Origin of the sequence: Corallococcus sp. AB032C (genome assembly GCF_003668935.1) — a bacterium.
GTDB classification, from domain to species: Bacteria; Myxococcota; Myxococcia; order Myxococcales; family Myxococcaceae; genus Corallococcus; species Corallococcus exiguus.
This window is the reverse complement of the sequence record NZ_RAWP01000014.1, coordinates 57,202-112,891: the sequence shown is the minus strand read 5'-3', so window position 1 is coordinate 112,891 and position 55,690 is coordinate 57,202. Positions and strand designations below refer to the sequence as shown.

General features: G+C 68.9%; 52 protein-coding genes (2 of these 52 running past the window's edge). 35 read left to right on the top strand and 17 right to left on the bottom strand.

Annotation, left to right across the window (positions count from 1 at the left end; genetic code table 11):
- The 3 genes from D7X99_RS08960 to D7X99_RS08950 all read right to left on the bottom strand — a co-directional run.
- Positions 1–1,033, bottom strand: the 5' portion of a protein-coding gene (locus tag D7X99_RS08960; protein ID WP_171805182.1) for a ferrichrome ABC transporter substrate-binding protein. It extends 74 nt beyond the left edge of the window; 1,033 of the gene's 1,107 nt are visible here — the first part of the coding sequence; its start codon is at positions 1,031–1,033; the stop codon falls past the left edge of the window.
- A 91-nt stretch (positions 1,034–1,124) separates the two neighbouring features.
- Positions 1,125–2,318 carry an LLM class flavin-dependent oxidoreductase gene (locus D7X99_RS08955; RefSeq protein ID WP_121777406.1) on the bottom strand — a complete coding sequence of 398 codons (1,194 nt, stop codon included), beginning with the start codon at positions 2,316–2,318 and terminating at the stop codon, positions 1,125–1,127.
- 265 nt (positions 2,319–2,583) lie between these two features.
- Positions 2,584–2,985 carry a hypothetical protein gene (locus D7X99_RS08950; protein ID WP_121777405.1) on the bottom strand — a complete coding sequence of 134 codons (402 nt, stop codon included), beginning with the start codon at positions 2,983–2,985 and terminating at the stop codon, positions 2,584–2,586.
- A 136-nt stretch (positions 2,986–3,121) separates the two neighbouring features.
- Between D7X99_RS08950 and D7X99_RS08945 the strand changes: the two genes are divergently transcribed.
- Entirely contained in the window at positions 3,122–3,394 is a 273-nt protein-coding gene (locus D7X99_RS08945; protein WP_121777404.1) for a DUF2277 domain-containing protein, read from the top strand.
- A 10-nt stretch (positions 3,395–3,404) separates the two neighbouring features.
- Positions 3,405–4,820 (top strand): PDZ domain-containing protein, encoded by a 1,416-nt coding sequence (locus D7X99_RS08940; RefSeq protein WP_147476093.1) that lies wholly within the window; start codon positions 3,405–3,407, stop codon positions 4,818–4,820.
- Position 4,821: 1 nt separating this feature from the next.
- On the opposite strand, the gene D7X99_RS08935 is transcribed toward D7X99_RS08940, so the two are convergent.
- The gene (locus D7X99_RS08935; protein ID WP_121777402.1) at positions 4,822–6,411 is read right to left on the bottom strand and encodes a glycoside hydrolase family 43 protein; all 1,590 of its coding nucleotides are present in this window, start codon (positions 6,409–6,411) and stop codon (positions 4,822–4,824) included.
- Positions 6,412–6,573: 162 nt separating this feature from the next.
- Between D7X99_RS08935 and D7X99_RS08930 the strand changes: the two genes are divergently transcribed.
- The 6 genes from D7X99_RS08930 (at position 6,574) to D7X99_RS08905 (ending at position 11,554) form a co-directional block, all read left to right on the top strand.
- Entirely contained in the window at positions 6,574–7,587 is a 1,014-nt protein-coding gene (locus D7X99_RS08930; RefSeq protein ID WP_121777401.1) for a siderophore ABC transporter substrate-binding protein, read from the top strand.
- Positions 7,550–8,644 carry an ABC transporter permease gene (locus D7X99_RS08925; protein WP_233613214.1) on the top strand — a complete coding sequence of 365 codons (1,095 nt, stop codon included), beginning with the start codon at positions 7,550–7,552 and terminating at the stop codon, positions 8,642–8,644. Before D7X99_RS08930 ends, D7X99_RS08925 begins: the two co-directional genes overlap by 38 nt.
- On the top strand, positions 8,634–9,605 hold the full coding sequence (locus D7X99_RS08920) for an iron chelate uptake ABC transporter family permease subunit (RefSeq protein ID WP_121777400.1): 972 nt from the start codon (positions 8,634–8,636) through the stop codon (positions 9,603–9,605). Before D7X99_RS08925 ends, D7X99_RS08920 begins: the two co-directional genes overlap by 11 nt.
- Positions 9,602–10,360, top strand: coding sequence for an ABC transporter ATP-binding protein (locus D7X99_RS08915; protein WP_121777399.1), 759 nt, complete (start codon positions 9,602–9,604; stop codon positions 10,358–10,360). Before D7X99_RS08920 ends, D7X99_RS08915 begins: the two co-directional genes overlap by 4 nt.
- Positions 10,361–10,371: 11 nt before the next feature.
- The gene (locus D7X99_RS08910) at positions 10,372–10,956 is read left to right on the top strand and encodes a hypothetical protein (protein WP_121777398.1); all 585 of its coding nucleotides are present in this window, start codon (positions 10,372–10,374) and stop codon (positions 10,954–10,956) included.
- Positions 10,957–11,050: 94 nt separating this feature from the next.
- Positions 11,051–11,554 (top strand): nuclear transport factor 2 family protein, encoded by a 504-nt coding sequence (locus D7X99_RS08905; protein WP_121777397.1) that lies wholly within the window; start codon positions 11,051–11,053, stop codon positions 11,552–11,554.
- A gap of 27 nt (positions 11,555–11,581) precedes the next feature.
- Here the strand turns inward: D7X99_RS08905 and D7X99_RS08900 are convergent, their stop codons facing one another.
- Complete coding sequence (locus D7X99_RS08900) at positions 11,582–12,505, bottom strand: LysR family transcriptional regulator (protein WP_121777396.1); 924 nt, start codon at positions 12,503–12,505, stop codon at positions 11,582–11,584.
- Between the two features lie 102 nt (positions 12,506–12,607).
- Here D7X99_RS08900 and D7X99_RS08895 point away from each other — a divergent pair, with 102 nt between their 5' ends.
- Positions 12,608–13,051, top strand: coding sequence for a DUF4437 domain-containing protein (locus D7X99_RS08895; RefSeq protein WP_120579859.1), 444 nt, complete (start codon positions 12,608–12,610; stop codon positions 13,049–13,051).
- Positions 13,052–13,066: 15 nt separating this feature from the next.
- On the opposite strand, the gene D7X99_RS08890 is transcribed toward D7X99_RS08895, so the two are convergent.
- Entirely contained in the window at positions 13,067–13,864 is a 798-nt protein-coding gene (locus D7X99_RS08890) for an intradiol ring-cleavage dioxygenase (RefSeq protein WP_121777395.1), read from the bottom strand.
- Between the two features lie 144 nt (positions 13,865–14,008).
- On the opposite strand from D7X99_RS08890, the gene D7X99_RS08885 reads away from it, so the two are divergent.
- Positions 14,009–14,416, top strand: a complete 408-nt coding sequence (locus D7X99_RS08885; protein ID WP_120579861.1) for a DUF3224 domain-containing protein — start codon at positions 14,009–14,011, stop codon at positions 14,414–14,416.
- Between the two features lies 1 nt (position 14,417).
- Here the strand turns inward: D7X99_RS08885 and D7X99_RS08880 are convergent, their stop codons facing one another.
- Entirely contained in the window at positions 14,418–15,863 is a 1,446-nt protein-coding gene (locus tag D7X99_RS08880; RefSeq protein ID WP_121777394.1) for a putative metal-binding motif-containing protein, read from the bottom strand.
- A gap of 164 nt (positions 15,864–16,027) precedes the next feature.
- Positions 16,028–16,519, bottom strand: coding sequence for an anthrone oxygenase family protein (locus tag D7X99_RS08875; RefSeq protein ID WP_121777393.1), 492 nt, complete (start codon positions 16,517–16,519; stop codon positions 16,028–16,030).
- A 77-nt stretch (positions 16,520–16,596) separates the two neighbouring features.
- On the opposite strand from D7X99_RS08875, the gene D7X99_RS08870 reads away from it, so the two are divergent.
- Positions 16,597–17,385 carry an AraC family transcriptional regulator gene (locus D7X99_RS08870; protein ID WP_121777392.1) on the top strand — a complete coding sequence of 263 codons (789 nt, stop codon included), beginning with the start codon at positions 16,597–16,599 and terminating at the stop codon, positions 17,383–17,385.
- A gap of 3 nt (positions 17,386–17,388) precedes the next feature.
- Here D7X99_RS08870 and D7X99_RS08865 read toward each other — a convergent pair whose 3' ends face one another.
- Positions 17,389–17,751, bottom strand: coding sequence for a hypothetical protein (locus D7X99_RS08865; protein WP_120579864.1), 363 nt, complete (start codon positions 17,749–17,751; stop codon positions 17,389–17,391).
- A 120-nt stretch (positions 17,752–17,871) separates the two neighbouring features.
- Between D7X99_RS08865 and D7X99_RS08860 the strand changes: the two genes are divergently transcribed.
- The 5 genes from D7X99_RS08860 to D7X99_RS08840 all read left to right on the top strand — a co-directional run bounded on the left by D7X99_RS08860 (position 17,872) and on the right by D7X99_RS08840 (position 22,648).
- Positions 17,872–18,591, top strand: coding sequence for a hypothetical protein (locus tag D7X99_RS08860; protein ID WP_147476092.1), 720 nt, complete (start codon positions 17,872–17,874; stop codon positions 18,589–18,591).
- Between the two features lie 93 nt (positions 18,592–18,684).
- The gene (locus D7X99_RS08855; protein ID WP_121777389.1) at positions 18,685–19,917 is read left to right on the top strand and encodes a serine hydrolase; all 1,233 of its coding nucleotides are present in this window, start codon (positions 18,685–18,687) and stop codon (positions 19,915–19,917) included.
- Between the two features lie 62 nt (positions 19,918–19,979).
- Positions 19,980–20,612 (top strand): glutathione S-transferase N-terminal domain-containing protein, encoded by a 633-nt coding sequence (locus tag D7X99_RS08850; RefSeq protein ID WP_121777388.1) that lies wholly within the window; start codon positions 19,980–19,982, stop codon positions 20,610–20,612.
- A 72-nt stretch (positions 20,613–20,684) separates the two neighbouring features.
- Positions 20,685–22,331 (top strand): SH3 domain-containing protein, encoded by a 1,647-nt coding sequence (locus D7X99_RS08845; protein WP_121777387.1) that lies wholly within the window; start codon positions 20,685–20,687, stop codon positions 22,329–22,331.
- Positions 22,331–22,648 carry a hypothetical protein gene (locus D7X99_RS08840; RefSeq protein ID WP_120593685.1) on the top strand — a complete coding sequence of 106 codons (318 nt, stop codon included), beginning with the start codon at positions 22,331–22,333 and terminating at the stop codon, positions 22,646–22,648. Before D7X99_RS08845 ends, D7X99_RS08840 begins: the two co-directional genes overlap by 1 nt.
- A 20-nt stretch (positions 22,649–22,668) precedes the next feature.
- On the opposite strand, the gene D7X99_RS08835 is transcribed toward D7X99_RS08840, so the two are convergent.
- Complete coding sequence (locus tag D7X99_RS08835; protein WP_121777386.1) at positions 22,669–23,097, bottom strand: helix-turn-helix domain-containing protein; 429 nt, start codon at positions 23,095–23,097, stop codon at positions 22,669–22,671.
- 75 nt (positions 23,098–23,172) lie between these two features.
- On the opposite strand from D7X99_RS08835, the gene D7X99_RS08830 reads away from it, so the two are divergent.
- On the top strand, positions 23,173–24,027 hold the full coding sequence (locus D7X99_RS08830) for a class I SAM-dependent methyltransferase (protein ID WP_121777385.1): 855 nt from the start codon (positions 23,173–23,175) through the stop codon (positions 24,025–24,027).
- Here the strand turns inward: D7X99_RS08830 and D7X99_RS08825 are convergent, their stop codons facing one another.
- Positions 24,028–25,725 (bottom strand): hypothetical protein, encoded by a 1,698-nt coding sequence (locus D7X99_RS08825; RefSeq protein ID WP_147476091.1) that lies wholly within the window; start codon positions 25,723–25,725, stop codon positions 24,028–24,030. It abuts the gene before it with no gap.
- 80 nt (positions 25,726–25,805) lie between these two features.
- The gene (locus D7X99_RS08820; RefSeq protein ID WP_121777383.1) at positions 25,806–27,314 is read right to left on the bottom strand and encodes an aldehyde dehydrogenase family protein; all 1,509 of its coding nucleotides are present in this window, start codon (positions 27,312–27,314) and stop codon (positions 25,806–25,808) included.
- 283 nt (positions 27,315–27,597) lie between these two features.
- Here D7X99_RS08820 and D7X99_RS08815 point away from each other — a divergent pair, with 283 nt between their 5' ends.
- Both D7X99_RS08815 and D7X99_RS08810 read left to right on the top strand, forming a co-directional pair.
- Positions 27,598–28,557, top strand: a complete 960-nt coding sequence (locus D7X99_RS08815; RefSeq protein ID WP_121777382.1) for a 3-hydroxyacyl-CoA dehydrogenase family protein — start codon at positions 27,598–27,600, stop codon at positions 28,555–28,557.
- On the top strand, positions 28,554–29,153 hold the full coding sequence (locus D7X99_RS08810) for a hypothetical protein (protein WP_121777381.1): 600 nt from the start codon (positions 28,554–28,556) through the stop codon (positions 29,151–29,153). The genes D7X99_RS08815 and D7X99_RS08810 overlap by 4 nt, the downstream gene beginning before the upstream one ends.
- 75 nt (positions 29,154–29,228) lie before the next feature.
- On the opposite strand, the gene D7X99_RS08805 is transcribed toward D7X99_RS08810, so the two are convergent.
- Both D7X99_RS08805 and D7X99_RS08800 read right to left on the bottom strand, forming a co-directional pair.
- Positions 29,229–32,336 (bottom strand): efflux RND transporter permease subunit, encoded by a 3,108-nt coding sequence (locus tag D7X99_RS08805; protein WP_121777380.1) that lies wholly within the window; start codon positions 32,334–32,336, stop codon positions 29,229–29,231.
- A gap of 19 nt (positions 32,337–32,355) precedes the next feature.
- Positions 32,356–33,534: an efflux RND transporter periplasmic adaptor subunit gene (locus D7X99_RS08800; protein WP_121777379.1), complete on the bottom strand. Its 1,179-nt coding sequence runs from the start codon at positions 33,532–33,534 to the stop codon at positions 32,356–32,358.
- 396 nt (positions 33,535–33,930) lie between these two features.
- Here D7X99_RS08800 and D7X99_RS08795 point away from each other — a divergent pair, with 396 nt between their 5' ends.
- Together D7X99_RS08795 and D7X99_RS08790 are read left to right on the top strand one after the other, a co-directional pair.
- On the top strand, positions 33,931–35,178 hold the full coding sequence (locus D7X99_RS08795; RefSeq protein WP_121777378.1) for a TerB family tellurite resistance protein: 1,248 nt from the start codon (positions 33,931–33,933) through the stop codon (positions 35,176–35,178).
- A gap of 158 nt (positions 35,179–35,336) precedes the next feature.
- A complete protein-coding gene (locus D7X99_RS08790) occupies positions 35,337–38,234 on the top strand; it encodes an HAD-IC family P-type ATPase (protein WP_121777377.1) in 2,898 nt (965 codons plus the stop codon).
- A gap of 130 nt (positions 38,235–38,364) precedes the next feature.
- Here D7X99_RS08790 and D7X99_RS08785 read toward each other — a convergent pair whose 3' ends face one another.
- Positions 38,365–39,183, bottom strand: coding sequence for an SDR family NAD(P)-dependent oxidoreductase (locus tag D7X99_RS08785; protein ID WP_121777376.1), 819 nt, complete (start codon positions 39,181–39,183; stop codon positions 38,365–38,367).
- A 71-nt stretch (positions 39,184–39,254) separates the two neighbouring features.
- On the opposite strand from D7X99_RS08785, the gene D7X99_RS08780 reads away from it, so the two are divergent.
- Positions 39,255–39,482, top strand: a complete 228-nt coding sequence (locus D7X99_RS08780; RefSeq protein WP_233613212.1) for a DUF2378 family protein — start codon at positions 39,255–39,257, stop codon at positions 39,480–39,482.
- Here D7X99_RS08780 and D7X99_RS08775 read toward each other — a convergent pair.
- Positions 39,476–41,026, bottom strand: coding sequence for a hypothetical protein (locus D7X99_RS08775; protein ID WP_147476090.1), 1,551 nt, complete (start codon positions 41,024–41,026; stop codon positions 39,476–39,478). The two genes, D7X99_RS08780 and D7X99_RS08775, sit on opposite strands and share 7 nt — an antisense overlap.
- A gap of 374 nt (positions 41,027–41,400) precedes the next feature.
- Here D7X99_RS08775 and D7X99_RS08765 point away from each other — a divergent pair, with 374 nt between their 5' ends.
- The 10 genes from D7X99_RS08765 to D7X99_RS08710 all read left to right on the top strand — a co-directional run bounded on the left by D7X99_RS08765 (position 41,401) and on the right by D7X99_RS08710 (position 51,235).
- The gene (locus D7X99_RS08765) at positions 41,401–41,889 is read left to right on the top strand and encodes a hypothetical protein (RefSeq protein ID WP_121777373.1); all 489 of its coding nucleotides are present in this window, start codon (positions 41,401–41,403) and stop codon (positions 41,887–41,889) included.
- A complete protein-coding gene (locus D7X99_RS44240) occupies positions 41,890–42,033 on the top strand; it encodes a DUF2378 family protein (RefSeq protein WP_283244479.1) in 144 nt (47 codons plus the stop codon).
- Positions 42,034–42,075: 42 nt separating this feature from the next.
- Positions 42,076–42,582 carry an SgcJ/EcaC family oxidoreductase gene (locus tag D7X99_RS08755; RefSeq protein ID WP_121777372.1) on the top strand — a complete coding sequence of 169 codons (507 nt, stop codon included), beginning with the start codon at positions 42,076–42,078 and terminating at the stop codon, positions 42,580–42,582.
- A gap of 246 nt (positions 42,583–42,828) precedes the next feature.
- Positions 42,829–43,854 (top strand): hypothetical protein, encoded by a 1,026-nt coding sequence (locus tag D7X99_RS42255; RefSeq protein WP_147476089.1) that lies wholly within the window; start codon positions 42,829–42,831, stop codon positions 43,852–43,854.
- Positions 43,855–44,641: 787 nt separating this feature from the next.
- Positions 44,642–45,613 carry an ATP-binding cassette domain-containing protein gene (locus tag D7X99_RS08735; protein WP_121777369.1) on the top strand — a complete coding sequence of 324 codons (972 nt, stop codon included), beginning with the start codon at positions 44,642–44,644 and terminating at the stop codon, positions 45,611–45,613.
- Positions 45,610–46,419 (top strand): ABC transporter permease, encoded by an 810-nt coding sequence (locus D7X99_RS08730; RefSeq protein ID WP_121777368.1) that lies wholly within the window; start codon positions 45,610–45,612, stop codon positions 46,417–46,419. Before D7X99_RS08735 ends, D7X99_RS08730 begins: the two co-directional genes overlap by 4 nt.
- Positions 46,406–47,656 (top strand): aminotransferase class I/II-fold pyridoxal phosphate-dependent enzyme, encoded by a 1,251-nt coding sequence (locus D7X99_RS08725; RefSeq protein ID WP_121777367.1) that lies wholly within the window; start codon positions 46,406–46,408, stop codon positions 47,654–47,656. The genes D7X99_RS08730 and D7X99_RS08725 overlap by 14 nt, the downstream gene beginning before the upstream one ends.
- Complete coding sequence (locus D7X99_RS08720) at positions 47,653–48,564, top strand: nucleotidyltransferase domain-containing protein (RefSeq protein ID WP_120593662.1); 912 nt, start codon at positions 47,653–47,655, stop codon at positions 48,562–48,564. Before D7X99_RS08725 ends, D7X99_RS08720 begins: the two co-directional genes overlap by 4 nt.
- Complete coding sequence (locus tag D7X99_RS08715) at positions 48,561–50,249, top strand: alpha-amylase family glycosyl hydrolase (RefSeq protein WP_121777366.1); 1,689 nt, start codon at positions 48,561–48,563, stop codon at positions 50,247–50,249. The genes D7X99_RS08720 and D7X99_RS08715 overlap by 4 nt, the downstream gene beginning before the upstream one ends.
- Positions 50,246–51,235, top strand: coding sequence for a nucleoside-diphosphate kinase (locus D7X99_RS08710; RefSeq protein WP_121777365.1), 990 nt, complete (start codon positions 50,246–50,248; stop codon positions 51,233–51,235). The genes D7X99_RS08715 and D7X99_RS08710 overlap by 4 nt, the downstream gene beginning before the upstream one ends.
- Before the next feature lie 5 nt (positions 51,236–51,240).
- Here D7X99_RS08710 and D7X99_RS08705 read toward each other — a convergent pair whose 3' ends face one another.
- Entirely contained in the window at positions 51,241–52,029 is a 789-nt protein-coding gene (locus tag D7X99_RS08705) for a hypothetical protein (protein WP_121777364.1), read from the bottom strand.
- A gap of 188 nt (positions 52,030–52,217) precedes the next feature.
- On the opposite strand from D7X99_RS08705, the gene D7X99_RS08700 reads away from it, so the two are divergent.
- The 3 genes in view from D7X99_RS08700 to D7X99_RS08690 are tightly spaced (each overlapping or abutting the next) and all read left to right on the top strand, a layout consistent with a single transcriptional unit that may run on beyond the window.
- Complete coding sequence (locus tag D7X99_RS08700) at positions 52,218–54,857, top strand: PEP-utilizing enzyme (RefSeq protein WP_121777363.1); 2,640 nt, start codon at positions 52,218–52,220, stop codon at positions 54,855–54,857.
- Complete coding sequence (locus D7X99_RS08695) at positions 54,850–55,479, top strand: gamma-glutamyl-gamma-aminobutyrate hydrolase family protein (RefSeq protein WP_121777362.1); 630 nt, start codon at positions 54,850–54,852, stop codon at positions 55,477–55,479. Before D7X99_RS08700 ends, D7X99_RS08695 begins: the two co-directional genes overlap by 8 nt.
- Positions 55,476–55,690, top strand: partial view of an NTP transferase domain-containing protein gene (locus D7X99_RS08690; RefSeq protein WP_158626962.1) — the beginning only. It continues 556 nt past the right edge of the window; the window shows 215 of its 771 coding nt (coding positions 1–215); the start codon lies at positions 55,476–55,478; the stop codon falls past the right edge of the window. Before D7X99_RS08695 ends, D7X99_RS08690 begins: the two co-directional genes overlap by 4 nt.

Genomic DNA, 55,690 nt, shown 5'->3' with positions numbered 1-55,690 from the left:
TCCCGTCCTCGCGGATGCCCACGCCGCCGTCCGTGGGAGCCTCCGCGCTGGCGAGCGCATCCCGCAGGTGGGACACCGCCCAGCTGTCGAACTTCGGGTCCCCGGAGCCCTCCAGCACCTGGAGGTCGATGAGGCTGCCGTCGCGCGCCTGCCGCACCTCCACGATGGCGACGAGCGCCAGCACGGGGGCCGTGACGTCCGTCATATAGACGTTCGCCGCGCGCCCGGCCTCCACGGCCGCGCGCAGCCGGTCGGACGTCTCCCGGCGGACGTCGCGTGCCTGGGGCGCGAAGGGAGTGCCCGTCTTGCCGAAGCGCTCGATGGACTCCAGCTGCTCGCGCTTCAGCCGGCGAACGAGCACATCGGTGTCGGGAGGGGGCGGGTTCACCAGCCGCTCGGAGAAGCCCTGGCGCAGCTTCGCGAAGTAGGGAGGCGTCGCGCCCGTGGCTCGCGAGGACGCGGTCGCATCCTTGGCCCAGCCATCCACCTTCTGACGCGCCTCCTCCGCCTCACGGGCCGCCAGGGCCTTGGGGTCCGGCTCCGAGCCGGGGACGTTGCGGATCGTCCGCCCCGTTGACGGAGGCCCTTTGAGGAGCCCACCGCCCAGCAGCCCGGGCGGTTCCAGCTGGAGCGGGACATCCCGGACCGGAGGTGACGCGCGCTCGGTGGGCGCTTCCGCGATGGGCTCCGAAGCGGCGGTCCCGGGAGTCTCGGGTGGAGCTGGCGCTTCGTCCTTCTTCCCCGCGCGCGTGGAGGGTTCGCGCTCCGCCACCTGCGCCGGCGCTTCGTCCTTCTTCCGGGCGCGCGTGGAGGGCTCGCGCTCTTCCGGACGCGCTGGCGAGCGCCTCGGCTCCTCTTCCGGCACGGGCGGCGCGGGGCGTGCGTCCCGGGTGACGATCTCCATCTCGATGACCTGCGACGGCTCGTGACGCCGGACGTTGGCGGACGGGCTCCGCCACAGCGCGAAGAGGAGCGCCGCGTGCAGGAGCACTGACACGCCGAGCAGGAGGAGCAGCTGTGAGCGGCGGGACACGAAGTTCAGCTTGCTCCGTCCCGCCGCGCGGGAGAAGTGGCGCGGAGCGTGGGTGTTGGACCTCCACGCTCCCCTGCCCTCTCCTTCCCTCTTACGGCGCGGCCGGTGTCCGGAATTCCGGAATGAGCTCGCCCGTGAGCCGGATGCTCTTCAGGACCTTGTCGTGCGCCAGCGCGCCCACCTGGTGGAAGGACATGAGCGCGTCGATGCCCAGCGCCTGGTAGCGCTTGAGCCCCGCGCGCACCTGCTCCTGGGTCCCGACGATGAGTGAGTCCTGCGCGCTCAGCACCTCCCAGACCTGCTCATCCGGGACCTGCTCCCCGCCCATGATGCGGCCCAGCAGGCGCTGCGCCTGGGATTGCGGCGCGTTCGGGTCCTTCTTGCGCAGGTACTGGCCTGTCAGGCCTCCGCCCGCCGGGTCCTTCGCCAGCACCTCCAGCTCCGCGGCCGTCTTCACGAAGGCGTCCTTCGCCTCGAAGAAGGTGAACGACCCGCTGGTGTACCAGGCGGCGGCCTTCGCGGCGCCGTTCTCCATCGCCTCGCGCTCGCTGTCCGCGCAGTGCACGAAGGTGAAGAAGGCGACCTGGTCGTTGACGAACGCGCCCACCGGCTCGCAGCGCGTGCGCAGGGCCTCGCGGTAGATGTGGATCATCTCCGCCACCTCCTCCGGAGAGGCCCAGAGCGTCACGCCCAGCGCGCCCACGCCGTTGCGCCCCGCCTGTTCGAAGGACGCGGGGCTGGAGCACGCCTGCCACAGCGGCGGGTGCGGCTTGCGGTACGGCTTGGGGATGACGCTGACGTCCTTGAGCCGCAGGTCCGGCCCGTCCCACGACACCTTGTCCTGCGTCCACAGCTTCGGAACCAGCTCGAAGGCCTGCTGCATCTGCCCGCGCGTGGAGTCGGGCTCGATGTTGAAGGTGCGCCACTCCGGGATGGTGCTGCGCGCCAGTCCCAGCTGGAAGCGGCCCCCGCTCAGGTGGTCAATGAAGGCCGCGCGCTCCGCGATCCGGATGGGATGATTGAAGCGCGTGGGCGCCAGCACCGACGAGTGTCCGACGTGCAGGTTCTTCGTGCTCCGCGCGATGGCGGTGAGCATGATCTCCGGCGCGGAGCTGTAGCTGAACTCCACGGCGGTGTGGTGCTCCACCTGCCACCAGACGCCGTAGCCCATCTCGTCCGCCAGCCGCGCCTGCTCCAGCGTCTCCTGGATGAGCTGGTGCTCGTGGTCCGGACCGCTCCAGCGCTCCTTCGGGTGCTGCATCTCCGAAAAGATATCGAGCCGCATGATGTTCCCCCCTGAAATTGGTTTCACGTCTCCAGCGACAACGGGAACAGCTCCCTCGCCGTCCGGACGAAAGCCGCTCCGGACGGCGTGGGTCAGACCGTCAGTCCACCCAGTGGACCTTGCCCAGGCCGACCGGGATGAGGTCGCAGACGTAGAAGATGTCGTCGTACGGGTAGTTGTCGTACACGCCCCGCGCGGCGATGCAGCGCGCCTGGTTCGGATAGGGCGCGTTGAACTCCTCGGCGAATGGATTCGCGGGCCGTGCTTACGGATCCTCGGGGGGAAGGGTGCAGGTCCAGGTGTTGTCGGGCTTGCAGTAGCAGCTGCCCGTGGGCAGCCCGCTCAGACAGCAACCGCGGTAGGTGCCGGCGGAGGGACACGACGTGCCGTCAATGAACGTGCACGTATTGGCGCGCGAACAGTTGGGCGGAGGGGTCGTGGGACAGTACTGGTAGTTTCCGTTGCACTGCACGTACTGGCCGTCCACGGAGGAGCAGGAGCTCCCCGAGCACGACACCGTCGTCCCCGACGCGCAGGTCGTCGAACAGGTCGACAGGGCGCTGGAGACCTGCCCCAGGTCCTCCGACACATCGCCCGACTCCACGCCACCACAGGCCACCAGCGTCGCGATGACCAGTGCCGCGAACACACCCGATACAAGCTTCATGAGCCTCGTCCTTTCTTGCGGAGACATCCAGCTAGGCAGTTTATCCCCACAAGATTTGATTCGGTAGGGTTCACACCAACGGCGAGGGCGCGGGCGTGGGGTACGCTGGCGGCACTTCACGCAAGGGGACCCGTCCATGTGCCGGAGCATCAAGACGCTGTTCAACTTCGAGCCCCCTGCGTCCGACGCGGAGGTGCGGGCGGCGGCCCTGCAGTTCGTGCGGAAGCTGAGCGGCACCAGCGCCCCTTCGAAGGCCAACGAGGAGTCCTTCAACCGCGCCGTCGAGGACATCACCGAGGCAGCGCGACGGCTGATGGATTCGCTCAAGACCACGGCCCCGCCGCGCAACCGCGACATGGAGGCCATGAAGGCGAAGCTGCGGTCCGCGAAGCGCTTCGCACCGCGCTAACGTGCTCCCCATGCTCCTCGCGTCTCTGCTGTCCGCGTTCGCTGGCGCCTGGATGTTCGCGGCGGCGCCGTTCACCGTCACGATGAAGTCCGCGGGCTACTCGGCCCGCTCGGATGGCGAGACGGTCACCGTCACCCGGGTGGAGCCGAAGAGCGTCGCCGCCGAGGCGGGCCTCCAGAAGGGCATGAAGGTGACGGGCATCACCCAGCCGCCCAGGGGCTTCACCCGGGTGCCCCTGCCCCAGCTCAATGCCACCGACCTGCAGGACGCGCTGACGCCCCAGCCCGCGGAGGCCCTCTGGCTCCAGGTGGAGACGAAGCGGGGCTCCGACCCGCTCATCCTCAAGAGCCGGGAGCCCCTCCCCGACAACCCGTTCCCGGTCGTGCCGCTCACGGCCGCGCAGCAGGAGCGCCTGACCCCATTCCAGGCAAGCCGTTACCAGGAGCGGCTCGTGCAGTCCGCCATGGAGGCAATGCGTCGGCCCCGGGTCGAAGCCCGCCAGAACACCACCGCCTACGTGATGAAGGGAAAGCTCAGCGGCATCGAGGGCGGCGGCGCCACGCCCCTCTGGCTCCATCCGAGCATCGAGCTGCGGCACTCCTGTGGCGCCAGCCTGGAGAAAATGGAACTGAGCAGCGCCGCGGGGAACGTGAACCTCACGCTGCGGCCCGCGGATGCCCATGAGGCGGGAGGCCCCGTCGAGTTGGCCCCGCCACTCTGGCCGGTGCAGCAGGTTCTCCACTGTGAAGGCGCCCCCACCTCCTTGCAGCAGACCCTGCACGTCAAGCTGGCCTGCAAGGGACTGCCTCCCGCGGAGCACGACTTCACCGTGAAGCTGACCGTGCGCTGTGACGATCTCCACTCCCATCCCCGGCCGGCCCAACCGCCGCTGGTCCTGGGGGAGCCCCAGGACTTCCTCGTGGGAGACAAGACCCCGCTCCAGATGAAGGTGTTCGCGCACCAGCTCATTCCCCGCCCCACCGAGGCAACCCTCGTGGAGCTGGACGCCCAGGGCCAGGTGCTCCGGCGGCTGGCGCCAGTCCCCCTGGGGAAGAACGCCCGCGAACCCGGCCTGCCGCTCCAGGTCACGCTGGACACGACGGCGAGGCGCACCGCGCGGCTGGCGCTGGACGTGCGATTCTCCGACGGAAGCACCTGGATCAGCGAGCCGCTGACGCGGGAGATCCGCACCCCGGCGCAGGTGGAGGAACTGCGCCGGGAGAAGGTCGCGGCCGGCGCGAGGGCCTCCGCCTTCCTGGAGGAACTCAACGACATGTTCGACGAGCCCTGTGACGACCTGCCCACCACGATGAAGTGGGTCCTGGCCCATCCCGCCATCGAGTCCGCGCACGGGGGAGGCCGGAAGCTCTACTACAAGGTGAAGGGCGGCACCGACTTCTCCGTCTTCATGTGCGGCTACGACTGACTCAGGGGATGTTGATGCGCGAGTGCAGGGCCCGCCCGTCGTACGCGGCGGCGCCGCAGCGGGCATGGGCCCAGTCGCCATTCACCGCGGAGCAGACGCGGAAGGCCTGGATGTTGGAGTACGGCACGTTGATGCCCGGCGTGTCGCAACGTCCCTGGTAGGTCCACGACAGGCTCTTGTTCACGGCGCCCACGCCGATGCACGGGCCAACCCACGCGCCCGTGTCCCGCCGCTGCACGTCGATGGAGTACTGCGCCAGCGTCTCCTCCTCGCTCCACTCCAGGTCCACGAAGGGCGTGACGCCGCCCGGCAGGTCCAGGGACACGTCGTCGGAGATGCCGTCATAGGCCTTCTCCACGGAGGGGCCCCAGACGTTGTTGTTGGAATAGAAGAGGCGGAACGCGGCGATCTCCCCCTTCGTCACCACGCGGTCTCCGGCGCTGCGGCACACGCCGTCGAACACCGTCTTGTTGGACTGCCCCAGCAGCGCCACGGACGTGCACGGCCCCACCACCGACCCGTCGCGCAGCACGACGTCCAGCGAGTAGCTGTACCCCGCGAGCCGGTTCCAGCGCACGCTCACCTGGTTGAGCGACGTCATCGCCCCGTCCGGCTTGAACGTGACGCGCTGCTTGTACGTGCTGCGCGAGGTGAGGTTGCCCGCGCTGTCGAAGGCGCCCTGATGGAAGACGTTGAAGTACTCGCCCCGCCGCTCGACGATGACGTCGTGGCCGTGGGACTGCACCAGCCGGCCCGCGGAGTTCTTCAGCGGCAGGGACAGCCGCCGCACCGCCCGCGCCCGCGTGAGCTCCGGGATGGAGTCCGCCATCACGTAGTACATGGCGTACTGGCTGTTGTACCAACCGCCGCTGAAGACCATGTAGTAGCGCCCGTCGCGCTTGAAGAGCTCCGGCGCCTCGTTGATGCCCTCTTCGTAGGCCGGCGTCGCGAACACCGCCGGGCCCGCGTGGTTGTAGACGGTGCCGGGCGCGGACAGCTTGAACGAGGAGATGTTGTTGCCGTTCTGGAACCAGACATAGAAGAGCCAGCGGTCCGCGCCGTCGTTGAATGTCGCCGAGTCGATGCGGATGTTCCGGTTGCACCCCTGCGGCAGGCACGCCGTGCCGGTGGTGGTGCGCGGCCAGGGGGTGTTGGCGTTGATGGGCTGGGGCGCGCCGAAGACCAGGTTCAAATCCGGCGCCGTGGCGACGAAGGTGGTCACCTCCTGGCCCGCCGGAGGACACGCCGCGCCGTTGGGCACCCGGTGTCCGGAGAAGTGGAGCTGGTAGACGCTGCCCACCTTGCTCAGGTCCGGCGCCCACAGGAAGCAGTAGTCGTACGTGGGGTCCGTCGCGGACGGGTTGTAGTCGCGCTTGAAGCGGAACGTCGTCAGGTCGTTGGACTCATACAGCGGCAGCAACACCCCGTTGCCCGTGCCGGTGAGGAAGAACAGGTCGTCGTTCTCCTTGTAGACGTCCGGATCCGCCAGCCACTGCATGAGCAGCGTGCGCGAGTTGTCCTGCGCGAGGGCACTCCCGGCGAAGGTCGTGGTGAGGAGGGACAACAGCAGGACGGCTCGGACGGGCTTCATGAGGCTTCTCCATGGAAGTCTTGAAATCCAAGCTTCCAGGGAAGGCCCGGGCCGCGCAAGGCCGATGGGTTTTGACCGTCCGGCGGCGATCCGCTATATCCGCAACTTCGATAATGAATATCAATTTCATTTGATATCACTTTTCTCTGGATTGCCTTTCCCGTGAGCACCACTCCCCGGCGGTTCCCCACCCTCCTCGCGGCCCTCATCGGGGTCGCGGTCATCGCGCTCGCGGTCTTCTTCTGGTCGGGCCCGCGAGCTCCGGCCCCGGCGCCCGTGCCCTCGGAAGGCGCGGCGGCGGCCCCTGCTCCGGGAGCGGGCCGGACCATCGCCCACGCGCAGGGCAGCACCGTCGTGGCCGAGCACCCGAAGCAGGTCGTGGTGTTCGACCTGGCGGCGCTGGACACGCTGGACGCGCTGGGGGTGGACGTTCAGGGCGTGGCGGGTGAGTACTTCCCCGGCCAGCTGGCGAAGTACGCGGACGCGAAGAAGTACCCGCGCTTCGGGACGCTCTTCGAGCCCGACTACGAGGCCCTGCACGCCGCCCGGCCCGACCTGGTCATCACCGGCGGCCGCTCCAGCGCCCGGTACACGAAGCTCGCCGCCATGGTGCCCACCATCGACCAGACCACGGACGACACGCACTTCCTGGACACAGTGGTGGGCAACACGCAGCGGCTGGCGACCGTCTTCGGCAAGGAGGAGCAGGCGCGCACCCTGGTGGAGACGCTGAACCAGTCCATCGCGACGCTGAAGGGGACCACCGCCAGCCGGGGCAAGGGGCTCATCGTGCTGACGTCCGGAGGGCGGATGAGCGCGTATGGCCCGGGCTCGCGCTTCGGCGTGCTGCACGACACCTTCGGCATCCCACCCGCGGCCCCGTCGCTCAAGGCGTCACTGCACGGGGAGGCCGTGGGCTCGGAGTTCATCCTGGAGACCAACCCGGACTGGCTGTTCGTCATCGACCGGGACGCGGCCATTGGCGAGGGCGGCGGCGCGCAGCGGCTGCTGGACAACGAGCTGGTGCACCAGACGACAGCCTGGAAGCAGGGACAGGTCGTGTACCTGGAGCCGGCGAACACCTACCTCATCGGCGGCGGCATCCAGTCCATGCGGCGCCTGATGGAGCAGATCTCCGATGTCTACGCGAAGCCCCGACAGCCCTCCGCTCCCTGAGCAGGGCTTCGCGCCGCGCGCCCCGTCCGTGGCCTCCCACGACGTCAGCGCGCGGTCCGAGCCGCTGCCCGCGAACAGCGCGAAGGGCGCTCCCCTGCCGCTGCTCGCCGTGGCCGTGCTCGGGGTGCTGGTGCTCGCGGGCATCAGCCTGCTGATTGGCGTGAGCCACGTGTCGTGGGAAGCGCTGCTGGCGCCGGCGGAGAATCAGCGCGCCGTGCAGGTGCTGGTCATCAGCCGGGTGCCGCGCACGCTGGCCCTGCTGCTGGCGGGCATGTCCCTGGCCGTCGCGGGCCTCATCATGCAGATGCTCGCGCGCAACCGCTTCGTGGAGCCCTTCACGGCGGGCACGGCGGAGTCCGCGAGCCTGGGCCTGCTCGCCGTCACGCTGCTCGCCCCCGGCCTCCCCATCCTCGCCAGGACGGCGGTCGCCGCCTGCTTCGCCATGGCGGGCACGGCGTTGTTCCTGTTCATCCTCCGGCGGATTCCACTGCGCTCGGCGCTCGTCGTGCCCGTCGTGGGACTGGTGCTGGGCGCCATCTTCGACGCGGCGACGACGTTCTTCGCCTACCGCTTCTCCCTGCTGCAATCACTGATGGCCTGGACCACGGGCGACTTCTCCAGCGTGCTGCGCGGCCGGTATGAGCTGCTCTGGGGCGCCTTCGTGCTGACCGTCATCGCCTACGTCGTCGCGGACCGCTTCACCGTCGCCGGCATGGGCGAGGCATTCACCACCAACCTGGGCCTGAGCCACCCGCGCATCATGGCGCTGGGGCTGGCCATCGTCGCCATGGTCACCGCGGTGGTGGTGGCCACCGTGGGGATGATTCCCTTCATCGGGCTCGTGGTGCCCAACGTCGTCAGCCTCATCGTGGGTGACAACGCGCGCCGCTCCATCCCGTGGGTGGCGGTGCTGGGCGCGGGCTTCGTGCTCCTGTGCGACATCGTGGGGCGGGTGGTGCGACAGCCCTATGAGATTCCCGTGGGCACCGTGGCGGGCGTGGTGGGCAGCCTCCTCTTCCTCCACCTGCTCCTGCGGAGGGACGACCGTGTCGGCTAGCGCGCTGCGCCTGGAGGGCCACGAGCGGCGGCTGCTCCTGCTGGGGGGCCTGGCCGCCTTCTGCGTGGTGGTGTTCATGACCGTGGACGCGGGCGGCAAGTGGGACTTCGTGCTGCCGTTCCGCGCGCGCAAGGTCGCCACGGTGCTGCTGGTGGGCTACGCCATCGCCGTCTCCACGGTGCTGTTCCAGACCGTGGTGGAGAACCGCGTCCTGACGCCCGCCATCATGGGCTTCGACACGCTCTACCTGCTGCTGCAGACAAGCCTGCTCTTCTTCCTGGGCTCGCGCACCATGGCGAGCCTGGACAGCCGGCTGCTCTTCACGGTGGAGGTCGCCATCATGGTGGTCTTCTCCGCGGTGCTGCACCGCTGGCTGTTCGAGGGCGGCCGGCGCAGCGTCCACCTGCTGCTGCTCACGGGCGTGGTGCTGGGCGTGCTGTTCCGCAGCCTGTCCAGCTTCCTCCAGCGCCTCATCGCGCCGGGCGAGTTCGACTTCCTGCAGGACCGCTTCTTCGCCAGCTTCAACAACCCGGACCCGGACCTGCTCATCGTCTCCGCTCTGATGACGGCGGGCGCGTCCGTGCTGGGCTTCAGCCTGATGCGCACCTGCGACGTGCTGAACCTGGGGCGCGACGTGGCCATCAACCTGGGCGTGGACCACCGGCGCACGGTGTCGCGTCTCCTGGCGGTGGTGGCGGTGCTGGTGTCGGTGTCCACGGCGCTGGTGGGGCCGGTGACCTTCTTCGGGCTGCTGGTGGCGAACCTGGCGCACGGGCTGGTGCGCTCGCACCGGCACGTCCACGTGCTGCCGGCCGCCGTGTTCCTGGCCGTAATTGGCCTTCTGGGCGGTCAGCTCGTGCTGGAGCGCGTCTTCTCCTTTGGCGCCAACCTGCGCGTCATCATCGAGTTCCTGGGCGGCCTGATGTTCATCACCCTGCTCATGCGAGGCGTGCTGCGATGATCGAAGCCCGGAACGTGTCCCGCCGCTACGGAGACACCGTGGTGGTGGACGACGTCACGCTCCAGTTCCCGGAGACGGGCGTGACGTCCATCATCGGGCCCAACGGCGCCGGCAAGTCCACCCTGTTGTCCATGGTGAGCCGCCTGTTGCCGCTGTCCTCCGGCACGGTGCTGGTGGACGGAATGGACGTGGTCCGCACGCCCGGCGACGCGCTGGCGCGAAGGCTGGCCATCCTGCGGCAGGACAACGCCGTCACCTCGCGGCTCACCGTGCGAGACCTGGTGACGTTCGGCCGCTACCCGCACTCCAAGGGCCGCCCCACGGTGGAGGACCGCGCCTTCGTGGAAGGAGCGCTCCACCACCTGGGCCTGGAGCCGCTCGCGAACCGCTTCCTGGACGAGCTGTCCGGAGGCCAGCGCCAGCGCGCCTTCGTGGCCATGGTGCTGTGCCAGGACACCCACTACGTGCTCCTGGACGAGCCCCTCAACAGCCTGGACATGAAACACGCCGTGGCCATGATGAAGGAGCTGCGGCGCGCGGCGGACACGCTGGGCAAGTGCGTGGTGCTGGTGCTGCACGACCTCAACTACGCCTCCTGCTACTCCGACCACGTCATCGCCATGCGCGCCGGGAAGGTCGCCTTCCAGGGGACGCCGGAGGAGCTGATGCGCCCCGCTGTCCTCCGCGACATCTATGACATGGACATCGACATCCACCTGCTCGATGGAAAGCGCATCGCGGTCCACTACCGGTGAGCCCCAGGCCCATGTTCTCCACCCGTGAAGCCCCCCAGTCCCCCCGCCTGCGCCACTGGGCCTCGCGGCTGCTCCTGCTGTTCGCATGCGCCAGCGTCGTGGCCACGTCCAGGAACAGCTTCGAGGACATCGTCTCCGAGCCCCACACGAGCGCGCCCCTGACCCTCACGACCGAGGCGCCCACTCTCACGCGCCCCATCACCGTGAAGGTCACGGCGCTGGAGCCGCCATCGAAGAAGGCCCAGGTGGAGCTGACGGTGCAGGTGAAGGCGCGGTGGACGCCGGCGGACCCCACGCGGACAGCGCTGCCGTGGATGCGCGTCTCGCTGTCCAAGGCCAGCCCTGACCCGGCCGTGCCCACGCAGCCCGTCGTGCTGAAGACGGGGGAGGACGTGTTGGCGCGGACCGTCGTGATCCTGGATGAGACCTGCGAGATGGGAGCATCGTGTGAGTGGGCCACGGACCTGACCGTCCAGGTGCAGCCGGACGCCACCCCCGGCACGGTCGAGCTGGAGTGGAAAGCGAGCGCCCGGGCGAAAGTGATCGGCTTGTCCGATACGCCCAGGGGCATGGGCATCACCGTTTCGGAGCCGTGACGCCTTCCCCCTCCGAGCAGCGCGTCCTCTGCTTGCTCCGCCTCCACGGAGGGTGAAAGCCTGTGCATCCCCTCTTCCAGAAAGGCAGACGGAGATGCGCGAGAAGAACCTGGAGTACATGCTGGATTGGATTGCCGTGCAGGAGCTGGTGGCCGAGTACGGGCAGGCCATCGACCATGGCAAGGACACGGGCGACTGGAGCCGGTGGGAGCGGGTCTTCGCCCCGGAGGTGACGTCGGACTACTCCCGCTTCATGGGCGTGCCGCCTTCCACCGCGCCGCGAGCAGTGCTGGCGCAGTTCGGCAACAAGGCGCTGGAGTGTTTCACCCGGGTGCAGCACTCCACCGCCAACACGGTGCGCACGGAGTTCACCAGCCCCACGCACGCGACCGTGCACGCCTACGCGGAGGTGTCCCACTTCTTCACCATGGACGGTTTCCCCCAGGAGTGGACCCTGGTGGGACGCTATACGCATGAAGTGGTGAAGACGGCCGCGGAGGGCTGGCGCATCCAGAAGGTCACGCTGGATCCCATCCACCACCGCGGGAACCTGCTGGGCCTGGAGTTCGCCCGGGGCAAGCGGCTCGGCACGCCGTGACCCCGGGCGTGCGGTGACGCGGCCCCGTCACCGCGCGCGCTTCTTCCGGGACCTGGCCGGAGGCTTCGCGAGCGCCTCCGCCTGCTTCCCGATGGTCTCCGCCAGGAAGTCCACCACCGCGCGCACCCGGGCGTTGTGGGCCAGGTCCTCGTGGAACACCAGCCACACCGTCCGCTCCAGCTCCGGCAGGGCGTCACGCAGGGGCACCAGCTCCGGATGCAGGTGGCCGAAGAACGCTGGCAGGAGCGCCACGCCCAGACCTTCGCGCGCGGCCTGGAGCAGCCCCAGGATGGACGTCAGCCGCAGCGCCACCGTGGCCTTCGCCGCGTGCACGTCCAGCCACTTCGACTCCGGCCAGCGCCGCGAGTCCTGCGCGTACCCCACCACCGAGTGCCCCTGGAGCCCCGTGTCGAAGCGCACCGGCCCCCGACGGGAGAGATAGGCCTTCGACGCGAAAGGCACGACCCCAATGGCAGCCACCTTCCGGGCCCGCAGCGACGCCTCCTGGGGCCGGACCAGCCGGATGGCCACGTCCGCCTCGCGGCGCACCAGCGAGAGCGCTTCGTAACCGGAGAGCAGCTGCAACTCGATTTCCGGATGGCGCTCCTGGAACGCGGCCAGCCACGGCATCACGTTGTGGACCAGGAAGGAGTCGGTCGCGGTGACCGTCACCGGCCCGGAGGGGCGCAGGTCCTCGCCGCTGGCGAGCCGCTCCACCCGCAGCGCCTCCGCCTCCACCGCCTCCGCGGCTGGCCGGATGCGCAGCGCAACGGCCGTGGGACGCAGACCCGTGGGCGTCCGGTCGAAGAGCCGTGCCCCCAGCTCCTTCTCCAGCACGGCCAGGCGCCGGCCCACCGTGGTCTGGTCCACCTTCAACCGCCGCGCCGCCGCGGAGAGGTTCCCCTCCCTCGCGATGGCCAGGAAGTGCCGCAGGTCGCTCCATTCGGGCATGGCCTGCACTTTCGCAGAGGTGCTCTGCGGAATCGGGCATTTTCGCAGGCCCACCCCGAAGCCATCCTCCCCGGCGTTTCCTTCCACCGAGGAGTGCCTCCCGTGAAGACCCTGCCCAAGCTCGTCGCCGCCGTCGCCGTCGTCTCCGCGTTCACCTTCGCCGCCGCCAAGGGCAAGGAGTCCGCCGCGTTCCAGCAGACCGCCTATGACAAGCTCACCTGGACGGAGATGATGCCCGGCGGCCCTTCCGTGCACGTGCTCTGGGGCGACATGAAGAAGGGCCCGTATGCCCTGCTGATGAAGTTCCCCGCCGGGTTCGACTCCGGGCCGCACACCCACTCCGCCGACTACCACGGCGTGCTGGTGAAGGGCCGCATGACGAACACCAGCGAGGGCGCCGCCGAAGCGGGCGCCGTGGAGGCCGGCAGCACCTGGGACCAGCCCGGCAAGGTGGTGCACCGCAACCAGTGCGCGCCGGACGCCGAGTGCGTGATGCTCATCGCCCAGGACAAGCCCTTCGACTTCGCGCCCGCCAAGGCGAAGTAGCCGCCCGGCGGCGCGTCATACCCGGATGGGCACCACCAGGGACGCGGCGTAGCCGTCCGTGGTGTTGCCCGTCACCGTCGCCAACTGCGTGGACGCGCCGTCGCTGAACACGTTGTCACTGGAGAGCGAAATCTGGCTGAGGTTGCGGACGCTCTGCGAATAGCCAGACGTCGCGTAGACGGTGTCACAGACGTCCTCCGGCAGGGCCAGCTGGGACGTGGCCACCTTGTTGCGCGAGGAGGAGGTGGCCTCCACCGAGGGGTAGATTTCGAAGTGGATGTGCGGCCACCGGCCGCTGTAGCAGGCGGGGAAGATGCTGGTGAAGGTCACCTTGCCCTCCTCGTCCGTCACCTGCACCCCGCGCAGGTAGTTCTCGTGGGTGACGCCCGACGAGTACATGGAGTACCGCCCCGCCTGGTCGCAGTGCCACAGGTAGATGGCATAACCCCGGAGCGGCGTGCAGCTGTCGTCGCTGCCGACCAGCGTGAGGGTGATGGTGAGCGGGATGCCCGCCGCGACGCCGCTCGCGTTCGCGATGCTGGAGCGGATGTCGCTCCGGACGATGCCCGACAGCACCAGGGCGTTGGCTCCGTTGGAGCCGTCACCGGGATAGGGGCCGGCCGTCTCCTCCGGAATCCTCGCGCAGCCCGACGTGCCCCCGCTGCCGCTGGAGTCCGGCCCTCCGCAACCGATGATGGGGATGAGGCTGGTGAAGGCCATCCAGCGCAGCAGCTCCCGCCGGTCCGCGCGCGTCGCCAGGACCCGCAGGTCCTGCTGGAGTCCGTGGTGGTGATTCCGCTCGTCGTCACTCATGCGCCCTGCCCCCTTGGAGTGACCGTGACGGTAGGCCCAATGTCTTAAGCGAGTCCTAAGACGCCGGGAGTGACGCGTTTTTGCAATCCAGGCGCGGGGCTCCTGGCGTATCTGTCCGGCCACCAGGCAAGGGAGCAGACACCCATGACGAAGCGCGCGAACGGACCTTTCGACGTCAAGCTCACCCCCATGGCCCCGGAGGCGGGCGCGGCGGACGCGGCCCCGGGCCGGATGATGCTCGACAAGCGCTATCACGGCGCGCTGGAGGCCACGAGCCAGGGGCAGATGCTCGCGGTGCGGACGCCGGTGGAGGGGTCCGCGGGCTACGTGGCCATGGAGCGCGTCAGCGGCACGCTGGATGGCCGCGCCGGCACCTTCGCGCTCCAGCACTTCGGGGTGATGACGCGCGGTGCGCCCCACCTCGTCATCTCCGTGGTGCCGGACTCCGGAACCGGCGAGCTCACGGGGCTCGCCGGTTCGATGACCATCGACATCGCGCCGGGCGGGAAGCACTCCTACGACTTCCAGTACACCCTGCCGGACGCGCCGTGACTCACGGTGCGCAGTAGCGGACCGCCTGGAGGGTGTGAGCCATGGGGCTCTTGGTGGACGTCATCACCAGCGCGCCCATCCAGCGGTCCGGAAGCTCTTCCAGCATGACCCACTGCGAGAACTGGTTGAGGGGCAGGTATTCGGGCCCGGAGGTCAGGTCCGCTGGGACGCCCGCCTTCCCCAGCGCCCAGAACCGGCCCCGCCACATGAAGGCGGGCTCGGGCTCCTCCAGGTCAAAGGAGGTGGAGAGCCACGCGGCCTGAAGGCCACGAGACGTCACCGCGGTCCCGACCCAGGGAGTTTCACGGGGGGTCGTCACGGCCAGGGTCCGCCTGGTCACCTCGCCGAAGAGATTGCCCAAGGCCATCAGCACGCGCTCCCCGCCCAGGATGCCGCGCAGCACGATGGCCGGAGACTCCAGCGCACCGCCCGCCACCGCGCCCAGGTCCACGAGTCGGGCATTTGGATTCGCCTCCGCGGGGAAGGTCCGCTCATCACCCACGGGTTGCAGGCCGCTGTCGAAGCGCTGGAGCCGCAGCAGTCCCTCGGAGGCGCCTTGCTTCATCTCCTGGACCAGGACCAGGAAGCCCCCATCCCGCAGCCCCATCACCTCCACGCCGTAGAGGAGCTTGTCCTCGGCGAGCGCCCGCATCAGGACTCGGGGAGCCACCACGGACTCGCCTTCCAGCTCCGTGAGCGTGCCCCACAGCTCACGGCCGCCGGTGACGTATTGGGAGGCATCCCGCCAGGCCGCGAAGACCCGCGACCCGTCCGCCGACACGGCCGCCGCGGTGGCCCGGTCCCCCACGGGCTGGTCGAAGAGGAGCACGCCCACCTCCGGCTCACCTTCGCGAGGCACGCGACGGCCCTGCTCATCCAGCAGGATGAGGTGGCCCTGCGTATGGTCGTATTCCGGTCCCGCTGACGCGTAATACAGCGCGGGCCCCTGGGAGGTGCGCAGCAACCGGGTGCTCACCGAGTCCAGCGCGAGGGATTCGTCCAACACCTCCACTCGTACATCCGCGACACCGAGCGGCGTCATCGCGGTGTCCATCCGGATGACACGAGCCACCGCCACGCGGTCGAAGGCCACCGCCAGGACACCGTCTGTCACCCGGAGGCTGCTGATCCGACCTGCATGCGGAGGCGCGCCCAGCGACGCGACCTGGGACCAGGACGGAGGGTCCGCCACCCCGTCGCAGTCGTTGTCCAGACCATCGCAGCGCGTCTCCGTGGCTTCGTAGTCAGCACCATACGAGCGAGCGGTGCACACCGGCTCATAGGCTCCGTCCACCACGGCGCGCCGGGCCCCCGCGCAGATGCCTTGCGTCCGCTCACAGGGAAGGGGTTCCCCCAAGGAGCCCGCGTCGGTGCCGGCATCCGTCTGCGTGCCGCCATCATCCGCGGTCCCCGAATCAACGGTTCCCGCATCCGGAACCGGATTCACTGGCGGATCCGCATCCTCACATCCCCCGAGCACCCCGCTGCCAACAGCAAACACCACCGTCCAAAGCCTCGCCCAACGCATCCGCACTTCCATCATCCCCTCTTCGGCGGCCCACATTCGGCCCACCCCGGGACGGAGTCTAATCCATTTCAATGGCGCACACGTCACCCGGCTCCCTTCACCCGGAGCCATGAAAGGGCTTGAAGGGCCGCGAACCACGCGCCTCCCGCGAGCGCATGACGGAGATGGTTCATCCGAACCCACCGGGTCGCGGTCTCCACGGCCGCCGGAGTGTCAGGCGATTGCATCAGTCGGACCATCGTGGGGATGAAGTACGAGAAGGTCAGCACCCGGTCCACGAGCACCACCAGCGCGGCCGCGAGCCACCAGGAGCGCAGCGGCCCCGTGGCCCGCGTGGCGAAATAGAGACTGGCCAGCGTGAGCAGCGTCAGCGGACCCGTGGTGACGACGCCCCAGAAGCGCCGGCCCACGTCATCCTGGCGCGCCGCCTCCGAGGACCAATGCCCGCCCGTGACATTGAGCCACCGGGGGAGCGCGATGCGGTGCTCATAGAGCCCCGCGCCGAAGGCGACGCCCAGGTTGAGCACGAAGAGCCACAACAGGATTTCCGCCGCGGAGGGCTTCAGGTTCATCATGGGGCCAGCATGCGTCCCGTGCCCGCGAGCGTCTTTCGCGCCCTTGTGCTGTTTTTCTCAATCCTGCGGTGTTTTCCATGAGCCCCCGGCACGCACTCCTCGCCCAGATTGGCGCCGACATCGTCCGCTTCCAGGAAGCCTCCGCGGAGTTCGACTCCGCCGTGGGAGAGGTGCTCGCGCTCGGCCGCGCGGAGCTGACGTGTCTGGCGCAGCTGCACTTCGGAGGCCCCGCGCCCCTGAGCGCGGTCGCACGAGGCGCCGATGTGGAGCGATTGGAGCTCGCCGGCTACGTCCAGCGGGAGGGCGCGGGAAGCAGCAGGAGGCTTACGCTCACCGGGCATGCGCGCGAATGGATTGAAACCCTCTGGGGCCCCGTCCAGGCGGATGGCTTGCAGTTGATGGCGCCCATGCCGGACGCGGAGTTGAAGGTCATCGCCCGCTTCCTGGGCGAGGCGAGGAAGTCGCAGGACCGTCATTCCGCCCGCGTCGCGAAGCTGCTCCAGGAACCCGGAGGGACGCGAGCGGCGCGGAGGCGCGGAGGCCTCTCCGCCGCCGCGCTCCACCGCGTGCGGCTCTTCATCGAAGCGCACCTCGCGCGGAGGATCCAGGTGGGCGAGCTGGCCCGGCGCGCGGGACTGAGCGTCTTCTACTTCACCCGCGCCTTCCGGCAGTCCATGGGCATGACGCCGCACGCCTACGTGCAGCAGCGGAGGGTGGAGCGGGCGCGCGGCCTGTTGAGCCACACGACCCGCTCCCTCGGAGACATCGCGCTCGCGGTGGGCTTCAGCTCACAGAGTCACTTCACCACGGTGTTCCGCCGGGTGACGGGGCTCACGCCCGCCGTCCTGCGGCGCGCGGGACGCTGACGCCTACGAGCAGGTCTTCAGGCACCGCGGAGGGTTCGTGTTCGGCGGCGTCGTGTAGGTACCCCCGCAGATGTAGTACTGCGTCGGGGAACACAAAGCGTACCACTGGACGCTGCTGCCAGAGCCGGACTTGTACTGCGTGCAGTCCCAGTAGCTCCACTTGATGCCCCCGGGACAACTCGAGTCGGAGAAGCCGCCCGACGCGAAGTCCAGGCATCCCGCGACGGCCAGACCCGGATTGCACACGGCCTGCTCAGCGGACCCGAGCGCTTCCTCCGGTCCGGCCTCGTCCATCGCCCCGCCACAGGCGGAAGCAAACGCCATCACGGAACCCAGGCACAGCGAACGCACGACGTGTCTCGACATGGATTGCCCCCTCACGCAGGCCTGCCATCGCGGCAGGTGGCGGACACCCTACGCACCCCGCGGAACTGCTGGGATTAAACGCGGTTAAATCCACATGACGCCGAGGGCCGGCTCGCGAAGGTGCGGCAGGAGCGCATTGGCGCGGACTGGAACGGCGTACAGCCAAACCCGCTGGTGATGCGGCGCTTCATGTCCAACGAGGCCCGCGCCTTCTTCACCGCGGCGGTGGTGCGCGCGAAGAACAACGACCGGTCCTTCCGGGTGAGCCTCTCCCTTGTGGAGGCAGGAGACCGCCTGGAGCCGCTGGTGTTCATCCAGAGCTTCATGACGCCCGGAGGCCTGGGCGAGGCCATGTCGGCCTCGTTCTCCTGGAACACGTCCTACGCCCGGGTGGAGGAAGCGCTGAAAGGTGTGCGCGGGAGCCCCGTGGGCCTGCCGCTGGTGGACGACGCGGAGGTGGTGGGCCACTTCATCTACGGCACCAGCTCCGCGGCCCAGTGGGTCAACGCCTATACCGGCGGCTCCACCATGACGGCGGTCTCCTACAGCATCGACTACACCTTCGGCGCCAATCGCGAGTTCCAATACAAGTTCGGGGGCGCGTCCGGACAGGTGGGCGCGATGAAGTTCGGCTCCGAGGACGACCAGGGCACCTGGAGCGTGAAGCACGACGTGCTGACGCTCACCGGAGCGAAACGGACACGCCGGTACCTGCTCATCGGGGCGGCGCGCTCACCGGAGGGGAAGCGCACGCTCTACCTCCTACAGGAGGGCCAGGGATGGTCGCTTTCCCCCGGCGCCATCGGTCGGGACGGCGAGCTGTACGTGGCGGTGGATTGAAGTTCCGCCCTGCCCGGTGACACCGCCCGGGGTCACCGGTGTTCCATCCGCCGGCCGGAAAAGCACCGGCCCTTCCCTCACAGGAGATGGAACATGGCTGTCCTGCACCGCGGACTGCGGCTGGGTATGGCATTGCTCGCGAGCTTCACGACCCCCGCCTGCGGGCCGGATGCACCGGCCGGTGCCGCGCTGGAGGTGGGCGACCAGGAGCTGGAGGTGGCGAGGTCGCCCCTGCCGCCCCTGAACCGCGAGGCGCTGCGACAGGCCATCGCGGGCCTGCCGAACGCGGAGGTGACCGGCGCGCTGGTCCGGGTGAGCGGCGCGGACGGGCGCTGGCTGGGCACGTCCGGCGTGGCCGACATCCGCACCGGCGCCCCGGTGCCCGCGGACGCGCACTTCCGCATTGGCAGCATGACGAAGACGTTCACGGCCATCGTCGTGCTGCAGCTCGCCGCCGAGGGGCGCGTGGACCTGGACCGGCCCGTCCAGCACTACCTGCCGCGCCTGCTGCCCGCGGGCGTCTACGCGCCCATCACCGTGCGCCAGTTGCTCAACTTCACCCACGGCCTGCCCGGCGTGCCGGTGCCGCAGAAGGACCCTGACTGGTTCTTCGAGAACCGCTTCCGGCGCTTCAGCCCCCGGGAGCTCCTCTCCCTGACGCTCCCCCAGGGCCCCCGCTTCGCCCCGGGCACGCAGCAGGAGTACGGCAACATCGGCTACCTCGTGGCGGGGCTGCTCATCGAACAGGTGACGGGCCGGCCCTACGGGGACGCGGTGCGCGAGCGCATCCTGCGGCCGCTGCACCTGCGAGACACCTTCGTGCCCGGCAACGACGTGACCCTTCCCGGGCGCCACACGCGTGGCTACGAGGAGGTCGCGCCAGATGAGACAGGCTGTCCGGCGGGAGCCATCGCCTACGGCGAGCGCTGCCTGGTGGACGTCACCGAGGCCAGCCAATCCGTGCCCTGGGCCGCCGGAGAGATGATCTCCACCGCCGAGGACCTGGACCGCTTCCTCGTCGCGCTCTTCCAGGGGCGACTGCTGCCGCGCAAGCAGCAGGAGGAGCTGTTCACCGTCCCGGACCTGCCCGCCACGGGAGGAGGTCGCGCCAGCTACAGCGCGGGACTCAGGCGCCACGACATCGACGGCGTCATCTTCTGGGGAAAGACGGGCGACCGGCACGGCTACAACAACGGGATGGGCGCCACGCGGGATTTGCGCCGGCGTCTCATCTATTCGGTCAACACGCTCCACATGGGAGGGGACCCGCCGGACATCGCCGCGCGGATCATCATGGCGGCCCTGCAGGGGCCCTCTCAACCATAGGGGACGACGCGGCGGAGGTGATATGGGGTTGGCCTGCCACGTCACATTGAATGGAGGCTCCCATGTCCACGCTCGACAAGCCTGTCCTCATCGGCCGTTCAAGCTCGCACTTCACACGCATTGCCCGGCTCTTCGCGGCGGAGCTGAGCGTCGACCATTCCTTCCAGGTGGTGCGGGACCTCCTGTCCACGGCCCCTGCGGACTATGGCGGCAACCCAGCGCTCCGCATTCCCGTCCTGAAGACAGCTCAAGGCGTCTGGTTCGGCGCGCTCAATGTCTCTCGTGAGCTGTGGCGGCGGTCGAATCCCAGGCTCCGGGTGGTGTGGCCGGAGGACCTGGACGTACCCCTGCTGGCGAACATGCAGGAACTCACCCTGCAGGCCATGGCGACAGAGGTCACGCTGGTCATGGAGAAGATGGCTGGTGCCGGAGAGGGCACGACCCACGCACGCAAGCTCCGTGAGTCCTTGCTCAACATGATGGCGTGGTTGGAGGAGAACGCGAGCGCCGCGCTGGCCGCCCTCCCGCCCGAGCGGGACCTGAGCTACCTGGAGGTCACGCTCTTCTGCCTCGTGACCCATCTGGAGTTCCGGGACGTCCTACCCACGGCCTCCTACGAAACGCTGAACCGCTTCTGTCAGCAGTTCGCACAGCGCCCATCCGCCAGTGCCACCCCATTCCGCTTTGATGTCTGAACACACCCGGGCTTCGCCGGGCGGGCGAGTCTCGTATATCATTGAGGAGGCCCCTGGACAGGAGACATCACCATGGGGGATGTACGCGACGACGGCGAAGCCGTAGGCCGTGTGGGAATCATCCAGTGGGATGGGGCGTCCGAGGTACGACTTCGCGCGACACGGAGCACCACCGAGTCGAACATCATCCAGACCCTGCCCTTCAACACGACCGTCCAGGTCATCCGCCGATGGAAGGATGGCTGGGCTGAGATCTCCACCCGTCATGGGCAAACGGGCTTCGCTGCCTCCGAGTACATCTGGACCCATTTGCCCGAGCCCAGCGCGCGACTGCATCGGGTTGAAGCAGGCGTGCCCGGAACCGCCATTGCCATCGCGGAAGCCTATTACGGCGATCTGGCCTCCCAGTGGGGTCAGGACCTGCGCTTCTTCGTCAATGTCCTCGCACACACGAACCGCCTGGCGGTGCCGTCGGGAACCACGGGCTGGCGTGAAGTGCACTTTCGCAGCGACACCTTGATCTGGATTCCGGGTCGTCACTTCGCCCAATCCCTATCGGACGTCGTCAATTCCGGCTCCCGATCCTTCAATCTCGCCACGACGTTGGAATCCACCGTCGCGCGCGTCACCCAACTCTGGGATGACTTCCATCGCGCGGTCGCCCTCTCCACGCGGTATCTCAGCGAGTCCGTCACGCGGCACACGGAGAAGGTCCTTCAAGACATCGTCATGGCGTTGGCCGAGATGGTGCTGGGCGGGATCGCGGTGCTCGCGGTTTCAACCGCGATCGGAGCGGGAATCGGAGCGCTGGCCGGCGGAGTCGGCGCCGCACCAGGAGCAGCCGCCGGATTCGAGATCGGCCTCATCGTCCTGGAGTGGCTGGGACTGGCCATGTTGCTGAACTGGCTGGTGGAGTCCCTCTGGAAGGTCGCCAAGGCATTCCACAAGTTCATCGGCACGGTGTGGGAGGCGCGGGGGAGCGCGGCCGCCATTGATCGCGCCGCGCGCGAATTCGCAGAGGCCGTCGCGACCCTGGTCGGCGCCATCATGGAAGGCGTGATCATGCTGGCGATGTCTCGCGGGGTGTCCTGGATGGTACGCGCGCTGCGCGGGACAGCCCTCGCGCGCAAGCTGGGAGAAGCCCGGTTGGCAAACTGGCTCAACAAGCGCCTTGATACCTTTCGAGAGCGGCGTGCGGGGCGTCCGCGAGAGGTCATAGGTCAGTTGACTCAAAAAATAGTCGACGCCCGCTATTTTCGGGGAGTGGACCTCGTTCAGCGAACGCGCAAGGGGCGCGACATGAGACTGGGAGAACTCGACGGAATCGACATGCAACAGAGGTTGCTCATCGAATACAAGTCGGCTCGAAGGCTTCATCGATCAACCCCACCGCGAGATCCGGCGGACTGGGCCAACGAGATGATCTACGAAACCACCGTCGGTCGCATTCAGGCGCTCACACAAACTGCGACCGGAACACGGCCAACCCAGACGGGCTCTGCCACAGTCCCCACCCTCGCGGAGATCCAAGGCTTCCGGCGCTTGCAATTCCGCATCGACGCGGACACGCCAGGATTGCGTGCTGGTGTGGAGGCTGCGCTGAAAAAGCTCCGGTCAGCGCATCCTGGCTGGACGTTCGAAGTGCGCTGGGGCATTGACTTCCGGTTGCCGCCCCTCCCTGACTGGGCCATCGTCGGCCATCACCAAGAGCTCCACTGATGTCCGTCGCCATCCTCATCAAATTCAAATCGACAGACCGGGCTCCCCTCTACATCTCGGTAGCCACCCAGGGGGAGTACCATGGTGTGTGGCTTTCCGCAGCGGAGAAGCTTGGCCTCAAATGGGTGCCACTGTTCGAAGATGGCCCTGTTGTGGACGTGAGCGATCTACCTACCCTGCTGGATGAGTTCCGGCAGCTTCGGGACGCGTTGGCAGGGAGTCCGAAGAATGATGCGATTCTTGAACATATCGATTTAATTCTGGAGGAGTTCAGCAGGCTGGACCTCACCGAGGTCTCCAGAATCGCCATTGGTTGATGACTGAGTTCGTCCTGGCTCTACGGCCGCCGCGGTGTCCTCCTTCGCGCGCCCATCGCGCCTGACGCTGCGCCTCGCAGGAGGCGGCGGAAGGTGGGGCACTCCATGTGGTTCGGCGCGGGGCAGGCCGCTGCGTGTCGCAGGCCGTCGCGCATCGCGCTCAGTTCGCGAATCGTCTTGTCCAGCTTCTCCGCCTGGGTCGCGAGCATCTTCCGGTCGATTCGCGGCCGCCCGTCCGGCGCGAACATCAGTGCGATCTCATCGAGCGTGAAGCCCGCGGCGCGCCCCATCGCTATCAGCGCCAGCCGCTCCAGCACCTCGGGCCCGAACAGACGGCGCAGCCCCCGCCTGCCGATGGAGGCGATCAGCCCCCGCTCCTCGTAGAAGCGCAGTGTCGAGGCGGGAACGCCGGAGCGCTTCGCCACCTCCGTGATGTCCAATTCAGTCATCCTCTTGACCTCAAGTCGACTTGAAGTGGCACCCTGCGGCTTCTGGTTCTTGAAGGCAAGCAGGAGGAGATCCCCATGGATGACACGCGCCAGCTTGAGGACGAGCAGACGAAGCTATGGAACGGCACCGCCGGACACGCCTGGGTCGAAGCGCAGGCGGTACTCGATGGAATGTTCAAGCCGATTGAAGACCTGCTCGCCGAAGCAGTCGTCACAAGCTCCGCGCGCCAGGTACTCGACGTCGGTTGTGGTACGGGCAGCACGACGCTCGCGGTCGCGCGGCGGCTGGGCGCGAAAGGCCGCTGCACCGGCATCGACATCTCGGAGCCAATGCTCGCCACTGCCCACGCCCGGGCCGAACAGGAAGGCACTCCGGCCCGCTTCATCCGCGCCAACGCGCAGCTGCACGCCTTCGAGCCCGCCAGCTTCGACATGATCATCTCGCGCTTCGGCGTCATGTTCTTCGAGGACCCCGTCCGGGCCTTCGAGAACCTGCGACATGCCGCGAGGAATGACGCCGCACTCCTGGCCATCGCGTGGCGGAGTCCCTCGGAGAATCCGTTCATGACGACAGCCGAGCGCGCCGCGGCGCCGCTCCTGTCGAACCTCCCCGCACGCCGGCCGGACGGGCCAGGGCAGTTCGCCTTCGCGGGCTCAAACCGGGTCCACCGCATCCTGGAGGAGAGCGGATGGGCCGGAATCGACATCCGGCCCATCGATTTCACCTGCACCCTGCCCGAGAAGGAGCTGGTCAATTACCTGACCCGGTTCGGTCTCCTCAGCAGGGTCCTCCAGGAGTTGGACGAGCGGACTCGCACCCGGGTCATCGAAACGGTCCGCGCCGCGTTCGAGCCCTTCGTGCACGGAGCGGAAGTCCGCTACACCGCTGCCTGCTGGAAGGTGGTTGCCCGGGCGTCAGCGAGCCCCTGATCACGGACCGCCGGAGCCACGGCGGCGGAGGCCCATCGGCGCTTCCTTCGTCTCCTTGCAGGTGGCCCCCTGGGCCTGGGCCCTGCGGACCCGCGCATCGCAGTGCTGCCACGCCCCCGCGGGTGTGGCCATGCTCCCGCCGAGGTGGACCCCGCACGAGGGGGTGTGTCCCCAGATGTCGCCACTCGTCCAGTAGAGGAACGTCTCCGTCATCTCTCCCGGCCGGGCGCACTCGACGTAGTGAGTCTTGCCGTCCGCCTGGAAGAACGCGCTCGTCGTCGCGTTGGGGACCTCCTTCTTCGGCGGAAGGACCGTTTCGAATCGCGCCTGGAAGCCCGCCACCCGGGTGCCATCGGCCGCGAGCCGGATGGGCGGTGTCACCGGCTGGCCCGCGAACTCGTCGAAGAGCCCATCCACCACCACCGACCCGTCCGGCATCGCCGCCACCATCCGGAGGAAGCCCGCGGCATCGGGACTCCGCTTCACTTCCGCCGCCGCCTTCCGGTAGCGCAGTCCCGCGCCGAGTCCCTTCTGGAACCGCGCATCCACCGAGCCGTCCGCCTTCAAGCGCACCAGGCCCGGAGCACGCCAGGGGCCCTCCGGCGGATCCACGGCGGGGATGTTGTTCTGGGCGAGCACGAGGCTCCCGCCCGGTCCAAGCCCCATCTGCGGCACGCGCATGAAGCGGCCCTGGGGATATACCCCCTCCTGCCGGAAGGTCTTGTAGGTGGGGTCGAGCCGCCCGTCGGACGTCAGGCGCATGACGTCCGCGCGCGTCTCTCCCTGGACAACGTCTCCCACCCCGACGACCGAGCCGTCCGCACGGGGGGCGATGAGGCTCAACTCGATGCCGCCCTCCCCCTTCATCGCCCAGGAGATGAGAGGCGTGTTGAAGCGCGGTTCAGGCTTCCACTGCGCGTCGAGGGCGAGCACGGGAACCTCGGACCGGCTCCCCTCGGGTTGGAACCGGCCGCTCAGGAAGAGGCCTCCGTCGGCCCGGGCGCGGACCTGCTTCAACACATACCAGCCCAGCCTGAGCTCCTTCAGGACCGAGTCGAAGCGCTCGGCGCGTTCGAGGGTGCCCTCGGGGGTGAAGCGCAGCAGCCACAGCGGCACCTGCTTCAGGTAGGTCTCGTCTGGCGTTGACGCCGCGACGATGAGCCGCGACTTCGCATCCACCTCCGCGGTGATGATGAACGACGAGGCGCCCACCTTGTCGAGCAGCGCCTCGCGCACCTTGCTGTTGAAGGCGTCGGCCCTCGCCCCCGCCGCCGTGTGGCGGACAAGCTCATGGGCCACGGGCGCGGGCCCACTCTCGCCTCTGGGAGCCTTCTCGTCGCGGGAGCGATACGTCGCGATGTAGCCCCCGGAAGGCACGGCGAGCAGTTGCACCAGCTCCTTCATGCGGTCCCGGTCGGACGCGGCTTCGAGCGCCACGGAAGCCGGCGACGTGGCGCGCTTGCCCTGGGCGTCGATGACCACGACGCTGCCCACGGGCTCGCCGTTCAATCGATTGCAGGTGTGCCCCACCACGCCCCAGGCGCCCTTGGGCGCGGGGAGGACGGCCACGAGCTCGCAATCCCCATTCGGCTCGTGGAACTGGTCATTGGGCGACCAGATTCCGTCCTCCTCCGCGAAGGCCCCACCGCCCAGTGCGAGCACAAGCAACACCGTGCCCGCGTTCCTCAATGCCTGCATCGTGCGCTCCCGTTTGACTCAAGGTCGCACCATGCTGCCACGCCGCGTGTCCCCCTGGAACTGACGCGCGGGTGAACGCTTCAATCGGGCCAGTTGCCTTCCATGGGATGCGGGCCGTCCGTGAAGGCGCGCACCAGGTGGGTGCCACCGACGAAGGCGCCTGCCCATGAGCCGCCCCTGCCGCCGAAGGACTCCTCACGGTCGCCACGCGAGCGCAGCGCGTTGATGCCCACCTTGAAGGCATGGAGCCGCTTGGCGATGCGCCGGGCGAGCTCCGGGTCGTCCGTCGCCACCGAGGCCACGAGCGCGCCGTTGGAGACGTTGGCCTCCCGCAGCAGCTCCTCTTCGGAGTCCACCGACACCAGGATGTCGACGGGGCCGAAGGGTTCGCGCAGGTAGAGCTCACTGTCACGCGGGATGCCGAACAGCAGCACGGGCGGCAGGTATGCGCCGCGCTCCTGCCGAGCGGTGAAGGCGTCCTCCGCTAGCATCCCCTGATGCAGCACCTGAGTGCCCTGCTTCACCGCCTCGGCGATGAGGGCGCGGAGCTCCTTGGCCTTGCTGGGGGAGATGAGCGGCCCGAAGTCCACGTGCGCCCCCAGGACCGGATTGCCGACACGCAACGCGGAGACGGTATCGACATACGTCCGGACGAACTTCGGGACGAGTGACTTCTCGACGACCCAGCGGGTGTAGGCGGTGCAGCGTTGCTTGCCGAAGTCGAAGCCCGCGCGAATCTGTTCGCCGAGCCCGTCCCAATCCGTGAAGTGCGTGATGGCGTAGGCGTTCACGCCCTCCATCTCCAACGCGTAGCGCTTGTCCGTTTCACGCAGGCGGCGGTGGACCTCGCCACCGTTGGCGCGGCCGCCAATGAAGGCGACGCCCGCGATGTGGGGATGGCCGACGAGCGCCTCGGAGAGGTCCCTTCCGCGTCCACCGACGAGCGAGACGGGAAGGCCCGCGCGGCGCAGCAACGCGAAGGCGAGCGTGAGTGAGACGCCGCCGCCCTGGGTCGGAATCTTCGCGATGACCGAGTTGCCCGCGAGCGACTGCACGAGCACGTTGAGCAGCAGGACGGAGAAGGGATAGTTCCAGGAGGCGATGTTCGAGACCAGGCCGAGCGGCTTGCGGCCATCGATCATCCGGTCCATCTGCTCCAGGTACCACGCGATGCCCGCGAGACACCGGTCCACGTCGTTGGAGGCCGTGGGCAACGTCTTGCCGATGTCCCACGCGAGAATCCGGACGAGCAGATCCCGGTGCGCATGCAACAGCACCACCGCCTCCGCGACGGCACGGGCGCGGTCATCGAGCCGACGGGCCGCCCAGGGCGCGAACTCCGCCGCTGCCTGCTCGACCCCCGTGGCGACCTGGGCGGCGCCCAGCAGCGGCAGCTCCGCGAGGACGCTGCCGTCAATGGGCGAGATGGCATTGAACCAGGCAGGCGGCTGGACCCACTTCCCAGCGACGGGAGAGAGCAGCCGGCCCTGAGAGTCGAAGGCTTCCGGCACGGCCCTCCGGGCCTCGGCCAGCAGGATGCGACTTTCAAGACGACGAAGGGGCTCGCCAACACGTTCGGTATCCAGCATGGGTGCTCCTCCTCGCGCGTTGACGCGCGCTGAATCCATTGAAGCGCCGGCACATGACAAGCTGCGGCATGAGCGCAATATCGTCATGCACGCCCCGTCTGTCTGGGGAGGCAGGCAAGGGCCCGTCGGACGGGATGTGCGCGCCCTGAAGGCGAGCAGCACGGGCGCTTTGTGAATCCGTGACGCCGCTGAAGGCTCGGCGCGTCACGCATGCGTCCTGGACAATTGCAGCCGCCATTCAAGTGATTGCCACGCGTGCGGAGGGCGGCCACGCTCGCGGCACATGGGACACAAGCTGCTGATGAGGATTGGCGTTGTTGGCGGCGGAGCCATGGGGTGCGGCATCGCACTCGAGCTCGCCATCGCCGGCAGACACGTGGTGCTCTTCAACAGGCAGGCGGAGAGCAGCGAGGCAGCGCGCGTGAAGCTGGAGCGCGACGCCGCGCTGCTGGTGGAGACAGGGATGCTCGGCGCGGAGCAACGCACCACCGCGCTCGCGCGCATCCATCGCACCACGGTGCTCGCCGAGGCCGCCGTGGTTCAGGACCTGGTCATCGAATCCATCCCCGAGGACCTGGCGCTCAAACAGCAACTCTTCAAGGAGCTGGACCGGCTCGCGTCACCGGACACCCTGCTCGCCACCAACACCACCGCGCTGAGCGTGACAGCCATTGCCCGCGACTGCGCGCACCCGGAGCGTGTCCTCTCCGCGCACTACTACCTGCCCGCGCACCTGGTGCCGCTGGTGGACGTCATCCCTGGCGAGAAGACCTCACCCGACGCGGTGGAGACGGTGCGGCGATTCCTTGAAGAGTTGGGCAAGTCGCCCGTGGTGTTCGCGAGGGACGTGCCGGGCTCGGTGGGCCCGCGCCTGCAGCAGGCGCTCATTGGCGAAGCCTTTCGAATCGTACAGGAGGGCGTGGCCACGCCGGAGATGGTGGACCGCGTGCTCACCCAGGGCATCGGGCGGCGCCTGGGTGCCTCTGGCATCTTCGACCGGCTGGACCTCGTGGGCCTGGACTTCATCACCAACGTCCTGCGCGGCTCGGGGCGCCCGGTGCCGCCGGTGCTCGCCCAGAAGGTGGACCAGGGCGAGCTGGGTCTGAAGACGGGCCAGGGCTTCTATCCGTGGACGCCAGACAGCGCCGCCGCCTTCGAGGAGCGCATGGCCCGCCACCTCATCACGCAGCTGAGCGAGGACCGGGCCGCGGGCCGCCTCCCCACACCGGAGTCCGGGGAATGAGCGCCGACGTCGTGCTCGTGGATCCCGCGGCGCTGTCGGACTTCATGGCGGACGCCGTCCGGGAGTACAGGGCGTGCACGCCGGAGCTGCCGCCGCGCAGTTGGGCCGTGCTGCTGGGGCGCTTCACGGACGACGTGATGCACGTGGAGCGCGTGGGCTTCGCCACCAACATCCGCGAGACGGACGACACCGTGCGCCAGGAGTTCGACGCGGCCATCATCCCCCGCTTCGGCGCCTGCTACGCCAATGGCCGGCGCGGCTACTGGTGTGAGCCCCGCGAGTTGCTGCGCATCACCGCCGAGGCCGAGGCCGAGGGGCTGGAGGTGCTCGGCTCCATCCACCTGCACCCGGACTGGCACCGCATCGGCCCGCCCCACGAGCGTGGCCTGCGCGTCAGCCAGGAGCCCACGCCCATGGACCGGCACCTGTTCCAGGGCAGCGGCTGGCCGCTCAACATGATCCTCTACCTGGAGCGGCGCGAGGGCAGGCTCTATCACTCGCTCGGCGCATGGGCCCCGCCCGCCGACACAGCACCCGACGCGGCCTGCCGCGCGCTCGCCATCCGAATGCGCACTCCGGAAACGCGCGTAGGGTAGCCACGCCAGCCGGCGCCGAGGAGTTCCATCAAGGTCCTCCTCGGCCCCGCTGTTCCAGCCCTGCCTATCCCGACGCTACGTCGCGGCGTCGGGCGCCTGCTGGAGCTCCGGTGCTTCGCTGGCGGCCACGGTGCGCGTCTTGGCGATGAGCAGGTAGATGGCCGGCACGAAGTACAGGGTGAAGAGCGTGCCCAGCGCCATGCCCGTCACCAGCACGAGCCCGATGCTGTTGCGCGCCGCCGCGCCCGGTCCAGACACCAGGACGAGCGGGAAGTGGCCCGCGACCGTGGCCACCGTCGTCATCAGGATGGGACGGAGCCGTTCGGAGGCCGCTTCCTTCACCGCCTCGAGCTTCGATTTGCCCTCCTCCTGGAGGCGGTTGGCGAAGTCCACGATGAGGATGCCGTTCTTCGCGATGAGGCCCACCAGCGTCACCAGACCCACCTGTGAGTAGATGTTGAGCGTGGTGGTGAAGCTGTCCGTGAAGTACGGCATCATCGGGTTCGGCATCCGCAGGAACGTCGTCACCAGCGCGCCAAAGAGCGCCAGCGGCACCGACCCGGCGAGGATGATGAGCGGATCCCGGAAGCTGTTGAACTGGGCCGCGAGCACCAGGAAGATCAACACCACCGCCAGCCCGAACGCCGGAGCGAACGAGTCGCCTTCCGTGCGGAGCTGCCGGGACTCGCCCGTGTAGTCCATGCGGTAGCCCGCGGGCAGGATGCGCGAGGCCTCCGTCTCCAGGTAGGTGAGCGCCTCATCCAGCGGACGGATGGCCACGCCGCTGAGCTTCACCGCGTTGAGCTGCTGGAAGCGGTTGAGCGACCGGGGCGCCACCTTGTCCTTGAAGGACGCGATGGCCGACAGGGCCACGAGCTTGCCGTCGGGACCGGTGACGTGGATGTCCTTGAGCTGCTCCGGCGTGAGGCGGGAGGACCGCAGGACCTGCGGGATGACCTTGTAGCTGCGGCCGGCGATGTTGAACCGGTTGACGAAGTTGCCGCCCACGGCGGTCCCCAGGTCCTGGCCCACGGTCCCCAGGTTCAGGCCCAGCTGCGCCACCTTCTCACGGTCGACCTCGAGCTCCGACTGGGGCTGGTCCAACTTCACGTCGATGATGGGCGGGAAGGCGAACATCCCGCTCTGTGTCGCCTTCTCCTGGAGTTGCTGCGCGAAGCCCAGCAGCTCCTCCGCCTCCGCCGTGGACGCGATGACGAACTCCACCGGGAAGTTGCCACCACCCGGCAGCGCGGGGGGCTGGAGGGTGAAGGTCTGGACCGCCGGGATGGTGTTCACCCGCTCCTGCGCCTCCGCCAGCACCTGCGCAGTGGTCCGCTGGCGCTCCTTGTACGGCTTCAGCACCAGGCCCCAGAAGCCGTTGCTCGGCTGGACAATCTGGAAGTTGAAGCTGGACTCCGGCATGTCCATCAGCAACTCGCTCGTCTTGGTCACGGACGGCTTGAGCTGATCCAGGGTGGAGTTGGACGGAGTGCTCATGATGCCGATGACGAAGTCCTGGTCCTCCACGGGCGCCAGCTCCCGGGCCGACTGGTTGAACATCACCAGGGCGAGCACGCTCAGGAAGATCCACGCCGCGTAGACGGGCCCGCGGACGAGCAGCGAGCTGTCCAGGGAGCGGGCATACGCGGCCCGCAGGCGCTCGAAGGTGCGGTTGATGACGCCCGCGAACCCCTTGTCCTCGTGGCCCGCCTTCAGGAGAACGGAGGACATCATCGGGGAGAGCGTCAGCGCCACCACGCCCGACAGGGTCACGGCTCCGGCCAGCGTGAGCGCGAACTCGCGGAACAGCGAACCCGTGAGGCCACCCTGGAAGGCGATGGGTGCGTACACCGCGGCGAGCGTGAGCGTCATCGCGATGATGGGACCCACCAACTCGCGAGCGCTCTTGATGGCGGCGTCCACCGGGCGCAGTCCGTCACGCAGGTGGCGCTCCACGTTCTCCACCACGACGATGGCGTCGTCCACGACCAGGCCTACGGACAACACCACCGCGAGCAGGGTGAGCAGGTTCACCGTGAAGCCGAACACCTGCATCAGGAACACCGTGCCGATGAGCGACACCGGAATGGCCACCACCGGCACCAGGATGGAGCGCACGGAGCCCAGGAACAGGAAGATGACGATGACGACGATGATGAGCGTCTCGATGAGCGTGCTCACCACCTCGTCGATGGCGTTCTGGATGTAGTCCGTGCCGTCGAAGGCGACGCCGCCGTGGATCTGCTCGGGCAGGTCCTTCTTGAGCGAGTCCATCTCCAGGCGGATGCGCTGCATGACGTCCAGCGAGTTGGCGTTGGGCAGCGCCCAGATGCCGACGAACACGGCCGTCTTCCCGTTGAGCGTCACGTCGGTGTCGTAGTCCTCGGCGCCGAGCACCACGTCCGCGACGTCCGACAACCGGACCACCGCGCCGCCATCCTTGCGGACGATGAGCTGCTTGAACTCCTCCACGGAGCGCAGACCCGTGTTCGCGGTGAGGTTCACCTGCACGAGCGAGCCCTTCGTCTGGCCCACGGCGGCGAGTGAGTTGTTGGTGGCGAGCGCCTGGCGGACCTGGATGGGGCTGACGTTGAGCGCGGCCATCTGGTCCGGCTTCATCCACACCCGCATGGCGAACGTGCGCGCCCCGAGGATGTCCGCGCGCTGCACGCCCTCCACGGACGACAGCCGGGGCTGCACCACGCGCACCAGGTAGTCGGACAGCTCGTTCTGCTCGAGGAAGTCGGAGGTGAAGTTGAGGTACGCGACGGCGAACTGGCTGTCCGCGGACTCGATGCCCATCACGGGGACCTGGGATTCGGGCGGAAGGTCGCCGCGAACCTGGTCGACCTTGGCGCTGATTTCACTCAGGGCGCGGTTGGCGTCGTAGTTGAGCTTGAGCCGGGCGCGGATGATGGAGACGTTCTGCGAGCTCGTGGACTCGACGTAGTCGATGCCGTCCGCCGCGGCGATGACGCGCTCCAGTGGCGTGGTGATGAAGCCACGGACGAGCTCCGCGTTGGCGCCGACGTAGACCGTGGTGACGGTGATGTCGGCGTTCTCGCTGCGCGGGTACTGCCGCACGTTGAGCGAGCGCAGGGCCTGCAGGCCGGCGATGATGATGATGAGGTTGACGACCAGCGCCACGACCGGACGCCGGATGAAGAGGTCGGTGAATTTCATGGGTTCGCCTCTCGCGGCCCTACGGGTTCACCGGCAGGGGCGCGATCTCGATGGGCGGCGCCAGCGCGTTGTTCACGACGACGGCCATGCCGTTCTTCAGCTTGAAGACGCCGCTGCTGACCACGGTCTGCCCGGGCTTCAGGCCGGCCGTCACCGCGACGTAGTCACCCCGGCGCTCTCCCAACCGCACGAACTGCTGCCGAGCCAGCAGGGCCGCCTTGCCCGCGGCGTCCTTGCCCTCGGAGAGGGTGAACACCGAGTCACCGTAGGGGGCGAAGAGCACGGCGGTGGCGGGAATGGCCACCACCTGCTCGCTGGCGTCGGAGAGCACCTCCACGCTGGCGAACATGCCCGGCAGCAGCCGGCCGTCCGCGTTGGGCACGGTGGCGCGCATGCGCACGTTGCGAGAGGACAGCTCCACCTCGGGGTTGATGGTGGTGAGGTCCCCTTCCCAGGACTCGCCCGGGAAGACGTCGACGCGCAGGCGCACCTTCTGGCCCTGCTTCACCTGGGCCAGCGCCTGCTGGGGAAGCTGGAACTCCACGAGCGCGGGGGTGGAGGACTGCAGGGACGCGATGGGGTTGCCCGGGGAGACGAACTGTCCCAGCTCCACCTGGCGGATGCCGATGCGGCCATCGAAAGGGGCGCGGATGGTCTTCTTGGCGATGAGGGACTTCAGGTGGGCCACGGTGGCGGAGGACTGGAGCGACCGCGCGCGGACGGCATCCAGGTCCGACTGGGTATTGGCGCCCTGGGCGTTGAGCTTCTCGGCGCGCTCGCGCGTCAGCCGCGAGAGCTCCGCGTCGGCCTCGGCGCCGGCCAGCTGGGCCTGCTCGCTGGAGGTGTCGAGCTGGATGAGCACCTGGCCCTTCTTCACCGAAGCGCCGTTCTCGAAGCGGATGTCGTTGACGACGCCCGGCAGCTCCGCGCTCAAGGTCACGCCCCGAAGCGCCATCACTGTGCCCACGGCGCTCCGGGTCCCCTGCCAGCCAAAGGACTCCGCCTGGGTGGACGTGACGGACTCAGGCGGCAGCACGAAGGTCTCACCGGCGTTGATCATCGAGACGATCTGGCCCGCCTTGACGGCCACGAGCCCCGCGAAGACCGCGAGCAGGAGCACCACGCCGATGATCCACCGCTTGAGGCGGCTGGCGCGGGGCGGTGAGGAGAGAGGCACTTCAGGAGCAGAGACATGCATCGTGGGCACTCGAACGGGCTGAAGGGAGCAGCCGTGTCAGGGAATTCGCCGCCCTGTAGCCGAACCGTCGTGCGTTTGCGCCCTTGAAAATCTGTTCAGGTTGTGACCACTCCCTGGGTTGGTTTCGTGTGCGCTTTTTCGAGCGCGCCCGTGACGTGGCCGTTAGGGGCGCACTCCGCGCGCGAGTGCATTGCAGCGACAACCCAGGGTTTCTCCCAAATCAGACGCGGGTCGGTCTGGGCCGTGCGGTAATGGATCCCGAGCGCCCCAGGCAGCGGCCGTCCCTCCGGAGCCAGTGCCTGTCAGGGCGTCCGCGCGTGTCCAACGTTCCTGCAAGGCAATGACACACAGGAATGCCTGACCGGCCCCCTTGGCGAGGGTCCGCGAGGAGGAACCATGACGGCGACGATGGAACTGGCTCCACGAGAGCGAGGGGAAGGCGCGGCGCTCCTCCAACGCTCCTTGCAGTTGGCAGGGGCGCTGACGCACGAGCTCTCCCCCAGGGACCTGCGCACGGGGCGCTGGTTCACCAAGCTGCTGTCCATCTACCTGCGGCACTACGACGCGCACGTGCTGCAAAGGGCCCCCGCCGCGAAGGGGACGGGCGCGGCCGTCACCGAGGCCATCATCCGGCGGGCCTGCGGGGCCGCCTTCCTCTCCGGCGCGGGCAGCGGCTCGCTGACCTCCGGCATCACCGCGGTCTCGGCGGACGCGGGCGCCCCCGGACTGATGGTGGCCATCCCCGCCTCGGGCCTGGTCATCACGACGGAGATGCTCGTGAACGCCCTCATCAACCTGGGGATGGCGTGCGACCTGGCCAGCGCCTTCCGCGTGCGCTTCGACCCGGAGGACCCCTCCGACTTCTCGCGCCTCTACGCCATCACCCGCGGCCAGGGGGAACATGCGGAGGACAAGGACGAGGACTCGCTCGGACTGGGGCGCGTGGAGCACCTGGCGCAGGCGAGGGCGACCGACCTGGGCGAGGACCTGGGGGCGAAGCTGCTGGGCGAGAGCGTGTCGCGCAACCTCGTGCCGTTCCTGAACGTGGTGACGTCCTCCGTGGCCAACTGGCGGCGCACCCGGCACCTGGGCAACTCGGTGCTGAGCTACGTGCGACTGCGCCGCGCGCTGGAGGACTCCGAAGCCGCCATCCGCCGCGTGGCCCCGGAGGGGGTGAGCCTGCTGCTGGAGAGCGCGTGGTTCCTCTTCGTCTCCGACGGCCGTCTCCGGCAGGAGGAGTCCGCCGTGCTCACCCACCAGCTCTCCCGGCTCTCTCCGGCACGGCGCCAGGAGACCGTGGGCCACTTCGTGGAGGATGTCTCCGCGTGGCTCAAGCGCCTGCGCTCGGCGCCGGCCAGGGCACGCGAGGTCCTCATGTGGTCCCTCCACCAGCTCTCCGCCGCGGACCTCACCGTGTCCGCGGCCGAGCGCGACCTGCTGCACAAGGCCGCGGAGGCCCTGCACACCTCCATGGACGGCGGGCACCTGGACACGCTGGTGCACCGCTACCGCGAGGAGGGCGTGGCACACGCGTTCGCCGCCCCGGCGCGAGCCGCGCGACCGGCACGCCAGCCGGCCGGCCGGAAGGGGGCGCCCGCCCCGCGGGCGGCAGGAGCGCGGGAGGAGCCGACGCGCATCCACTGAGGCCCCCCCTTTCAGGCCCTGGAGGTGGAGCGGGGTGTTGACGGGTGGAACGGCCGGCGCGCGGATGTCACACCTTCATCTTCCGACAGCGCGCCGAGCCTCCTTGTCCGGACGCACCACCCTCCCCATTCCTTGATGCCAGTCGGGGGGGTGGGCGAATGGTGGTGTTCCTGATGGATGGACAGTCGGCACCCGCGAGGGTGGTCCGCCACGCGACCGCGGCGCGGCGGTTGCGCCTGGAGGTCCCCGGCCTGCGGTGGAACCACTCCCTCGGGAAGCGGCTGGAGCGCACCTTCGCCACCTGGCCCGGCATCGAGGAGGCAAGCGCGGAGCCCCGCACCGGCCGCCTGCTGGTGCGCTACGCGCAGGGGGCCCCGCTGCTGGCCCAGCTGCGCCAGCAACCCGACGAGCCGGTCCCCTGGCCCGTCCCGCATCAGGCCCGCCCGGTGCAAGGCACGCGGAGCGCTCCCCAGGAGTCGTGGCACGCGATGACGGTGGAGGCGGTGCTGGTCCGGCTGGACGCCACGGACCAGGGGCTCACGTCGGAGGAAGCGGCGCGGCGGCTCAAGCACTACGGCCCCAACCTGGCGGTGGTGGAGAAGCCGCGCTCGCGCCTGGCCATGCTGGGCTCGCAGCTGGCCTCCGTGCCCACGCTGCTGCTGATGGGCTCGGCGGGGGCCTCGGCGCTGGCCGGTGACGCGGTGGAGGCGACCGCCATCCTCACGGTGGTGGGGCTCAACGCGGGCATCGGCTACCGCATCGAGCGCCGAAACCAGGAGATGCTCGCCTCGTGGCAGAAGCTGGAGGCGGGCGCGGCCCAGGTGCTGCGCGGCGGCGTGCTCCTCACGGTGCCGGTGGCGGAGCTCGTGCCCGGGGACGTGGTGCTGCTGCGCGCGGGGGACGTGCTGCCCGCGGACGCGCGCGTGCTGGACGCGCACCGGCTCTCCGCGGACGAGGCGCCCCTCACCGGAGAAAGCGAGCCGCAGGCCAAGCGGGCCGCGCCCGTGGATGCGCGGGCGCCGCTGGCGGAGCGGACGTCCCTGTTGTTCGCGGGCACGACGGTGGCGTCGGGACATGGGCGCGCCCTGGTGGTCGCCACCGGCGCGGACACGGAGCAGGCGCGCGTGCGGGAGCTGGTGGCCCAGGAGTCCGCGCCGCCCACGCCGCTGACGCGCAAGCTGGGCCAGCTGGACCGGCGCGTGGCGGTGGCCTCCGTGGGCGCGGCGGGGCTGTCCGCCCTGCTGGGGCTGGCGCATGGCCGCTCCGGGCCCCAGGTGCTGCGCGGCGCGGTGGCGCTGGGCGTGGCGGCGCTGCCGGAGGGCCTGCCCCTGGTGGCGACCGCGGCGCTGGTGCGCGCCATGCAGCGGCTTCACGCGCGCGGCCTGGTGGTGCGGCGCGTCTCCTCCGCCGAAGCGCTCGGAGGCGTCACCGTCATCTGCACGGACAAGACGGGCACCCTCACCCGCAACGAGATGCGGCTGGACGTGCTGGACGTCGGGGACGGCCCCCTGGACTTGTCCTCGCTGCGCCTGAGGCCGGACGCCGTGCTGGAGGACCCACCCACGCTGGCGCTGGCGCTGGCGCTGCTCAACAGCGACGTGGACGTCCACCGCAACGGCAAGGAGATGGCGGTGTCCGGCAGCTCCACGGAGAAGGCGCTGGTGGCCGCCGCGCACGCCGCGGGGCTGGACGGGGCCACGCTGCGCCGCGACTTCCCTCGCTGCCACCTCCTCGAGCGCTCCGAGGGCATCCACTACGTGGTGAGCGTCCACCGTGTGCCCGGCGACGGCATGGTGGCCTTCGTCAAGGGGGCCCCCGAGCAGGTGCTCACCCTGTGCGAGCGGGACCTGAAGGGGCCGCTGGACGCGCGCACGCGGGAGCGGCTGGCGCGGCGCAACGACGCGCTGGCGGAGGACGGGCTGCGGGTGCTGGGGCTGGCCTGGCGGAGGCTCCCCGGAGACGGGGAACACGCGCCCACGGGCGGCTACACCTTCATCGGCTTCGTGGGCTTGAGGGACCCGCTTCGCGACGGCGCGGCGGAGTCGGTGCGGCAGGCGCGCCGCGCGGGCATCCGCACGGTGATTCTGACGGGAGACCAGCCCCGCACGGCCGATGCCATCGCCCGGCAGGTGGGGCTGGAGGGCGACACGCTCACCCCGGTGGCGCTGGCGGAGATGCTCGAGCTGACGGGTGACGAGCTTCGCCGGAGGCTCGACCGCACGGCGGTGCTGGCGCGCGTGACGCCGGAGAACAAACGGGAGCTGGTGAAGGCGCTGCGCGCGCACGGAGAAATCGTCGCCATGGCGGGTGACGGCATCAACGACGCCCCGGCGCTCCAGGCGGCGGACGTGGGCGTGGCGGTGGGCGTGCGCTCCAGCGACATGGCGCGCGCGGTGGCCGACGTGGTGATGTCCAGCGAGGACCTGCGCAGCATCATGTCCGCGGTGGGCGAGGGCCGCATCGTCCAGGACAACCTGCGCCGCGCGCTGCGCTTCCTCTTCGCCACCAACCTCTCGGAGATGGCGCTGGTGCTGGGCGCGGGCCTGCTCGGCCTTGCGGATCCGCTCACGCCGCTGCAGCTGCTGTGGATCAACCTCCTCACGGACACGCTGCCGGGAATCGCCCTGGCGATGGAGCCCGGAGACCCGGCCATCCTCGACCGGCCGCCCGCGCCGCCAGGCATGCCGCTGCTGACGCGCCCGGCGGTGCGGCGCGTGGTGCGGGACGGAGCGCTGATGGCGGGCGTTGGAGGGCTGGGGCTGGCGCTGGGCGGGCCGCCGCTGGCTTTCGGGACGCTCACCGCGGTGCAGCTGGGCTACTCGGCCGTGTGCCGGGCGCCGAGGGAGACGCGGCGCAACCTCCCCGCGGACGGCGAGTGGCGCCTCCCCGTCTTCATCGGGGGGGCCACGGCCGTGCACATCGCGGCGCTCACCCTCCCCCCGCTACGGCGGGTGCTGGGCCTTCCCGCGCCCACGGCGCTGACGTTCGGCGGGCTGGCCGTGGGCCTCGTCCTGCCGGCCCTGATGGGCGCGATGCCCACGTGGAGCGGCCGGTGACTGACTCCACCTTCCCTGTCCTCTCGGGACGCCGGAACCGGGACATCCATGCCGTCCAGCCGCACCGCCCTCGCCTCCGACTCCGGGCACCTGACAGGCAGGCACCCGGGGACCCCAAGCGGCGGGCGGCTCAGCCTTCCACGGGACGGGTGAGGCCCAGGGTGTCCGCGTAGCTGTGCAGCCCGCGAATGTGATTGCCACCATCGACGGCGAGCGTGTCGCCGGTCATCCATGACGCGAGGTCGCTGCAGAGGAACGACACCACCTTCGCCACGTCCTCCGGCTCGCCACACGGCTTTCCGAGCGGCGTGTGGGAGAGGAACTCCCGCCCCATGGCTCCCTTCATGAGGCCGGCACCCTCGGCCAGGGGGGTGCGGATGGCACCCGGGGCCACGACATTCACACGAATGCCGTAGCGCCCCAGCTCCGAAGCCGCGACCTTCGAGAAGTTCGCGAGCCCCGCCTTGGAGGCGCAGTAGTGGGCGAGCCCGTCCGTCACGGCCGTCTGGTTCAACGAGGAGATGTTGACGATGGAGCCCGGCTGCTTCGCGGCGACGAGCGACTTCGCGAGTGCCTGGGTGAACAGGAAGGGCCCCTTGAGGTTGATGGCCAGGATCTGGTCGAACTCCTCCTCCGGCAATTCGAGGAGCGGGCGGAGGGTGGCCGACCCCGCGTTGTTCACCAGGATCCCCGGGAGGCCGAACTCACGCGTGGCCACCTCGATGGCCCGCGCCACATCCTCCGCGCGAACCACGTCGCCCGCGAAGGGCACGGCCCGAGCGTGCCCCTCCATCACCCGGTTGAGCTCGCTGGCGGCCGCCTCCACCTTCTCCGGGGTCCGCCCGAAGAGCAGGACGTTGGCTCCGTCCCGCATGAGGCGCGCGGCGATTCCCAGTCCGATGCCCTGGCCCGCTCCCGTCACGATGGCACTGCTCGATATCAGCTTCATGGTGGCTCCTGTGTGCTTCGCGGACGGGTGTGAATCTACTTCACCCCGCGTGCGAATCGAACGGCGCGGTCATGGGCGTCATCAAAGGCCTGGAGCACACGCTGCTGGGCAAGGCGCTCGTGTCCCTGTGGCCCATCTTCGGGCCCGACATCAAGGTGAGCGAGTGCAACGGCAACCCCGGTTACCACCTGGGCATCATCGAAGCGGGGCTGACCCGGGCCGGCGCGAAGAACCTCCGCGTGGAGCCGTTCGACTTCAACGGCCACGCCTGCTCCTACCGCGTGCGCTGGGATCAGTGAGTCTTTAGCGCCGGCTCCCACCGGACAGGACCGGATTGGGCCGACGAGCCCGGTTCCTTCACCGCGGTGGGACTCGGGCGCAGAACCCGACCTCGGATATCGAGCGCCAGAGCCCCGTCCGAGGCATCCCCCAGTACCTTGCCCGTTCGCAGGTTGATCCGTTTCCCCATGACGAGCACCGTGTCGCCCGCCCAGAGCAGCCCGGAGTCCGTCGACTCGCTCAAGACGTTCGGTGGAAACCCTGTCCCCACGTTCCAGAGCCACAGCCGCCCTCCCCGCCGGCCGACAGGCTCAGCGGGTTCGACGCTCTCCTGCAGTAGGGCATGCGCCCCCAGGGAAGCCACCACCCACCCAAAGGGCACCACTCGAACGGTGCGCCGCTCCAGGTCGATGACGGTGTCCACTGCGTTGGAAGGCTCACGCTCGGAAGGAACCAACAACGACAGCAGCCTTCCGTCCCTTCCGGGAAAGCGGATGTATCTGTCCGAAAACGGGAGAAACATCCGCCAACCCACGGGTTCATGGACCCTGGCGCCGTGCAATTCCAGCAGGCCGAGGTCCGGCTGTGCCTCGCAGGCCACCAAGACCTGCTCATGCGCCGCGTCGGCGTACACCAGGGTTCCATTGCAGCTCGATGGGACCCAGACCTCATGCCGCCCATCCGCATGTTCGAGAAAGATGGATCGGTCTGGAGCACGCCGCAGCATTCCTTCCCCCATGGGTTGCAGGATGTCGTCGCCCTGGAGAAGAGCGCCTCCCCCCAGCCGGCGGTAGCGGCGCACGGGGGTATCGCCCTCCCAGCCGAAGTGCGAGCTGGAGATGACCGGCCCCCGGCATGTGGCGGGTGCGAGCGTGGTGTCCTCTCGGGGCCAGCTCTCCTTTCCATCCGAGTTCGTGTCCTCCACCACGTCGAACATCGCCCACTGGCCGGAGGGATCCAGCAGGGCCTGTCCGAGCAGGCCACGACCAGCATCGAGCACGCGCTCGGTCCCCTGGAGCAGGTCTCGCACGACGGAGACAGGGCGCCCGCCCTCGGGACGCAGGTAGAGAAGCCGCAGGCCATCCCGGGAGAAGCTGGCGCGGATGGGTGGATGAGGGCTCGTCGTGTCGGGCGTGACATCCGAGGCCAGCACCTTCTCCTCGCGGGTCTCCACGTCGAGGAGCCAGAGCGTGGTGTCACGCACCAGGACGAGAAAGCGCCCCGTGGGAGCCACGGCGAGCACCTCGTCGATGCGGATGCCCTCTCCGGGCTCCAGGAAGAGGTAGGGGCGAAGCGCGTCACCCACGATGTTGCCGTGGAAGCCAAGGACGGTCTCGATGCGCCCATCACCGTTGGTGTCCTCTCGGGCCTGGCAGGCGAGGAGCCACCGCCCGTCCGGTGCGGAGTCCACGAGCAGGAACGGATGCGCGGTGCCGTAGTCCTCGGCAGGGGTGGATGGAGCCACTGCCGCCGCAGGAGGCGTGAAGAAGGTCGGACGTGACACAGGGCCTTGGGAGGCGCACGCGGACAGCATCACGGCGAACAGCAAGGGACGAAGGCGCATCAGCCCTCCGTCGCATGCTTCGTCAGAGTCAAAATCCACGGCGCCCGGCATGGTGGCAACCTCCTATATTCTCTACCTTTTGTTCGCATGCACTTTGACACCGGACGCCTTCGCAAGGTTCTGCGGGATTACGACCTCGCCCCTGAGACGCGCGGGCCCGAGTATGGCGGCCCGCCGATGATGTTCCTCGGCCAGGTCAACCTCGCCGAGGTCGCATCCTTCGGGTTGTCCCTCCTAAGGGAGGGCATCCTCTCGTTCTTCTACGACATTTGGACTTGAGTAGCGGCAGGAGCGTGGTCCAGTTCGACTGGGCGAATCCGCACGTGGCATGCATCGTAGCGGTCAACGGCTGGACAGGATCGTTGGGAGCGACCATGAGCATCCAGAAACAGAGTATCGGCGAACTCCTCGCCGGGTATGCGCAAGCGCTCGCGGAGCTTCGACGCCGCGGGGTCGTGCGCACCAACAATGCTCCCACGGGGGACTACGCAGAGTGGCTCGTTGCTCGCGCCCTCGGGGGAACGCTCGCTCAGGACAATTCGGCCAGGTCGTACGACCTCACGCTCCCTACAGGAGAGCGCCTCCAGGTGAAGGCTCGGGTCGTGTCCGAGCCACCGAAGAGCGGACAGTTGCAGACCTCCGCCTTCAGGTCCTGGGACTTCGAGCTGGCCGCCCTGATCCTGCTGCGGGATACCGACTACGGCGTGGTCCGCGGCGCGCTCGTCCCGGCCGAGGTCGTCCGAGAGCAGAGCCGGTTCGCGGCCCACACGAACGCCCACTCTGTCCACATGAACTCACGACTGATGGACCATGCCCGAGCGGTGGACATCACCGCCCAGCTGCACGCAGCGGCAGGCGGATGACTGACGCACCTCTTCCTCGTCGACTTCACCCCGCGCGAGTGCATCGAAGCGGGGCTGACCCGGGCCGGCGCGAAGAACATCCGCGTGGAGCCGTTCGACTTCAACGGCCACGCCTGCTCCTACCGCGTGCGCTGGGATTCGTGAGCGCGGTCCTTCCAGCACCGTCCCTCATGGCAGACTGCGGCCATGACCCGCTCTTCTTCTTTCGCACTCGTCGCTGCGCTGAGTCTGGTGTTGGTGTCCACGGCGTGCACGGCCCCTGACCACGCCCAGGACGAGCAGAACGTCCGCCAGTTGGTGAAGGCACAGACCGAGGCCTGGAACGCCCACGACGCGACGGCATGGACGCGGGACTTCACGGACGACGCTGACTTCATCAACATCGCCGGCACGGTGTTCCAGGGCCGCGCGGAAATCGAGACGCGCCACGCCGCCATCTTCGCGAGCATCTTCAAGACCAGTCACGCGGAGGTCACCGTGCGCAAGATCTTCTTCCCCAGCGAGGACATCGCCGTGGTGGACACGATTCACGAGGTCACCGGCCACACGGGCCTCCCTCCCGGCGTACAGAACACCGAGGAGGGGTTGCTGCGCACGCAGATGCGGTATGTGCTGAAGCGCACCCAGGAGCAGTGGCGCATCGTCTCGGGCCAGAACACCGACGTAAAGCCGGTTCCCAAGCCTGTGCCCTAGAAGGCTGATGACAACCGGAAAAGAGAAACACGATTGTACATGAAGGGGACTTCGTCAGTGACGAAGTGGGGCTGATCCAAGCAGGCGCGACAAACGTCCGAGTGGAGCCCTTCGACCTAAACAGCCACGCCTGCTCCTATCGCATGCGCTGGGACTCGTGAGCGAGGGTCGCCGCGACGCGCGCGAACGCTTCCCAGGCATCGCCCATACCAGCGCATCGTGAAGGTTCCGAAGAAAGAGGGACTCATGGTTGATTCACCCGAAAGGCGCCGCGACATCAAGCCGTCCTCGCCACAGTCCAAAACGAGTGAGCATCGGCCGCCTGCGAGCAGCGCACGGAGCCTTGCGCCGACCGAACGAAGCCACGACAACCAGGTCTGGCGGATACACATTCGTCCCTATGGTGGATTGGCCAACCATCAGCGCGCATATGACCTCTGCCTCCGCGATGGAGTGATTGGGGTGGGCTGGCAGGTTGATTTCCCTGAAGCAGCCGCGCACAACCTTGAAACCTATCTGCCCTTGGCGGCTACCACCCACGGAGAGCATTGGGCTAGCGGGCGTAAAGCGATCAGCAAGCTTGCCAGCATGACGGTTGGCAACTTTGTCTGGATGCGAAGCCCCAAAGGCATCTATCACCTCTGCAAGATCAGGGGTGGATGGGAATACCGTGACTCCCAAGAGAATCGCGAAGCGGATATCGCGAATGTCAGGCCCGTCGAAATCCGCGAAGTAGGAACTGAAGACCGAGTGCCAGGGAGTATTGTTGCGTGCTTTCGCCCTCCAATGACAGTGCAGTCGGTCACCGCCTCGACAGCCATCCTCTACACCCAATTGCTTTGGTGTGAGCTGGGAAACGAGCCCATTCCAGCCATCCCGGCAGGAATGGACATCTTTGACCTTCTCTCATCCGAGGACGTCGAGGACGTCATATTCGTGTTTCTTCAGACACAAGGATGGATCGTGCGGCCTTCCCGACGCCGTCGGGAAACGATCGCCTATGAGTTCACGATGGCGCATCCAGACGGACGAGAGGCCGTCGTGCAGGTAAAGACCGGCCAAACGAAGGTAGACCTCTCCGCGATGCCCGACACCGTTGATGTGGCCTTCGCGTTCCAACCACGAGGACTGGTGACTGGCACGAATGTAAAAGCATGCATCGTGCAACCGGAGAGAATCATGACTTTCATGAAGACATCGAGGCGGCTTCTCCCGGGCACCGTTCAAACCTGGCTGGATGCCGTGTCCCTGCTCGAGAGCAGACATAAGTAAAATCAAGAGCATGATTCGAAGCAGAAAGCTGGAACAAGGGATCCCACTCGAACTTGCTGGAGGACTTGGCAGTCACCTGCGCGCCCTCCCATGCGTCTCGGAGCATCACCGCGGAGCGTTGCCCTCGCAGCGCTTCGCCGTGAAGGGGCCTTCCAGGAGAACCTGCTGCGAGGCGAAGCACAGCGTGCCGGTGAGCCGGTCACCTGGGTCACGGTGAGCTTCCCCCAGTGCGGCAGGGGATAGCTGTCGTAGGGTTCCGCGCTGGCGTTGAACTCGGGAAGCCCGCTGAACATCCAGTTGGGACTCCTGTACTCCGTGGCGCGGAGTTCCTTCTCTCCCTCCTCCGCCGCCTCCACGCTCATGATGCCCGCGGCGAAGCGCTGCGCGTTCGTCGTGATGCGCTCGTCGCACGGGACGTCACGGTCGTACATCGAGAACTGCAACACGGAGCTGCCGCCAAGCTCTTCCTCCCAGATGAGCGCGCCGCGCAGGGGGAAGGTTTTTTCACCATAGCGGATCACCTGCAGCTCGTCGGGCTTTGACGGCTTCGCGACCGCCTGGGTCGCGGTGCCTCCCGCAACCGGTGACGCCGCCTTCGCTTCCGGCGCGGGAGCAGGCTCCGGCGTCTTGCTGCATGCCGCACTGGTGATCACCGCGGAGGCGAGCAGGACGCATGAGATGGGAAAGGCTTTCAACAAAGACTCCGTGACGAGTATGGCCGCGTCATTTTCGACGCGAAGTGCTGACGCTGGATGTCAGACCGCCTTTGTAGAAGGTCATCCCGACGATGACCGACAAAATCACTTTTCCTGAAGAAGCAGCATTTCAGGATCCAATCAAAACACCTGGGCGTCTTCGTCAGTCCATGGGGTCCGCGCACGGAACCGCCCTGCTCTCCGCGGAGCGGCTCTCCTTCGCCTTCCCCCAGGGGACGCCCGTACTCCGCGATGTTTCACTCCACTTGAAGGGGGGAACATCCGTGGGACTGCTCGGCGCCAATGGCGCGGGCAAGACGACGCTGCTCGGAGCGCTCACCGGCACCGTGCGGGGAACAACTGGCGGCTCGGTGCGGCTCGACGTGGGTGGGCTGCACGCCCGCCGCGCCATCGGGTTCGCGACGCAGGCCATCGCGCTCTATCCCGTGCTCACGGTGGAGGAGAACGTCGGGCACCTGGCCCGGCTGCTGCTGGGACGCGGCGAGGCGAAGGCCGCCATCGAGCGGACCCTGGAGGAGTTCGCGCTGGGTCCCATTGCCCGCATGCGCGTGCATCACCTGTCGGGTGGGCAGCGGCGGCTCGTGCACCTGGCGGCGAGCTTCGTCCATGCGCCGCCCATCCGGTTGCTGGATGAGCCCACCGTCGCGCTCGACTTCGAAGCCCGCCAGCTGGTGGTGCGCCGCGTGCGTGCGTGGCGTGAGGAGGGCGCCGCGGTGCTCGTCACGGCGCACTACCCCGAGGACATCGAGGAGCTGTCCACGGAGCTGGTACTGCTGCGGGATGGGAAGACTCGCGACCTGGGCGAACTGGGAACCGTGCTGTCGAACCAGGCTCGCACGCTGTCGCTGCGTGGCGCGCGTCCCGACGCTTCGTGGGAGCTCACGCTCGCCACCAGCAGCCTGGAGGAGGTCCGCTCGAAGCTGGGCGAGGTCCCCTCCGATGTCCACCTGTCCGAGCTGCGCCTGTCCGGCAACCGGCTCCGCGACATCCTGCTGAGGGACCCGTCCCTGAGCGCCTTCGCCCGGGAGGCGGAAGGGCCATGAATCACGACATCGTTTCCAGTACCCCATCCGCTCCCAGCGGCGTGGCTGGCTTTGTCAACGTGGTGCGTTGCTACGCGCTGACGGAGTGGCGGGTGCTCGCGCGAGAGCGCACGGCCATGGTGTTCATCTTCATCCTGCCCGCGGTGCTCTCCGCCATCCTGGGCCCGGGCGTATCCGGGCTCGATACAGCTCCGGGCGCCATGGGCCGGGCCACCATCGGCTTCGCGGTGATGTTCAGCTACATGGTGGTGACCTACTCCGGTCACGCGTTCTACCGGGACTTCTGGTACCACACCGACGGCAGGCAGGCGTTGATCCGCCCCTCCCGGCTCGCGTTCGCCATGGGCAAGGTGCTGCCCGCTTGCGCGATGTCGTTCGTGCAGCTGCTGCTCTTCACCGGCTTCGCGGCGGCGTTCCTCGGCCTGCCGCTGAACGGCAACGTCCTCCAGGTGGCCCTCACCGGCGCGGCGCTGGTGACCAGCGGTGCGGCACTGGGCTTCCTCCTCTTCGCCATCACGCGCAGCACCGCCACGCTCTCCAACCTCTCCTACCTGGTGCTGGTGACGTTCAGCGCGGTGGGTGGCGCCATCGTCGCCACCGAAGCGCTGCCGGGTTGGTCTCGCACGCTCGGCTACGCCACGCCTCACTACTGGGCCCTGCGTGCGCTCAACGAAGCCACCTTCGGCGCGGGCCGCTGGAGCGTCGTGCTCCAGAGCACCGCCGTCATCCTCACCTTCACCGCTGTCTGCGCGACCGCCGCGAGCCTGGCGTTCGACTTCCGGGATCAAAAACATGACACGACCTGAACAAGACACCGCGGGCCGCCCTCGGGCTCCCGTCATCCAGCGGCTGCTCGGGGACCCGCGCGTGGCGCAGGCCCGTCTGGGCAAGCGCATTGGCCGCCTCCCCTACTTCACGCGCGTGGAGTCGGCCACCGGCCCCATCACCCGCATGGAGGGCCGGGACATCCTCAACTTCGGCTCCAACAACTACCTGGGGCTCGCGAACGACTCTCGAGTCATCGCCGCCGCGCAGGAGGCTTCCGCCCGCTGGGGCGCGGGTGTGACGGGCTCACGTCTGCTCAACGGCAACCTGGCGCTCCACGAGGAGCTGGAGGAAGCCCTGCGGCGCTTCTATGGCCGCACCGGCGCCATGGTGTTCTCCACCGGTTACGGCGCCAACCTGGGCCTGATGAGCTCGCTGCTGGGCCGCAATGACCGCGCCTGGGTGGACGAGGAGATGCACGCCTCCGTCCTGGACGGCGTGTGGCTGGCGCGCGCGAACATGAAACGCTTCGGCCACAACGACCCGGAGCACCTGCTGGCCCAGGCGAAGGACGACACCGCCTCCGGCCTCTGTGTCGTGGAGGGCGTCTACTCCATGCGCGGAGACCGGGCCCCGCTGCGCCGGTTCCTGGAGGTGTGCCGCGAGACGCGGCTGGCGCTCGTCGTGGACGAGGCGCACGGACTGGGCACGGTGGGCGCGCGCGGGCTGGGCACCGTGGAGGAGGACGGCGTCGTCCAGGACGCGGACTTCATCACCATCACCTTCTCCAAGAGCCTGGGCTCCTGCGGCGGCGCCATCATCGGGGACAAGGACCCGATTGAAGCGCTGCGCGTCCTCACGCGCCCCTTCCTCTTCACCGCCGCCAACACGCCGGCCTCCGTGGCCGCGGCCCTGGCCGCCCTGCGCATCCTCCAGGAGGACCCGGGGCTGGTGGCCCAATTGAAGGAACGGGTGCGCACGCTGCGCGAGGCACTGGTGGAGCGCGGGCTGCGCCCCATTCCGTCCGACGGTCCCATCGTCAGCGTGGAGGTGGGCGCGGACTTCGACACGCTCCAGGCATGGAGGCTGCTGTGGAACCGGGGCATCTACGCCAACCCGGTCATCCATCCAGCCGTTCCGGCGGGCCACGGCCTGCTGCGCCTGAGCGTGATGCGGACGCATGAGGAGCAGATGGTGCGCACCGTCGCGGACGCGTGCGCGGACGTTTTCTCGGACTTGCAGCTGTCCCATCAGGGACGGGGGAAGGTGGCATCATGAAGCGCACGCATCAGCTCTCCAGTGGTCAACCGCTCACCACGCAGACGCTTCGCGCGCACGGCGTGGACGTCGAACGCATCCTGTCGGAGCTGGTCAGCGACCCCGCCTCGTGCGGCGTGTTGCTGACGGGCTCGCTCGCGGCTGGCAATGGCACGCCCAGCTCGGACGTGGACCTGATGGTGCTGGTGCCGCACCGCACGTCGCTCATCTCCACGAAGGAGGGCGTGCGCTTCAAGAACAGCCGCTTCAGTGAAGCGCTCCAGTACTGCGACGGCATCGAGGTCAACATCGAGCTGGCGGAGCGCAGCCGCGTCGCGGAGATCATGACGTGGATGACGGCCATCGCGCCGGCGCTCTACAAGCCGTCCGAGCTGAAGTTCATCCCCATCATCGACGGCCCGGAGCTGCGCTTCCTGCACCGGCTGCGCGTGGGATTGCCGCTGATGAACCCGAGCCTGGTGGCGAGCTGGCGGGATGAGTTCCTGGTGGAGCTGCTGCCCACCTACCTCACCGTGCGGCACTTCATGGAGGTCCACGAGTACCTGGAGGACGCCATCAGCCACCGCGCCATCAGCGAGGAGTCCAGCCGGCACGTGGCGCGCATCGCGGTGGAGGAGGCGCTCGTCTCCATCCTCGCGGCCCTCGGGATAACAAGCGCGGCGCGCAAGTGGCTGCTCATCGAGTCGCGCAAGGCGATGGCCACCGCGGGTGAGGTGGACCGGGGCCTGCTCGAGGAAGGGCTCTTGCTGCACGCGGACTGCGCGACGGGCCCGTTGGGCGGATGCCTCACGCGCATCGAAGCGCTCCATCAGCGCATGGCCCAACGCATGTCGGCGGAGCCGGAGCTGGCGCGCGCGGTGGAGTTCCTCCAGGGCAGCATCGACTACGTCCTCGAGCACCAGGGATGAGCACCTCCGGATACACGGCCCACCCGGTCCTCGCCCCCGCGAGGGCGCGGCTGGGGGACGCGCTGGGACAACTCTACGGGGCGGAGCGCGCGGAGGCGCTCGTCCGGGAGCTGGCCCAGGCGGTGGAGGGCGTCCGCGCTCGCCCGCGGCCCGGGCGTGCGGCAGTGGACGCGCGGCCCGCGGTCATCGCCGTGTATCCGGACCACGTGCTCGACGGAGGCATGGCTCCCCTCGCGGCGCTGCGGCGCTTCCTCGAAGAAGAGGTGGGCGGCGTGGGGCCGGCGCTGCTGCATGTGCTCCCGCCCTATGTGTCGGACGGGGATGACGGCTTCGCGGTGGTGGACCACCGGGCCGTGCATCCGCGTCTGGGGGCGTGGGAGGACCTGGAGCGGCTGTCGGAGGTGAGCGGCGGGCTGATGCTCGACCTGGTGATGAACCACGTGTCCACGTCGCACCCGGCGTTCCGGGACGTGCTGCGCGGGGAGGGACGGCCCGGGGACTTCCACCTCTTCTCCGAGCCGCGGGACATCGAATGGGGCACGCGGGTGCGGACCTCCTCCATCCTCCAGCGCTTCGGCGCGGTCTGGGCGTGGTGCACGTATGGGCGCGCGCAGGTGGACCTGAACCACGGTTCGCCAGACGTCTTCCTGTCCATGGCGGGCACGCTGCTGCGGCTGGTGGAGGCGGGCGCGCGGGTCGTGCGTCTGGATGCCATTCCACACGTGTGGAAGCGCGTTCCTGGAGGGCCGCACCAGCCGGAGGCGAAGCTGCTGGTGCGCGCGCTGCGGGCCGTGGCCGACCTGGTGGACCCGTCGGTGCGCCTGCTCGCGGAGACGGACCACCGCACAGGCGAGCGTTGCTACCTGGGCGAGGAACTGGCGCAGCACGACAACCACCTCGCGGTGCCGCTGCTCGTCTTCGCGGCGGCGCTCGCGGGCGAAGGCGGTCCGCTGGTGGACTGGGTGAACGCGTCCGCGTCGGATGCACACGGCCGCGACGGCTACGCCTTCCTCCAGACGCATGACGGCGTGCATCTGCGTCCCATGGATCCGCCGCTGGATGCTCCCACCCTGCGGCGGGTGATGGAGCGGCTGGAGCGTGCCGGTGTCCGGGTGTCACACGCGGACGTGGGGGGCGAACCCCGGCCGTACGAACTCAACAGCACCCTGCACCGCATCTTCTCCACGGAGGCAGGGCTCGACGTCGAGCGATACCTGGCCGCGCATGCGCTGCTCTTCGCGCTCCCCGCCACTCCCTGCCTCTACTTCCCCACGCTGTTCGGGTTGCCGGACGCGGTGGGTGTCGAGCCCTCCAATCCTCGCGCCGCGAACCGGCACCGGTACTCGGATGGCGCCCTGCGTGCGTTGGTCCGACAGCCGGTGCACGCGCGCATCCTGAAGTCCCTGCTGGGCCTCATCCGCCTGCGCGACCGGACGCCCGCGATGAGGGAGGACAGCGGCTGCGTGGCGCGGCAGCCAGCGCCCCAGGTCGTGCATCTGGCGCGAGGCCATGGCCGTCAGCCCCTGCACGTGTTGGTGAACTTCGGCGTGGAGCCCGTGTCCGTCCCCGTGCCGTTGCGGAAGTGGACGGACCTGCTCGGCGGGCGTCAGGGCCAGGGGGACGTCCTGCTCGCGCCTTCAGAAGTGCTGTGGCTCGTGGAAGCCGGAAGTGGAGACCTCACATGAGAAACGTTGCCAGTGTGTCCGGCCTCGTGGAGTCCTTCGGCTCGCGTCCGGGGAGCGAGGAGTTCGTCTTCACGTTCTTCGACCCGTACGCCATCGGGCTCGGGCTCGTGGAGGAGGCGCTCGCGTTCCTGGAGCGCGAGGGCTTCCGCGTCGTGGACCGGCGCTTCGTCCAATACACGCAGAGCAGCATCGAGGCGGTGTACAGCCCCAACCGCCCCATCGCGCTCGACAAGACGTGGGCCGTGCCTGGCGAGGTGTATCTGCTGGAGTCCTCCTGCGCGCTCATCCTCCGCACCCCGAGCCGGTCGGCCTGCGCGGCGTTCAAGTCGCTCAAGGGGTCGGCGGATCCGAACAAGCGCTCACCGCACCACCTGCGCAGCCGGCTCCAGGCCCCGACGCGTGCGCTGAGCCTCATGCACTCCTCGGACGACACTCGCGCCATGATTGAAGAGGCCGCCACGGCCTTTGATCCCCGTGAACTGCGCATGCTCCTGGAGTCGGAAGGGCGCCCCACCCAGCGCGCGGGCTCCGCCATCCAGCAACTGCCAGGGGCCGTCGTGGGGTGGGCATGGCGGCCTTCGCCCCTGGAGTTCCTGGTCCACCTCCGCCTGCGCCTCGCGGAAGAAGTGGAGCTCGTCGCTCCCTTCCCCGAGGAGCTGGTCTCTCCGTGGCGCGAGGCAGCGAACGAGTTGGAGGGACTCCGCTCCGAACCCTCTGCGTCCCGCGAGGTGTACCTGCGGGTCGTGGCCCGCGAGGCGGCGCTGGTGAACGACGCGGTCCAGGCGGGGCTTTCGCACCCACGCCGGCCCGGGATGTTCGACTACCGCGTGGAGCCGGCGCTCGTCGCCACGGTGCTGGAGCTGCTCCACCACCCGGCGCTGTACCGCGAGACGGACCTCACGCGGATCATCGGTCCGCTGGGGGCGCTGGTCCGCAACGCCTACGAGCGCGTGCTCCTGCGCAGCGCGCTCCAGGAGTTCGAATGAACCCGTCACCCCGCCAGCGGCACGCGTTCGAGCACCCGGCTCTTGAGGATGAGGTCGTCGTGCGTGCGCAGGATGGAGAGCTCGGTCACGTCGAGCTCCACGAGGGTCGTCTCGCGGAAGCGCCGCAGCACGCCGAAGAGCTCGTCCGCCTCGTGCACGTCCAGCTCGGAGTTGAAGCGCAGGTGGTCCATCAACTGGAGACAGCCGATGTAGAAGCCCGGGTGGAGCGAATGGCCCAGGCGCGTCTGGACCTCGGTGAGGTGGTCCACGGGGTTCGGGCCGTCCGTCAGCTCCGGGTAGACGGGGAAGTAGATGCGGCCGTTCTTCTTGCCCCAGAGCCAGCCGCCCTTCACCTGGATGCGGAAGCGGGGGAAGCCCTCCAGCCGCTGCTTCACGAAGGGCACGATGTCCGCGATGGGCATCCGTTCATGCAGCCCGTTGCAGATGGTGAAGTGGTGTCTGTATTTGCGCCGCTCGACGATGTCCCAGGCGATCTTCCGCGCCGCGGCGGTCATCGCCACGGCGTTCATGAAGCGGTTGAACTGGGGGCTCTGCGCGAAGGCGCCGAAGTCCACGAAGCCCACCAGCGAGACGCGGGGCGCGCGGTAGGTGCCCAGCCAGTCGTAGCCGGCCTTGAGGTCGAACGGCACGACCTCCGGGTGGTCTGGCCGCACCAGCGGCAGCTGCATCAAGCGGTACTCGTAGGAGAGGACATGGTCCTCGGACGGGCGGGGCTGAAGCTCATTGCCCGCGCGGCGGTACGCCAGCCGCTCATCCGTGGCGAAGGTTCTCATGCATCGAATCCACCACACGTGGGCAGAGGCCACAATGCGATGCCGCGCACGCGCCATGCACCACGTCCGCTCGTGCGAGGTCGCCCGTGACAGCCCTGGAATGCGAAGCCGAGACGTTTCGCCCTACCCCTCCGATTGGAAGTCCTCCTGACTGCCGCATCCGCGGCGTAGGCCCCGTGCACGCATCCATGCGGACCTGGGCCGAGCGCGTCCTGAGCACGCTCGCCCAGACGTACGACGGCGTGCCGCTGACGCTCGCGTTCAAGGGAACAGTGCTCCCGCGTCCGCGCGCGCTCCGCGTGCTGCTCGATGAGGCCTCCGCCGTCATCGCGACCTGGCGGGGAGAGTGCCGCTTCATCGTCGGAAGGACCCAGGCGGTGCGTGAGGCGCTGGAGGGATGGGACCTGGACGAGGTGGCGGACCGGCTTGCCCAGGCCGGAGACGTGGCGCGCTTCGAGCTGGAAGACGACGAGGTCTCCAGCGAGCCCCAGGCCCCCGTGGGCCGGCTCGTGCTGGGGGACAAGGCGCGCACGCTCGACATCCTGTCGGAGCTGCACGGGCCGTGGCGCGTCTCCCGGCCGCACATCGTGTGGAGCGGCGACTGGGCCCAGGACCGGGACGCCGTGCTCCAGCGTGTGCGGGAGCGCTTTGGAAACGAGCGCATCGTGGTGCGCTCCTCCTGCTCCGCGGAGGATGCGTGGACCGCGTCGAACGCGGGACGCTTCCTCTCGGTGCTCGACGTGGACGCGGGCGATGCCGTGGCCGTGGGCGGCGCCATCGAGGACGTGTTCGATTCGTATGGTCCAGGGGCACGGGAAGAGAAGGTCTTCCTCCAGTCCTACGTCCACCCCGTGAGTGAAAGCGGCGTGCTGATGGCGCGGCACCCGGAGACGCTGGCCTCGTACTGGGTGGTGGCGTCGGACGTCTCCAGCGGGCGCACGGATCAGATTACGTCCGGCGCCCTGGAGAAGCCCTCCTCCGCGTACGTGGAGCACGGCGTGCCCCGGGGCCTGTTGCCGGACTCGCTCCGTCGCGTCGTCACCGTGGGGCGTGAGCTGGTGAAGCTCGTTGGCGTGGAGGCACTGGACATCGAGTTCGCGCTGGCGGGCGGTGACTTCCACCTCCTCCAGGTGCGTCCCATCGCCAAGGGTTCGTCGCTGCCAGAGGGAGGCGAGGTCCGCCGGGCGATGCTGCTGGCGGATGCCTGCACTGCGCACCAGGCGCTGCTGCGGCCCAAGGCCCCCGTCGTCGGAGACGGGCCTGTCTACAGCACGATGACGGACTGGAACCCGGCGGAGATGATTGGCCGGCGTCCGCTTCCGCTCGCACGGACGCTCTACGGCAGGCTCATCACGGACCAGACCTGGGCGGAGCAGCGCGCGGCCTACGGGTACCGGGACCTGCGCGGCACTCCCCTGCTGCGCGACTTCGCGGGGCACGCCTACGTGGACGTGCGCGCGTCGCTCAACTCCTTCATCCCGGCCGTCACCCCGGCGCGAGTGGCGGAGGTCCTGGTCTCCCAGCAGCTGGCCCGGCTGGCCAGCGCCCCCGAGCTGCATGACAAGGTGGAGTTCGAGATCGCGGACACGTGCGCGAGCCTCGGCCTGCGCGAGCGGCTCCGGAGGCTCTATGCGTCCTCGTTGGATGCAGGCGAGCTGGATGCCCTGGCCACCGCGCTGCGGGACATCACGCTCCACGGGCTTCGCGACCTGCCCGCGCAGGTGGAGCAGGTGCAGCGGCTGCGGGCCGAGCCGTTCGCGCCGGGCTTCGAGGGCGGGCTCGGTCCCATCCTCGCGCGCCTGCGCAAGCTGGGCACCCTGCCCTTCGCGCATCTGGCACGGACGGCGTTCGTGGTGACCGCGCTGCTCAAGAGCTTCGTTCGCGAGGGCGTGATGAATTCGAGCGAGCAGCGCGAGGTGCTCCAGCGCATCCGGACGGTGGCGGGCCAGCTGCAAGCGGACGCGTTCCGCGTGCGGCGGGGCGAGCTGGGCCTGGAGGCGCTCGTCGCGGAGTTCGGGCACCTGCGCCCCGGGACCTATGACATCCGGGTGCCACGCTATGGCGCGGATCCGGAGCGCTACCTCGGCCCGCTCATCTCCGGAGCGGAGGAACCGTTCAGGCACGAAGCCCCCCTGTCCCGGAGCCTCCACGAGCGCCTGGGCGCGGGCCTCCGGAGCGCCGGCCTGTCGATGACCAGCGAGGTGTTTCTCGCGCACCTGGGCGCGGGCATCGCGGGGCGCGAGTACGGCAAGCACGTGTTCACGAAGACGCTGAGTGGCGTGCTCGAACACCTCGCGGAGTGGGGCGAGCCGCTGGGGCTGAGCCGGGATGACCTGGCGCACCTGTCGCTGGAGCAGGTGGAGACCGCCCTGGCGCTTCCGCCGCTCGAAGCCCGGTCGTGGTGCCGCGACGCCGTGGAGGAGGCTCGCGAGCATGCCGCCGCCGTCACCCTCATCGAGCTGCCGGACATCCTGACGCGCGCGTCGCACCTGCTCTTCCACGTGAGCAGTGGAGAGCAGCCCCTGTTCGTCACCAAGGCGTGCGTGCGCGCGCCGGTGCTGGTCGCGGACGGGCTGCCAGACCCGGAGCGCGTGCGCGGCAACATCGTGCTGCTGGAGCGCGCCGACCCCGGCTACGACGGGCTGCTCGCGCTGGGCGTCGCAGGCATCGTCACGGCGTATGGGGGCGCGAACTCGCACATGGCGGTGCGCTGCACCGAGCTGCAGCTGCCCGCAGCCATCGGCGTGGGCCGGGAGCAGTTCCGGCGGCTGTCGGGTGGGCGGGTGATGACGCTGGACTGCGGGGGGCGCAGGCTCGTCCATGAGTGAGCGCCGCGTGGCACTCATCACCCAGCGCAGCGACCGTGTCCCGGGGCGTCTGGAGGTGCGGGATGCGCTCGAAGACTCCTGGGCCTCGGGCCTGTGGGAGGCCGGCTGGGTGCCGTTCCCCGCGGTGAACGTGGCCGCCGCGGCCGTGGCCCAGTTCGAAGCCCTCCGTCCCGGGCTCGTCATCCTGAGTGGAGGCAACGAAGCTCCGGGAACGGGACCGGATTCCGTTCCCGCGCGCGACGAGACGGAGTCGGTCCTGCTGTCGCTCGCCCTCCGGACGCGGACGCCGGTGCTGGGCGTGTGCCGGGGCGCGCAGATGCTCGCGCTGTTCGCGGGGATGCGGCTGGTGCCCGTCGAAGGCCACGTGCGCGTGCGCCACGCGTTGACGGGTCCACTCGCCCAGGCGTGGCGGGGCCCGGCGGAGGTGGCGAGCTTCCACCACTGGGGCGTGGCGGAGGACTCCCTGCCTGACGGATGGGACGTCCTGGCGCGCTCGGAGGACGGAGCGGTGGAGGCCTTCGCGAACCGGGAGCGGCGCTCGCTGGGCGTCCTCTGGCACCCCGAGCGCGCGCCCCATCACCTTCCCTCGGTCCTCGAAGTCATGGAGGCGTACGAACCGTGAAAGCCATCATCCTTGCAGCGGGCCTGGGCACCCGCATGGGGCCGCTCGCGGCGAACCGGCCAAAGTGTCTGGTGGAGCTGGCGGGAGCCCCGCTGCTCGACCATCAGCTGGCCGTCTACGCGCACTTCGGCGTGGACGTCACGGTGATGGCCGGCGCGTATCCCGAGCTGACCGGGGCGGGCCGCAACGTGCGCGTCGTGGTGAACCCGGC

Coding starts and splice junctions, on each gene's coding strand:
- D7X99_RS08955 (WP_121777406.1), bottom strand. CDS start 2,318: ATGCGGCTCGATATCTTTTCGGAGATGCAGCACCCGAAGGAGCGCTGG.
- D7X99_RS08950 (WP_121777405.1), bottom strand. CDS start 2,985: ATGAAGCTTGTATCGGGTGTGTTCGCGGCACTGGTCATCGCGACGCTG.
- D7X99_RS08945 (WP_121777404.1), top strand. CDS start 3,122: ATGTGCCGGAGCATCAAGACGCTGTTCAACTTCGAGCCCCCTGCGTCC.
- D7X99_RS08940 (WP_147476093.1), top strand. CDS start 3,405: ATGCTCCTCGCGTCTCTGCTGTCCGCGTTCGCTGGCGCCTGGATGTTC.
- D7X99_RS08935 (WP_121777402.1), bottom strand. CDS start 6,411: ATGAAGCCCGTCCGAGCCGTCCTGCTGTTGTCCCTCCTCACCACGACC.
- D7X99_RS08925 (WP_233613214.1), top strand. CDS start 7,550: ATGTCTACGCGAAGCCCCGACAGCCCTCCGCTCCCTGAGCAGGGCTTC.
- D7X99_RS08915 (WP_121777399.1), top strand. CDS start 9,602: ATGATCGAAGCCCGGAACGTGTCCCGCCGCTACGGAGACACCGTGGTG.
- D7X99_RS08910 (WP_121777398.1), top strand. CDS start 10,372: ATGTTCTCCACCCGTGAAGCCCCCCAGTCCCCCCGCCTGCGCCACTGG.
- D7X99_RS08905 (WP_121777397.1), top strand. CDS start 11,051: ATGCGCGAGAAGAACCTGGAGTACATGCTGGATTGGATTGCCGTGCAG.
- D7X99_RS08900 (WP_121777396.1), bottom strand. CDS start 12,505: ATGCCCGAATGGAGCGACCTGCGGCACTTCCTGGCCATCGCGAGGGAG.
- D7X99_RS08890 (WP_121777395.1), bottom strand. CDS start 13,864: ATGAGTGACGACGAGCGGAATCACCACCACGGACTCCAGCAGGACCTG.
- D7X99_RS08885 (WP_120579861.1), top strand. CDS start 14,009: ATGACGAAGCGCGCGAACGGACCTTTCGACGTCAAGCTCACCCCCATG.
- D7X99_RS08875 (WP_121777393.1), bottom strand. CDS start 16,519: ATGATGAACCTGAAGCCCTCCGCGGCGGAAATCCTGTTGTGGCTCTTC.
- D7X99_RS08870 (WP_121777392.1), top strand. CDS start 16,597: ATGAGCCCCCGGCACGCACTCCTCGCCCAGATTGGCGCCGACATCGTC.
- D7X99_RS08865 (WP_120579864.1), bottom strand. CDS start 17,751: ATGTCGAGACACGTCGTGCGTTCGCTGTGCCTGGGTTCCGTGATGGCG.
- D7X99_RS08855 (WP_121777389.1), top strand. CDS start 18,685: ATGGCTGTCCTGCACCGCGGACTGCGGCTGGGTATGGCATTGCTCGCG.
- D7X99_RS08850 (WP_121777388.1), top strand. CDS start 19,980: ATGTCCACGCTCGACAAGCCTGTCCTCATCGGCCGTTCAAGCTCGCAC.
- D7X99_RS08845 (WP_121777387.1), top strand. CDS start 20,685: ATGGGGGATGTACGCGACGACGGCGAAGCCGTAGGCCGTGTGGGAATC.
- D7X99_RS08840 (WP_120593685.1), top strand. CDS start 22,331: ATGTCCGTCGCCATCCTCATCAAATTCAAATCGACAGACCGGGCTCCC.
- D7X99_RS08835 (WP_121777386.1), bottom strand. CDS start 23,097: ATGACTGAATTGGACATCACGGAGGTGGCGAAGCGCTCCGGCGTTCCC.
- D7X99_RS08830 (WP_121777385.1), top strand. CDS start 23,173: ATGGATGACACGCGCCAGCTTGAGGACGAGCAGACGAAGCTATGGAAC.
- D7X99_RS08825 (WP_147476091.1), bottom strand. CDS start 25,725: ATGCAGGCATTGAGGAACGCGGGCACGGTGTTGCTTGTGCTCGCACTG.
- D7X99_RS08820 (WP_121777383.1), bottom strand. CDS start 27,314: ATGCTGGATACCGAACGTGTTGGCGAGCCCCTTCGTCGTCTTGAAAGT.
- D7X99_RS08815 (WP_121777382.1), top strand. CDS start 27,598: ATGGGACACAAGCTGCTGATGAGGATTGGCGTTGTTGGCGGCGGAGCC.
- D7X99_RS08810 (WP_121777381.1), top strand. CDS start 28,554: ATGAGCGCCGACGTCGTGCTCGTGGATCCCGCGGCGCTGTCGGACTTC.
- D7X99_RS08805 (WP_121777380.1), bottom strand. CDS start 32,336: ATGAAATTCACCGACCTCTTCATCCGGCGTCCGGTCGTGGCGCTGGTC.
- D7X99_RS08800 (WP_121777379.1), bottom strand. CDS start 33,534: ATGCATGTCTCTGCTCCTGAAGTGCCTCTCTCCTCACCGCCCCGCGCC.
- D7X99_RS08795 (WP_121777378.1), top strand. CDS start 33,931: ATGACGGCGACGATGGAACTGGCTCCACGAGAGCGAGGGGAAGGCGCG.
- D7X99_RS08790 (WP_121777377.1), top strand. CDS start 35,337: ATGGTGGTGTTCCTGATGGATGGACAGTCGGCACCCGCGAGGGTGGTC.
- D7X99_RS08785 (WP_121777376.1), bottom strand. CDS start 39,183: ATGAAGCTGATATCGAGCAGTGCCATCGTGACGGGAGCGGGCCAGGGC.
- D7X99_RS08780 (WP_233613212.1), top strand. CDS start 39,255: ATGGGCGTCATCAAAGGCCTGGAGCACACGCTGCTGGGCAAGGCGCTC.
- D7X99_RS08775 (WP_147476090.1), bottom strand. CDS start 41,026: ATGCGCCTTCGTCCCTTGCTGTTCGCCGTGATGCTGTCCGCGTGCGCC.
- D7X99_RS08765 (WP_121777373.1), top strand. CDS start 41,401: ATGAGCATCCAGAAACAGAGTATCGGCGAACTCCTCGCCGGGTATGCG.
- D7X99_RS08755 (WP_121777372.1), top strand. CDS start 42,076: ATGACCCGCTCTTCTTCTTTCGCACTCGTCGCTGCGCTGAGTCTGGTG.
- D7X99_RS42255 (WP_147476089.1), top strand. CDS start 42,829: ATGGTTGATTCACCCGAAAGGCGCCGCGACATCAAGCCGTCCTCGCCA.
- D7X99_RS08735 (WP_121777369.1), top strand. CDS start 44,642: ATGACCGACAAAATCACTTTTCCTGAAGAAGCAGCATTTCAGGATCCA.
- D7X99_RS08730 (WP_121777368.1), top strand. CDS start 45,610: ATGAATCACGACATCGTTTCCAGTACCCCATCCGCTCCCAGCGGCGTG.
- D7X99_RS08725 (WP_121777367.1), top strand. CDS start 46,406: ATGACACGACCTGAACAAGACACCGCGGGCCGCCCTCGGGCTCCCGTC.
- D7X99_RS08720 (WP_120593662.1), top strand. CDS start 47,653: ATGAAGCGCACGCATCAGCTCTCCAGTGGTCAACCGCTCACCACGCAG.
- D7X99_RS08715 (WP_121777366.1), top strand. CDS start 48,561: ATGAGCACCTCCGGATACACGGCCCACCCGGTCCTCGCCCCCGCGAGG.
- D7X99_RS08710 (WP_121777365.1), top strand. CDS start 50,246: ATGAGAAACGTTGCCAGTGTGTCCGGCCTCGTGGAGTCCTTCGGCTCG.
- D7X99_RS08705 (WP_121777364.1), bottom strand. CDS start 52,029: ATGAGAACCTTCGCCACGGATGAGCGGCTGGCGTACCGCCGCGCGGGC.
- D7X99_RS08700 (WP_121777363.1), top strand. CDS start 52,218: ATGCGGACCTGGGCCGAGCGCGTCCTGAGCACGCTCGCCCAGACGTAC.
- D7X99_RS08695 (WP_121777362.1), top strand. CDS start 54,850: ATGAGTGAGCGCCGCGTGGCACTCATCACCCAGCGCAGCGACCGTGTC.